This is a genomic window from Flavobacterium columnare (assembly GCF_014844295.1).
GTDB lineage: Bacteria > Bacteroidota > Bacteroidia > Flavobacteriales > Flavobacteriaceae > Flavobacterium > Flavobacterium columnare.
The window spans coordinates 1,266,715-1,324,385 of sequence record NZ_CP054494.1 but is presented as its reverse complement, the minus strand read 5'-3'; the positions used below and the strand labels follow the sequence as shown (position 1 = coordinate 1,324,385).

At 34.0% G+C, this 57,671-nt stretch carries 41 protein-coding genes (2 of these 41 only partly in view); 26 read left to right on the top strand and 15 right to left on the bottom strand.

What is annotated here, in order from left to right:
- Nucleotides 1–1,307, bottom strand: partial view of an APC family permease gene (locus HUE53_RS05815; RefSeq protein WP_014166142.1) — the 5' portion only. Its footprint begins 103 nt before the window's first position; 1,307 of the gene's 1,410 nt are visible here — the first part of the coding sequence; it begins with the start codon at nucleotides 1,305–1,307; the stop codon falls past the left edge of the window.
- A gap of 89 nt (nucleotides 1,308–1,396) precedes the next feature.
- Here HUE53_RS05815 and ruvB point away from each other — a divergent pair, with 89 nt between their 5' ends.
- The 9 genes from ruvB (at nucleotide 1,397) to HUE53_RS05770 (ending at nucleotide 17,289) form a co-directional block, all read left to right on the top strand.
- On the top strand, nucleotides 1,397–2,419 hold the full coding sequence (gene ruvB, locus HUE53_RS05810) for a Holliday junction branch migration DNA helicase RuvB (RefSeq protein WP_014166143.1): 1,023 nt from the start codon (nucleotides 1,397–1,399) through the stop codon (nucleotides 2,417–2,419).
- A gap of 24 nt (nucleotides 2,420–2,443) precedes the next feature.
- The gene (queG, locus tag HUE53_RS05805) at nucleotides 2,444–3,370 is read left to right on the top strand and encodes a tRNA epoxyqueuosine(34) reductase QueG (RefSeq protein ID WP_065212960.1); all 927 of its coding nucleotides are present in this window, start codon (nucleotides 2,444–2,446) and stop codon (nucleotides 3,368–3,370) included.
- Nucleotides 3,371–3,439: 69 nt separating this feature from the next.
- Nucleotides 3,440–5,728, top strand: coding sequence for an NADP-dependent malic enzyme (locus HUE53_RS05800; RefSeq protein ID WP_065212961.1), 2,289 nt, complete (start codon nucleotides 3,440–3,442; stop codon nucleotides 5,726–5,728).
- Nucleotides 5,729–5,810: 82 nt separating this feature from the next.
- Nucleotides 5,811–6,392 (top strand): Holliday junction branch migration protein RuvA, encoded by a 582-nt coding sequence (ruvA, locus tag HUE53_RS05795; protein WP_014166146.1) that lies wholly within the window; start codon nucleotides 5,811–5,813, stop codon nucleotides 6,390–6,392.
- 3 nt (nucleotides 6,393–6,395) lie between these two features.
- On the top strand, nucleotides 6,396–13,580 hold the full coding sequence (gene sov / locus HUE53_RS05790) for a T9SS outer membrane translocon Sov/SprA (protein ID WP_192188860.1): 7,185 nt from the start codon (nucleotides 6,396–6,398) through the stop codon (nucleotides 13,578–13,580).
- Nucleotides 13,581–13,647: 67 nt separating this feature from the next.
- Nucleotides 13,648–14,028: a glycine cleavage system protein GcvH gene (gene gcvH, locus HUE53_RS05785; protein ID WP_014166148.1), complete on the top strand. Its 381-nt coding sequence runs from the start codon at nucleotides 13,648–13,650 to the stop codon at nucleotides 14,026–14,028.
- The gene (locus tag HUE53_RS05780; RefSeq protein ID WP_014166149.1) at nucleotides 14,018–14,380 is read left to right on the top strand and encodes a VanZ family protein; all 363 of its coding nucleotides are present in this window, start codon (nucleotides 14,018–14,020) and stop codon (nucleotides 14,378–14,380) included. Before gcvH ends, HUE53_RS05780 begins: the two co-directional genes overlap by 11 nt.
- A 62-nt stretch (nucleotides 14,381–14,442) precedes the next feature.
- Nucleotides 14,443–15,186: a deoxyribose-phosphate aldolase gene (gene deoC, locus HUE53_RS05775; RefSeq protein ID WP_192188775.1), complete on the top strand. Its 744-nt coding sequence runs from the start codon at nucleotides 14,443–14,445 to the stop codon at nucleotides 15,184–15,186.
- Between the two features lie 12 nt (nucleotides 15,187–15,198).
- Complete coding sequence (locus HUE53_RS05770; protein WP_014166151.1) at nucleotides 15,199–17,289, top strand: hypothetical protein; 2,091 nt, start codon at nucleotides 15,199–15,201, stop codon at nucleotides 17,287–17,289.
- Between the two features lie 215 nt (nucleotides 17,290–17,504).
- Here the strand turns inward: HUE53_RS05770 and HUE53_RS05765 are convergent, their stop codons facing one another.
- Genes HUE53_RS05765 through HUE53_RS05755 form a run of 3 tightly spaced genes read right to left on the bottom strand, consistent with a single transcriptional unit; the run spans nucleotide 17,505 to nucleotide 32,184 of the window.
- Nucleotides 17,505–19,460, bottom strand: a complete 1,956-nt coding sequence (locus HUE53_RS05765) for an OmpA family protein (protein WP_014165035.1) — start codon at nucleotides 19,458–19,460, stop codon at nucleotides 17,505–17,507.
- Between the two features lie 10 nt (nucleotides 19,461–19,470).
- Nucleotides 19,471–20,385: a PorP/SprF family type IX secretion system membrane protein gene (locus tag HUE53_RS05760; RefSeq protein ID WP_065212963.1), complete on the bottom strand. Its 915-nt coding sequence runs from the start codon at nucleotides 20,383–20,385 to the stop codon at nucleotides 19,471–19,473.
- A 54-nt stretch (nucleotides 20,386–20,439) separates the two neighbouring features.
- A complete protein-coding gene (locus HUE53_RS05755; protein ID WP_192188774.1) occupies nucleotides 20,440–32,184 on the bottom strand; it encodes a T9SS type B sorting domain-containing protein in 11,745 nt (3,914 codons plus the stop codon).
- Nucleotides 32,185–32,425: 241 nt separating this feature from the next.
- Between HUE53_RS05755 and cyoE the strand changes: the two genes are divergently transcribed.
- From cyoE to HUE53_RS05715, 8 genes are all read left to right on the top strand, one after another.
- Nucleotides 32,426–33,331, top strand: a complete 906-nt coding sequence (cyoE, locus tag HUE53_RS05750) for a heme o synthase (protein WP_014165032.1) — start codon at nucleotides 32,426–32,428, stop codon at nucleotides 33,329–33,331.
- Complete coding sequence (locus tag HUE53_RS05745; protein ID WP_014165031.1) at nucleotides 33,331–33,909, top strand: cytochrome c oxidase subunit 3; 579 nt, start codon at nucleotides 33,331–33,333, stop codon at nucleotides 33,907–33,909. The genes cyoE and HUE53_RS05745 overlap by 1 nt, the downstream gene beginning before the upstream one ends.
- Before the next feature lie 43 nt (nucleotides 33,910–33,952).
- Nucleotides 33,953–34,930 (top strand): cytochrome c oxidase subunit 3, encoded by a 978-nt coding sequence (locus tag HUE53_RS05740; RefSeq protein WP_014165030.1) that lies wholly within the window; start codon nucleotides 33,953–33,955, stop codon nucleotides 34,928–34,930.
- Nucleotides 34,931–34,946: 16 nt separating this feature from the next.
- Complete coding sequence (locus tag HUE53_RS05735) at nucleotides 34,947–35,297, top strand: cytochrome C oxidase subunit IV family protein (protein WP_014165029.1); 351 nt, start codon at nucleotides 34,947–34,949, stop codon at nucleotides 35,295–35,297.
- Between the two features lie 76 nt (nucleotides 35,298–35,373).
- The gene (locus HUE53_RS05730) at nucleotides 35,374–36,051 is read left to right on the top strand and encodes a hypothetical protein (protein WP_014165028.1); all 678 of its coding nucleotides are present in this window, start codon (nucleotides 35,374–35,376) and stop codon (nucleotides 36,049–36,051) included.
- A 20-nt stretch (nucleotides 36,052–36,071) separates the two neighbouring features.
- Nucleotides 36,072–36,755, top strand: a complete 684-nt coding sequence (locus HUE53_RS05725) for an SCO family protein (protein WP_014165027.1) — start codon at nucleotides 36,072–36,074, stop codon at nucleotides 36,753–36,755.
- A 55-nt stretch (nucleotides 36,756–36,810) separates the two neighbouring features.
- Nucleotides 36,811–37,350, top strand: a complete 540-nt coding sequence (locus HUE53_RS05720; RefSeq protein WP_014165026.1) for a DUF420 domain-containing protein — start codon at nucleotides 36,811–36,813, stop codon at nucleotides 37,348–37,350.
- Between the two features lie 22 nt (nucleotides 37,351–37,372).
- Nucleotides 37,373–37,588: a hypothetical protein gene (locus tag HUE53_RS05715; RefSeq protein ID WP_162470278.1), complete on the top strand. Its 216-nt coding sequence runs from the start codon at nucleotides 37,373–37,375 to the stop codon at nucleotides 37,586–37,588.
- A 31-nt stretch (nucleotides 37,589–37,619) separates the two neighbouring features.
- On the opposite strand, the gene HUE53_RS05710 is transcribed toward HUE53_RS05715, so the two are convergent.
- On the bottom strand, nucleotides 37,620–39,017 hold the full coding sequence (locus HUE53_RS05710) for a DUF4403 family protein (RefSeq protein WP_014165024.1): 1,398 nt from the start codon (nucleotides 39,015–39,017) through the stop codon (nucleotides 37,620–37,622).
- 90 nt (nucleotides 39,018–39,107) lie between these two features.
- Between HUE53_RS05710 and HUE53_RS05705 the strand changes: the two genes are divergently transcribed.
- The 3 genes from HUE53_RS05705 (at nucleotide 39,108) to tsaB (ending at nucleotide 42,714) form a co-directional block, all read left to right on the top strand.
- On the top strand, nucleotides 39,108–40,553 hold the full coding sequence (locus HUE53_RS05705; RefSeq protein WP_077225663.1) for a TolC family protein: 1,446 nt from the start codon (nucleotides 39,108–39,110) through the stop codon (nucleotides 40,551–40,553).
- Nucleotides 40,554–40,621: 68 nt separating this feature from the next.
- Nucleotides 40,622–41,926 carry an efflux RND transporter periplasmic adaptor subunit gene (locus HUE53_RS05700; protein ID WP_041253190.1) on the top strand — a complete coding sequence of 435 codons (1,305 nt, stop codon included), beginning with the start codon at nucleotides 40,622–40,624 and terminating at the stop codon, nucleotides 41,924–41,926.
- A 125-nt stretch (nucleotides 41,927–42,051) separates the two neighbouring features.
- Nucleotides 42,052–42,714 carry a tRNA (adenosine(37)-N6)-threonylcarbamoyltransferase complex dimerization subunit type 1 TsaB gene (gene tsaB, locus HUE53_RS05695; RefSeq protein WP_014165021.1) on the top strand — a complete coding sequence of 221 codons (663 nt, stop codon included), beginning with the start codon at nucleotides 42,052–42,054 and terminating at the stop codon, nucleotides 42,712–42,714.
- Nucleotides 42,715–42,803: 89 nt separating this feature from the next.
- On the opposite strand, the gene HUE53_RS05690 is transcribed toward tsaB, so the two are convergent.
- A complete protein-coding gene (locus HUE53_RS05690) occupies nucleotides 42,804–43,556 on the bottom strand; it encodes a mechanosensitive ion channel family protein (RefSeq protein ID WP_014165020.1) in 753 nt (250 codons plus the stop codon).
- Nucleotides 43,557–43,987: 431 nt separating this feature from the next.
- Entirely contained in the window at nucleotides 43,988–44,881 is an 894-nt protein-coding gene (locus tag HUE53_RS05685; protein WP_014165019.1) for a NifU family protein, read from the bottom strand.
- 192 nt (nucleotides 44,882–45,073) lie between these two features.
- On the opposite strand from HUE53_RS05685, the gene HUE53_RS05680 reads away from it, so the two are divergent.
- Entirely contained in the window at nucleotides 45,074–46,060 is a 987-nt protein-coding gene (locus HUE53_RS05680; RefSeq protein WP_041253189.1) for a PorP/SprF family type IX secretion system membrane protein, read from the top strand.
- Between the two features lie 175 nt (nucleotides 46,061–46,235).
- Entirely contained in the window at nucleotides 46,236–46,748 is a 513-nt protein-coding gene (locus tag HUE53_RS05675) for a gamma carbonic anhydrase family protein (protein ID WP_065212968.1), read from the top strand.
- 2 nt (nucleotides 46,749–46,750) lie between these two features.
- On the opposite strand, the gene murI is transcribed toward HUE53_RS05675, so the two are convergent.
- From murI to HUE53_RS05635, 8 genes are all read right to left on the bottom strand, one after another.
- Nucleotides 46,751–47,530 (bottom strand): glutamate racemase, encoded by a 780-nt coding sequence (gene murI, locus HUE53_RS05670; RefSeq protein WP_014165016.1) that lies wholly within the window; start codon nucleotides 47,528–47,530, stop codon nucleotides 46,751–46,753.
- A 71-nt stretch (nucleotides 47,531–47,601) separates the two neighbouring features.
- The gene (locus HUE53_RS05665) at nucleotides 47,602–48,099 is read right to left on the bottom strand and encodes an OmpH family outer membrane protein (protein ID WP_014165015.1); all 498 of its coding nucleotides are present in this window, start codon (nucleotides 48,097–48,099) and stop codon (nucleotides 47,602–47,604) included.
- A gap of 27 nt (nucleotides 48,100–48,126) precedes the next feature.
- Nucleotides 48,127–49,152 carry an OmpH family outer membrane protein gene (locus HUE53_RS05660; protein ID WP_065212969.1) on the bottom strand — a complete coding sequence of 342 codons (1,026 nt, stop codon included), beginning with the start codon at nucleotides 49,150–49,152 and terminating at the stop codon, nucleotides 48,127–48,129.
- A 69-nt stretch (nucleotides 49,153–49,221) separates the two neighbouring features.
- A complete protein-coding gene (bamA, locus tag HUE53_RS05655; protein WP_014165013.1) occupies nucleotides 49,222–51,954 on the bottom strand; it encodes an outer membrane protein assembly factor BamA in 2,733 nt (910 codons plus the stop codon).
- On the bottom strand, nucleotides 51,887–52,627 hold the full coding sequence (locus tag HUE53_RS05650; protein WP_014165012.1) for an isoprenyl transferase: 741 nt from the start codon (nucleotides 52,625–52,627) through the stop codon (nucleotides 51,887–51,889). Before HUE53_RS05650 ends, bamA begins: the two co-directional genes overlap by 68 nt.
- Nucleotides 52,627–53,310: a type IX secretion system protein PorG gene (gene porG / locus HUE53_RS05645; RefSeq protein ID WP_014165011.1), complete on the bottom strand. Its 684-nt coding sequence runs from the start codon at nucleotides 53,308–53,310 to the stop codon at nucleotides 52,627–52,629. Before porG ends, HUE53_RS05650 begins: the two co-directional genes overlap by 1 nt.
- A 127-nt stretch (nucleotides 53,311–53,437) precedes the next feature.
- Nucleotides 53,438–54,322: an NAD kinase gene (locus tag HUE53_RS05640; protein WP_014165010.1), complete on the bottom strand. Its 885-nt coding sequence runs from the start codon at nucleotides 54,320–54,322 to the stop codon at nucleotides 53,438–53,440.
- 85 nt (nucleotides 54,323–54,407) lie between these two features.
- Nucleotides 54,408–55,067, bottom strand: coding sequence for a CBS domain-containing protein (locus HUE53_RS05635; protein ID WP_014165009.1), 660 nt, complete (start codon nucleotides 55,065–55,067; stop codon nucleotides 54,408–54,410).
- Nucleotides 55,068–55,189: 122 nt separating this feature from the next.
- Here HUE53_RS05635 and HUE53_RS05630 point away from each other — a divergent pair, with 122 nt between their 5' ends.
- The 4 genes from HUE53_RS05630 to tig form a co-directional block, all read left to right on the top strand.
- Complete coding sequence (locus HUE53_RS05630) at nucleotides 55,190–55,915, top strand: pyridoxine 5'-phosphate synthase (RefSeq protein ID WP_077225659.1); 726 nt, start codon at nucleotides 55,190–55,192, stop codon at nucleotides 55,913–55,915.
- A gap of 345 nt (nucleotides 55,916–56,260) precedes the next feature.
- Nucleotides 56,261–57,046 carry an alpha/beta fold hydrolase gene (locus HUE53_RS05625; protein WP_014165007.1) on the top strand — a complete coding sequence of 262 codons (786 nt, stop codon included), beginning with the start codon at nucleotides 56,261–56,263 and terminating at the stop codon, nucleotides 57,044–57,046.
- Nucleotides 57,047–57,081: 35 nt separating this feature from the next.
- Nucleotides 57,082–57,420 carry a phage holin family protein gene (locus tag HUE53_RS05620; protein ID WP_014165006.1) on the top strand — a complete coding sequence of 113 codons (339 nt, stop codon included), beginning with the start codon at nucleotides 57,082–57,084 and terminating at the stop codon, nucleotides 57,418–57,420.
- 95 nt (nucleotides 57,421–57,515) lie between these two features.
- A protein-coding gene (gene tig, locus HUE53_RS05615; protein WP_065212970.1) for a trigger factor crosses the window boundary here: on the top strand, nucleotides 57,516–57,671 show its 5' end (the start). 1,173 nt of this gene lie beyond the right edge of the window; the window shows 156 of its 1,329 coding nt (coding positions 1–156); its start codon is at nucleotides 57,516–57,518; the stop codon falls past the right edge of the window.

Below are 57,671 nucleotides of genomic sequence, written 5' to 3'. Positions count from 1 at the left end.
CAAATAGCCAAAGAAACAATAATATAAAGTGCAGGTAAAATAGGATAACCAAAAGCTTTATAAGGTCTTTTTAATTCAGGTTTTTTCTTTCTTAAGATGAAAATTCCTAGAATTGTTAAAACGTAAAAAATGATAACTATGATCATTACGAAATCTAATAAAGCACCGTATTTACCTGTTAAGCATAAGAGAGATGCCCAAATACACTGAATCCATAATCCCCAACCAGGAACAGCTGCGTTATTTAATTCAGCTGCTTTTTTAAAAAATAAACCATCTTTTGCCATGGTATAGTACACCCGTGATCCCGCCATGATTAGCCCGTTATTACAGCCAAAAGTAGAAATCATGATCATAATTGCAATAATAAAAGTTCCTGTTGTACCAAAAATATGCTCCGATGCAACCACAGCTACTCGGTCTGAAGGAGCAAAAGCAATGGCGTTTAATGGCATAACGGCTAAATACATCACATTAGCTAATATGTAAATTACACTTACAATTAAAGTTCCTAAGAAGAGGCTTAATCCCACATTTCGTTCAGGATTTTTTATTTCACCAGAAATAAAAGTTACACCATTCCAGGCATCACTTGAAAATAAAGAACCTACCATAGAAGCCGCAATAGCAGATAATAAAGTATACCCGCTCACAATTGTCCAAGTGTTAGTTTCTTTATTAAAGGATTGAGCTGTCCAAGTAGTATTCCAATTGGCATCCCAGATTTCACTTTTAGCGGCCAATATGAATCCAAATACGATGAGCCCAAACAACGATGCAATTTTTGTAATAGTAAATATTTTTTGAATTATTTTTCCATTTTTAACGCCTTTGCTATTAATATAAGTAAGGATAATAATGGTAATGATAGAAACAATTTGAGCAGTACTTAGTTTGAAACTAGGATGATCTATAATAAAATTATTTTCGCTAAAGGTAGGTATAAGATAAGCTGTAAATTTAGAAAAAGCAACACCTACAGCTGCTATAGTTCCTGTTTGTATAACCGAAAAAAAACTCCATCCATACAAAAAAGCAATTAATTTATTATAAGCTTCCTTTAAATAAACATATTGCCCTCCTGCTTGTGGGAACATAGCACTAAGTTCACCATAACTTACCGCAGCTGTCATAGTTATAAGAGCTGAAATAATCCAGATAGCTATTAACCATCCAGCACTGCCAATATTACGAGTAATATCGGCACTTACTATAAATATCCCCGAACCAATCATAGAACCTACCACTAATAGTGTTCCGTCCAGTAGTCCTAATTCTTTTTTAAATTGTTGTGTTTGTTTTTCCATAAGTTTTTGGTTTGATTTGCTAATATATGTTTTTTTATTTATTGAGAAGCTAGTGTATAATTCATGAAACAAACTTTTATCTTTGCAAGATGAATGAAAATTTGAATCCTAATAAAGAACGTTTTACATCGCAAGAGATAGATGTCGAACGTGCCTTGCGCCCGTTAAGTTTTGATGATTTTACGGGGCAGGATCAGGTGTTAGAAAATTTAAAGATATTTGTTAAAGCAGCAAATCTAAGAGGAGATGCGCTAGATCATACTCTTTTTCATGGGCCACCTGGTTTAGGAAAAACAACTTTGGCTAATATATTAGCAAGTGAACTAGGTGTTGGAATTAAGATTACGTCTGGACCTGTTTTAGATAAACCAGGCGATTTGGCAGGTTTGTTGACCAATTTAGAAGAACGTGATATCTTGTTTATTGATGAAATACATCGTCTAAGTCCTGTGGTAGAAGAATATTTGTATTCTGCTATGGAAGATTATAAAATAGATATTATGATTGAAAGTGGTCCTAATGCACGATCTGTACAAATAGGTTTAAATCCTTTTACTTTAGTGGGAGCTACCACTCGTTCTGGGCTACTAACGTCTCCTATGCGAGCTCGTTTTGGTATTCAATCAAGATTGCAATATTATAATAGAGAATTGTTAACTACTATAGTCCAACGTAGTGCTTCCATTCTGGGAACTCCTATTTCTATGGAAGCAGCTATTGAAGTAGCTGGACGTAGTAGAGGAACACCTCGTATTGCAAATGCTTTATTAAGAAGGGTTCGCGATTTTGCTCAAATTAAAGGAAATGGTACCATAGATATAGAAATAGCTAAATATGCTCTGCAAGCTTTAAATGTAGATGCACATGGGTTAGATGAAATGGATAATAAAATTTTAACCACTATTATTGATAAGTTTAAAGGAGGACCAGTAGGAATAAGCACACTAGCAACTGCTGTATCAGATAGTGGTGAAACAATAGAAGAAGTATACGAGCCTTTTCTAATTCAAGAAGGATTTATAGTTAGAACACCTAGAGGACGTGAAGTAACGGAAAAGGCTTACAAACATCTTGGTCGTACTCGTGCAGGATCTCACGGAGAGTTGTTTTAAAATAATTTCTTTAAAAATATTGATTTGATTACTAATAAAGAAAAATATACCCAATTAATAAAATCCGAGTCTTTACGACTCGGTTTTCTTTCTTGTGGTATTTCTAAAGCTGACTTTCTAGAAACAGAAGCACCTCGTTTAGAAAATTGGTTAAAAAAAGGAATGAATGGTCAAATGGGATATATGAACAATCATTTTGATAAACGATTAGATCCTAGATTATTAGTAGAAGGAGCAAAAAGTGTCATTTCTTTAATACTCAATTATTATCCATCTCAAACTCAAACTCAAGATTCATATAAAATCTCTAAGTATGCTTATGGTCAAGATTATCATTTTATAATAAAAGATAAATTAAAAGATTTACTTCACTTTATTCGAACAGAAATAGGAGAGGTAGATGGACGTGTCTTTGTAGATTCAGCTCCTGTTTTAGACAAAGCGTGGGCTGCTAAAAGTGGTTTGGGATGGATAGGAAAAAATAGTAACTTAATTACAAAACAAGTAGGTTCTTTTTATTTTATTGCCGAGATTATTCTAGATTTAGATTTAGAATACGATTTGCCTACAACAGATCATTGTGGGAAGTGTACAGCTTGTATAGATGCTTGTCCTACACAAGCTATAATACAACCTTATGTAGTAGATGGTAGCAAATGTATTTCCTATTTTACAATTGAATTAAAAGATCAAATACCACAAGAAATGAAAGGTAAATTTAACGATTGGATGTTTGGTTGTGATGTGTGCCAAGACGTGTGCCCGTGGAATCGTTTTGCAAAACCCAACATGATAGATTCTTTTAACCCTCATCCTGATCTAATAAAATTTACAAAAGAAGATTGGAAAGAAATTACAGAAGATGTGTTTAAAAAAATCTTTAAAAATTCAGCTGTTAAACGAACTAAATTAGAAGGTTTAAAAAGAAATATTCTATTTTTAGAGGATTAATTTCCTTAAAAAATTTCATTCTTTTGCTTCAACACTTATCTTTGCCAGTTCATTAAAAGACAAAAGAATATGTCAGACGATAAAAAAAGAAGAGAAGCTCTATTGTATCATGCAAAACCACAGCCTGGTAAAATTAAAGTTGTTCCTACTAAAAAATATGCTACCCAACGCGATTTGTCTTTAGCGTACTCCCCAGGTGTAGCGGAACCTTGTATTGAAATTTCTAAAGATATAGATAAAGTATATAAATATACAGCAAAAGGCAATCTAGTAGCCGTAATTTCCAATGGTACAGCTGTTTTAGGACTTGGCAATATAGGGCCAGAAGCATCCAAACCAGTTATGGAAGGAAAAGCCTTGTTGTTTAAAATATTTTCTGATATAGATGTTTTTGATATTGAAGTAGATGCTACTGATATTGATAAGTTTGTAGATACAGTAAAGGCCATAGCACCCACATTTGGAGGGATTAATTTAGAAGATATAAAAGCCCCTGAATCGTTTGAAATAGAAAGACGTTTAGTAGAGGAACTCAATATTCCAGTAATGCACGATGATCAACACGGAACCGCCATCATTTCATCAGCCGCCTTATTAAATGCTTTAGAATTAGCAGAAAAAGATATTGATAAAATTAAGGTAGTAGTGTCTGGAGCTGGCTCAGCAGCATTGGCTTGTGCTAATTTATATGTGGCATTAGGAGTAAAGATTGAAAATATCTTTATGTTTGATGTAAATGGTTTGTTAGTGTCAAGCAGAGAAGATATTTCTGATCTTCAAAGAAAATATGCTAAAGATATCCCTGCTCAAACATTAGGAGAAATTATTGTAGGTGCAGATATGTTTTTAGGACTGTCAGCGGGAAATGTGTTAAAACCCGAAATGTTATTAACCATGGCTGAAAATCCAATCGTTTTTGCAATGGCTAATCCAGTGCCTGAAATAGATTATAATCTAGCTATCAGTACACGTGAAGATATTATTATGGCAACAGGACGTTCGGATTATCCCAATCAGGTAAATAACGTTCTAGGATTCCCCTATATTTTCCGAGGAGCACTTGATGTTAGAGCAACCAAAATAAATGAAGCTATGAAAATGGCAGCCGTAAAAGCACTGGCATGTTTAGCTAAACAACCTGTTCCTGAACAAGTAAATATTGCTTATGGAGAAACGAAATTAGTATTTGGTCGTGACTATATTATTCCAAAACCATTTGATCCGCGATTAATAGCAGAAGTAGCTCCAGCTGTAGCAAAAGCAGCAATAGAAAGTGGAGTAGCTCAACAACCCATAACGGATTGGGAAAAATACCGTAATGAATTATTAGACAGATTAGGATCTGATAATAAAATGGTACGTATGTTGGCTAACCGTGCTAAAACAAACCCTAAAAAAGTAGTTTTTGCGGAGGCAGACCATCTAGATGTGTTAAAGGCCGCACAAATCGTATTTGAAGAAGGAATTGGTATGCCTATTTTGTTAGGAAACAAAGAAATTATCCTAGAATTAAAAGAAGAATTAGGTTTTGACGCGGAGGTTGAAATTATAGACCCAAAAACAAAAGAAGAAGAAGAACGAAAAAATAGATTTGCTCAAAAATATTGGGAAACCCGTCGTAGAAGAGGAATTACACTTTTGGATGCTCAAAAATGGATGCGTGAACGCAACTATTTCGCCGCTATGATGATTAACGAAGGAGAAGCAGACGCGTTGGTTACAGGCTACTCAAGAAGTTACCCTTCTGTCGTAAAACCCATAATGGAGCTAATAGGGAAAGGAGCAGGGGTAAGCAGAATTGCTACCACTAACTTAATGATGACCGCTAGAGGCCCTATGTTTTTAGCAGATACAGCAATTAATCCCAATCCAACCGCTGAGGACTTGGCCAAAATAGCACTCATGACAGCTCGAACAATCAAATTATTCGGAATGGAACCTGTAATGGCTATGGTGTCATTCTCTAATTTTGGGTCTTCAAAAGACGAAAGTGCCTCTAAAGTACGTGAAGCAGTAGCCTATTTACATACCCACCACCCTGATTTAATTGTAGATGGTGAGATTCAAACAGACTTTGCATTAAATCCTGAAATGTTAAAGAGCAAGTTCCCTTTTTCTAAATTAGCAGGACAAAAAGTAAATACCCTTGTGTTTCCTAATCTAGAATCAGCTAATATTACCTACAAGATGTTGAAAGAATTATACAAGGTGGATTCAATTGGACCTATCATGTTAGGCTTAGATAAACCAGTGCATATTTTTCAATTAGGAGCTAGTGTTGAAGAAATGGTAAATATGGCAACCATAGCTGTTATAGATGCTCAAGAAAAAGAAAAAAGGCATAGAACTCAAAAATAACCCTTTGGATTTCTTGATACACTTAAGGAGGAATACTTTCACTCAATAAAATTAGTATATTTGAAAGAATAATAAAAGGAGCATGATTGCACACATACAAGGAAAATTAGTTGAAAAAAACCCTACCGACGTTGTAATTGACTGCAACGGGGTAGGGTACTTAGTTCATATATCTTTACATACATTTGGTTTGTTACCATCGAACGATTTCGTTAAATTATATACCTATTTACAAGTAAAAGAAGATAGTCATTCTTTGTATGGATTTATGGAGAAATCTGAAAGGGAAATTTTTAAGTTACTCATTTCAGTGTCAGGTATTGGAGCTAATACAGCACGAACTATGCTTTCTTCATTAGAACCCAAACAAATTATTAATGCTTTGGCCTCTGAAAATGTAGCGACTATCCAATCTATAAAAGGAATAGGTATTAAAACCGCTCAAAGGGCAATAATCGAATTGAAAGATAAAGTGTTAAAAATCTATGAAATAGATGAAGTTTCATTGATTCCAAACAATACAAATAAAGATGAAGCGTTATCTGCTTTAGAAGTGCTTGGTTTTGTTAGAAAATCTGCTGAGAAAGTAGTTGAAAAAATTATTACAGCTACACCAGAAGCTACTGTGGAAAATATTATAAAACAAGCTTTAAAAAATTTATAAACATTGAAAAATAATTTTTCATTCCCATTCAATCTATTATTTAAAAACAGTTTTTATATACTGTTTTTCTTTGTTTTAAATACTGCCCATTCTCAGGAAGTAAAAGATACTTTAAAAGGATATCAAAAAGGAAAAATGGATTTGCCTGATCCCCAAAGTATTTTAGAAGCTTATACATACGATCCTGTAATGGATCAGTATATTTATACCAAATCTTTTGAAGGATTTACAATAGATTATCCAATTGTATTGACTCCTGATGAATATCAAAAATTAATAAAAAAAGAGGCTATACGTAAGTATTTTAAAGAAAAAGGAGATGCCGTAGCAGGACAAAAGAAAAATTCTGAAGAAAAGAAAAGAGATTTATTACCTCGATATTATATCCGTTCAGGACTTTTTGAGTCTATTTTTGGAAGTAATACAATAGATATAAAACCTACAGGAAGCGTGGAGATTGATTTAGGGATGCGTTATTCTAAACAAGATAATCCAGCCTTCTCTCCTCGAAATAGAAGTAATTTTAATTTTGATTTTGATCAGCGTATTAGCATGAGTTTGATGGGGCAAGTAGGAACACGTCTTCGAGTAAATGTTAATTATGATACAGAATCTACTTTTGCTTTTCAAAATTTAATAAAATTAGAATATACTCCTACAGAAGATGATATTCTTCAAAAAATAGAAGTAGGAAATGTTAGTATGCCTTTGAGCAATAGTTTGATTAGAGGTGCTCAAAGTTTATTTGGTTTTAAGACGGAATTAAAATTTGGAAGAACGACTTTTACAGGTGTGTTTTCTGAACAAAAATCACAAACGCGAACGGTAACGGCTCAAGGAGGAGGATTGATTCAAGATTTTGATATGTTTGCTTTAGACTATGATGCTGATCGCCACTTTTTTTTATCACAGTTTTTTAGAAATAATTACGACCGAGCATTGGAAACCTATCCTGTAATTAATTCAAGAACACAAATTACCCGTTTAGAGGTTTGGATTACTAATAGACAAAATAGAATTAATGCAGGAGTAGAAGGTAATAATTTGCGCAATATAGTTGCGCTATCGGATTTGGGCGAAGCTGGAAGTACCAAACTACTAGAAAATGAAATAGTAGGTTTAAATCCAATTCCAGCTAATTTTTTTAAAGTTTCAGCCGATACACCTGTAGATAATGCAAATAATGCCTTTAATCCTAAAAAAATAGGAGATGTAGGAAGTTTGTTGAATGAGGCTATACGAGATGTTTCAAACGTATCAACAGGTTTCAATGGACTAAATACCAGAGAAGGGGTTGATTATTCTAAATTAGAAAACGCACGTAAACTAAATCCTAATGAATATACATACCATCCACAACTCGGATATATCTCATTAAATCAGCGTTTGACAAATGATGAAGTATTAGCTGTTGCTTACCAGTATACAGAAGGAGATAAAGTGTATCAAGTTGGAGAGTTCGGGAATGATGGCGTTACTTCTTCTACAACAGATATAAATGATATACCTGTTACAAAAGCTCTGATTCTAAAATTATTAAAACCTAATTTAAATAATGTAGATAAACCTATTTGGAATTTAATGATGAAAAACATTTATCAAATTCCTGGAGCGTATCAATTAGAAAAAACAGACTTTAAATTCAATATATTATATACGGATCCTTCACCTATAAATTATATAACCTTAGAAGCTCCCCTACCTTTGAGAGGAGATATATCTAATGTGCCTTTACTTAAGGTGTTCGATCTAGATAAATTAGACTTTTATAATGACCCTAGTAGAGGTGATGGTTTTTTTGATTTTTTACCAGGTCTAACGATAGATACTCAAAATGCCCGTATTATATTTACTAAAGTAGAACCTTTCGGGAAATCTTTATTTGAAAAACTTACTTCTAATAATGGTACTGAAAAATATAATGATGAAAGTTCGTATAACTTAAATCAAAAAAAATACGTTTACACTAGCTTATATAGAAAGACTCAAGCAGCAGCTTTGCAAAATAGTGAAAAGAATAAATTTCAATTAAAAGGTAAATTTAAATCTACGGGAGGCGATGGTATTTCGTTAGGGGCTGTGAACGTACCAAGAGGATCTGTTGTAGTAACTGCAGGAGGAAGAGTTTTACAAGAAGGAGTAGATTATACCGTTAATTATCAAGCAGGACGCGTACAAATTTTAGATCCCTCGTTACAAGCATCAGGAACCCCTATTCAAGTTTCTGTTGAAAATAATTCTATGTTTGGTCAGCAAACTAGACGCTATATGGGATTTAATATCGAACATAAAATTTCTGATAAATTTCAAATTAACGGAACTTTAATAAATATGTCTGAACGTCCTTTTACACAAAAGACGAATTACGGACAAGAATCTGTAAATAATACAATGTTTGGTCTAAATGGTAACTTTTCAACAGAAGTGCCTTTTTTTACAAGATTAGTTAATAAATTGCCTAATATTGATACGGACGCACCTTCAAATCTTTCCTTTAGAGGGGAGTTTGCATACCTTATGCCAGGAACTTCTAAAATTGACCGATTAAATGGTGAGTCTACAGTATATATAGATGATTTTGAAGGATCGCAATCATCTATTGATATGCGTTCACCTCAGTCATGGAGTTTAGCCAGTGTTCCAGATGAATTTCAGGATAAATTAAGTTCTAGTAATTTGAGTTATGGTTTTAATAGAGCTAAATTATCTTGGTATACTATTGATCCTATATTCTATACAAGTCAAAGACCATCAGGAATTACCGATGACGATATATCTACCTATGATACCAGACGGGTTTATATAGATGAGTTGTATCCGCAAACCAGTATTGCTATAGGAGACTCAAGAGTAGTAAATACGCTAGATTTAACTTATTATCCTAAAGAAAGAGGACCTTATAACTTTAACCCAGCGGCATTAAATAACCAAATGCCAGATCCTACAAAATCTTTTGCAGGTATTATGCGCCCTATTACTACCACTAATTTTGAACAGGCTAATGTTGAGTATATTCAGTTCTGGTTATTAGATCCGTATTATAAAAACTTAAACGGAGTATCTACTGCTAATACTGGAAAAATTACAATTCATTTGGGAGAAGTGTCAGAAGATGTTCTAAAAGATGGTAAAAAAATGTATGAAAATGGATTGCCAGGATTAGGCTCTGATCAAAAAACATTACTTTCTCAGTGGGGTAAATCTCCTGCAAACCAGTCACTTATTTATACGTTTGATTCAAATAATAACAATAGATCTTTACAAGATGTTGGTCTTAATGGTTTAAGTGATGACGAAGAACGTATAAAATTTCCTGAATTTGCTAATCAAGATGACCCAGCAATGGATAATTATCAATATTATTTAAATACTTCAGGGAAAATTGTTGATAGATATAAAAAATATAATGGAACAGAAAAAAACTCTCCCGTAGATGTTACGGATAGTAATAGAGGTAATTCTACCATTCCAGATGTTGAAGATATCAATAGAGACAACACCATGAATACAGTCGAAGGATATTATAAATTTGAAATAGACATAAAACCAAATGTAAAAGCAGGTGATAAATACGTAGTAAGTGAACGTATAGATAATGACCGTGATCTAGGAGCAGGACAAAAGACTAGTGTACGTTGGATACAATACAAAATTCCAATATCAGAAGGAATACCAATGGGAGGTATTTCAGATACTCGTTCCATTCGTTTTATGCGTATGTTAGTCAACGGATTTAGCGATCAAATTACTTTGCGTTTTGGAGCCTTAGATCTTGTTAGAGGAGAATGGAGGCGCTATGGTGGGCAACTAACAAGTATTGTAGATCCAAATACTAATTTTGAAGTACAAAGTATCAACATAGAAGAAAATGGACAACGAAGCCCTATTCCTTATGTTTTGCCACCTAATGTAAAAAGAGAACAAATTAATAATAATAATACGGTCGTTAATCAAAATGAACAATCATTGCTTTTGCGTGTAGGTTCAGCAAACGATGAAACAAAAGGGTTAGCAGATGGTCAAGCAAAAGCAGTATTTAAAAATGTAAGTGTTGATATGCGTCAATACAATCGTTTGAAAATGTTTTTGCACTCTGAATCTTTACTTAAATCAGATGATTTGAAAGATAAAGAATTAAGTGCTTTTATACGTTTTGGAAATGACTTTACTAATAATTTTTATGAAATTGAAGTTCCATTAAAAGTAACTCCTTTTGGACAAGCAATAGCAGAAAATGTTTGGCCCGTTGAAAATGAAATTAACTTAGCACTTTCTGCATTAGGAAAATTAAAACTAGAAAGTTTTAAAGCAGATCCTCAGTTTATAGATGCTGACGACAAATCCTATGTCAGAGATGCTACAGTATATGATAATGGAGCAACTGCCGGTATGAAAATTAGAGTAAAAGGAAATCCAAACATTGGTTATGTACGTACCCTAATGGTAGGACTTAAAAATCCCAAAGGAGGAGAAACAACTTCAAAAGTCAGAGGAGAGGTTTGGTTTAATGAATTGCGTTTGGCTGAAATGAATGAATCGGGAGGTATGGCAGCAGTTGCAAGCTTAGATACGAATATGGCTGATTTTTTAACACTTTCTGCAACGGGACGTATGGGGACTATTGGTTTTGGTTCTATTGAACAAAAACCCAATGAAAGAAGTCGTGAAGATATGTGGCAGTATGACCTAGTAACAAATGTTAGTTTAGGAAAATTATTACCTAAAAAGTGGGGCGTTAATTTACCTTTTAATTACGCCATAGGAGAACAAACAATTACACCAGAATACGATCCTCTTTATCAAGATTTAAAATTAAAAGATGTATTAGCAGTCGCTCAAACTGAGGAAGAAAAAGACGCTATAAGAAAAAGATCTGAAAATTTTACCAAAAGAAGGAGTATCAATTTTATTGGAGTTAAAAAAGAACGATCACCAGAGCAAAAACCTCATGTTTATGATGTTGAAAACCTTACACTTTCTTATTCATACAATGAGATGAAACATCGTGATTTTGAAGTTCAAAATGTTTTAGATCAACAGGTGCGTACAACAGCTGATTATGCCTATGCGTTTAAAACGAAAACTATTGAACCTTTCAAACAAACTTCTTTCATGAAAAAAAGTGCCTATTGGAAACTGTTGAGTGATTTGAATTTTAATTTATTACCCTCTAATATTAATTTTAGTTCATCCATCCTTCGCCAATTCAATAGACAACAATTTCGTCAAGTAGATCAAAGTATAGTAGCAGGAGTTGAACCATTGTATCGTAGGAATTACCTATTTAACTATAATTATGGTTTTAATTTTAATTTTACACGTTCGTTTAAAGTGAACTATACGGCCACTACAGGTAATATTGTGAGGACTAATTTAATTAATCAAAATGACGATTCTCAAAAACCAGAATATACAGTTTGGGATGATTTTTGGAATGTAGGAGAACCCAATCAACACAATCAACAAATTACGGCCAACTATACCTTGCCTATAGAAAAAATACCCGTGCTCTCTTTTATAAAATCAGATTACACCTATACAGGAAATTATTCTTGGAACAGAGGTTCTGATGCTATGAGGAATTTTTATCCAGACAAATTGGCTAACCCTAATTTAGTTTATGATTTAGGAAATACGATACAAAATGCTAATACGCATAAATTGAATACTAGTTTTTCAATGACTAATTTTTATAAGTATATTGGATTAGTTAAGTTTTCAGAAAGAAGTAAAAAACCTGTTAAGCCTGTTACTCCCGTAACAGTTCCTAAGCCTGGAGAAAAAATTGTTGCAAAACCAAAAGAAAAAATAGTAAAACAAAATGTGTTTTTAGACGGTCTAATAGGTGTTGCTACTGCAATTAAAAATATACAGGTAAACTATTCAGAAACCAATGGTACTCTATTGCCTGGATATTTGCCATCTATAGGGTTTTTAGGTTCTTCAAGACCTTCATTAGGTTTTGTTTTTGGGATGCAAGATGAAGTTCGTTTTGAAGCGGCTAAAAATGGATGGTTGACAAACTATGATAAGTTTAATCAGAATTTTACCAAAGTAAATACCAAACAATTACAAGCTAATGCTAAATTAGAACCATTTACTGATTTAACTATAGATTTAGTAGCGGATCGTACGATATCTAATAATTATAGCGAACAATTTACAGTAACTGATGGGAACTATAATTCGTTATCTCCTTATCAAACTGGTAATTTTTCGATTAGTACACTAATGATTGGTACGGCTTTTGCAACCAGTGATGAAAATGGTTCTAGTGCTTTTGAAGCATTCAGAAAGGGGAGGAAAGAAATTGCTCAACGTTTAGCTCAAGAGCGTGCTTCTTATGATCCTTTATATGATCCAACCCAAGTGGATTCAGATGGCTTCCCTAAAGGATATAGCAAAAATAGTCAGCAAGTATTATTGCCTGCTTTCTTAGCAGCATATACCTCAGATTTTAGAAGTTCATCAAATGTTCCTTTAAGTTTTAATAGATTCTTCCCTTTACCTAATTGGAATATAAAATATACAGGATTAATACGGTATAAATTTTTTAAAGAACGTTTTAGAAGTTTTAGTATACAACATGCTTATAAATCAGCCTATACCTTAAATTCCTATCGTTCAAATTTTGAGTACGATAAAAATCCAAACGGAGTTGATGTATCAGGTAATTATTATAGCTCAACTCTTATTGGAAACGTAAATTTAACAGAGCAGTTTAGCCCTCTGTTACGATTAGATATTCAAATGAAAAATTCATTAAAATTTATAGGAGAGATAAAAAAAGATCGCACACTTTCTTTGAGCTTTGACAATAATTTGTTAACAGAACTCAAAGGACAAGAATATATATTTGGTATAGGATATCGTATTAAAGATGTAACTGTTCGTTCACGATTAGCAGATAACAATACAGGTGTTGTTAAGAGTGATATTAATCTGCGAGGAGATATTTCTTTTAGAAATAATAAAACGATAGTAAGAAATATAGATTATAATAACAATCAACTAGGAGGAGGACAGAATATTGTAACAGCAAAGTTTTCTGGAGATTATAAATTTTCATCTAACTTAACCACATTGTTCTATTTTGATTATAATTTTAATAGAGCAGTTATTTCTACTTCATTCCCTATTACAAACATTAGAGCAGGTTTTACTTTGCGTTATACACTAGGAAATTAATTTTTAGAAATATGATTTTGATATTATTTTAATAATTATACTTTTGTATCATAAATAATAAAAAACAATGAACATACCAACTAATTTAAAGTACACTAAAGATCACGAATGGGTGAGTGTTGATGGGGATATTGCCACAGTAGGAATCACAGATTTTGCTCAAAAAGAGCTTGGTGATATTGTATACGTAGAGGTTGACACTTTAGACCAAACACTTACTAAAGACGAAGTCTTTGGAACAGTAGAAGCAGTAAAAACAGTTTCAGATTTATTTTTGCCATTATCTGGTGAAATTGTTGAATTTAATGAGGAATTAGAATCTAATCCTGAATTAGTAAACTCGGATCCTTATGGAGCTGCTTGGATGATTAAAGTGAAAATTTCAGATGCTTCTGAAATAGAAGGATTGTTATCAAGTGAAGATTATAAAAATCTTATTGGAGCCTAAAAAAAAATCTATTTGGCTGGCTTTATGTTGGACTTTCTTAATTCTTTTTTTAAGTTTTAAGGTACCAACATTAAATCCTAAATATACTTTTCCAAATGAAGACAAAGTAGTGCATTTTGTATTCTACTTTGTCTTTGTTTTTTTATGGATTAGATATATAGTGGCAAGCCAAGGCTTGAATTTTAAAAAAGTAATTGTTTTAACAATTATTGCCATATTAATCAGTGTTTTAGTTGAAATAGGTCAAGCCTTTTTAACAATTAATCGTTCGGCTGAAATTCAAGATATCATTGCAAATAGTTTGGGAGCCATAAGCTCGGCTATTCTTTCCTATCGTTTTTTTAAGAAATAAAATGATTAAAAGCAGTTCGTGCTTAATTAAGATTTTTTATTTTTATCAAAAAATAAAAAAATATGGACGTTAGAGAATATTTAGATTCTACCTATTTAAAAAAGGCAGAACAAGCAGGACTTACAAATGAAGAAAATACAAAAAAAGTAATTGAAACTATTCAAGAAGCTATAAAAGAACGCTTCAAATTAGTAATGATTCGTCCTGAATATGTGAGTACAGCTCGAAAAATGATTGACGAACAAAATTCTGAACTTCTTGTTGGTACCGTTATTGATTTTCCTTTTGGAACCGATTCAGTAGACTCAAAAATTAAAGAAGCTACAAAAGCAATTCAAAACGGAGTGGATGAATTAGATTATGTAATAAACTATGAAGCCTTTAAAAAAGGAGAAATAGAATTAATAAAAGAAGAAACGATTCAGTGTACTCAATTAGGACTTTCAAATAATAAAGTTGTGAAATTTATTATTGAAGTAGCCGCTTTAACAGATGATCATATTATTCAAATTTCTAGTTTAATTCGTAATACTGTTGTTGCAAATTTTAGTGAATCAGAATGTTCTAAAGTTTTTGTAAAGTCCTCTACTGGCTTTTATCCAACAACTGATGGAAAACCAAATGGAGCAACAATTCACACCATAAAACTGATGTTAGAAAACTCTTCTCCACTTCCTGTAAAAGCAGCCGGAGGAGTTCGTAATATAAAAGAAGCAAATGACATGATTGAATTAGGGGTTAAAAGGATAGGTACTTCTGCGGCTAAGACAATAGTTGAAGGTTTGTCTGCTACAGGTGTTTATTAATCAGGTTTACAAATGAGATTTTTATTTGCTCTTTTGTTAGTAATGACTTCTAGTGTAGCTCAAGACACTAAACATGAAAAGGTTCCCGTTTTTCCTCAATGTACTCAGAGCTCTGAATCAGAATTAGAAAAATGTTTTCATTTTCAACTAGAAGATTTCATATACAATAACTTTAAAATGCCTTTACAATTGGCATCTAATAATTCTTCGGGAAAAGTAATTACACTCTTTGAAGTAGATGCAGAAGGACACTTTAAGATAATTTATGTTGATGCTTTATATCCCGAATTAATTGCAGAAACCAAAAGAGTTTTTAATTCTTTGCCTATTATAACTCCTGCTACCTATAATGGAATGCCTACTTATTCTAGGTTCACGTTTACAATGGTTTACCCTTTTTTAAAAGGTAAACCATTTGAAAAAACAGAAGAAAAAAAGATTATTTCTGGTATAAACAAAGAAAATTCAACAGAACTTGACAGCGTAGAAAAAGAATATCAAAAGTTTAATAATCCACAGTTTAAAAGTAATTTAAACATCCCATTTTCGCATAGTTACTATGCTAATTTTGATAGCTATATGAATCAAGTGGGAACGAATAGTCATACCGCATCCAAGCCGCTAAGTTATAAAGAGGTTGCTCGTTATTATGATTTTGAAAAAAATAATCAAAGTATCTTAATCAATAAAAAGAACTGGTGGGGACGTAAAATTTTTAATGAAAATTTAGTAGCTATTCAAGGAAAAGACTATTGGTTTACCTTAAATCCTATATGGGATTTACGTATAGGCAAAACATCACCAGAGAAAGCAGGTTACACTTATAACAACACAAGAGCAATACAAATACAAGGAGCTTTGGGTGAAAATTTAACTTTTACTTCTTCTATTTTTGAAAGCCAGGGCTTTTTTGCAGACTATTATAATCGTTTGGCTATTTCTCAAAAACCATCAGGTGGTAATCCAGCCATAATTCCAGGTATAGGAATTGCTAAAGATTTTAAAGGAAATCAGTTTGACTTTCCATCAGCAGATGCTATTATATCTTATACGTCTTCTGATCATCTGAATATTCAATTAGGGTACAGTCGTAACTTTATTGGAGAGGGGTATCGCTCCTTGTTAGAAGGCGATGCCGCTAGTCCGTATCCATTTGTTAAAATAAATACTAGTTTTTGGAAAATTAAGTATACCAATACTTATATGTGGTTAAAAGATGTGCGCCCAGAAGTAACAGCAGAAAAAACCTATGCTACTAAATACATGGCTAATCATTATTTAAGTTGGAATGCTTCTAAACGGTTGAATATTGGATTTTTTGAATCAGTTGTCTGGTCTAATACAAATAATAGAGGTTTTGATTTAAATTTTGTCAATCCAATTATTTTTTATCGTTCGGTAGAATTTACTTCCTCCTCTAAAAGCGGTAATGCAGCAATAGGTTTAACAGCCAAATATAAATGGACCAATCGTTTTAATACTTATGGACAATTATTCATTGATGAATTTGCTGTGAGCGATATTTTTGGAGGAAAAAACAGTTGGCGCAATAAAATAGCCTACCAACTGGGAGGGAAATATTATGATGCCTTTGGTGTAAAAAAATTATACTTACAAGCAGAACTAAATATTGTACGTCCTTATGTGTATTCTCATAGTGAAGTAATTACTAATTATGGACATAATAATCAAAGTATGGGACATAATTGGGGATCAAATCTAAACGAAATAGTAACCATTGCTCGTTATACAAAAGGGCGATTATTTGCCGAAGCTAAGTTTAATTTTGGTTTACGAGGTTTTGATCCTGATTTAGTAACAGATAAAAAAAATTATGGTTCTAATATATATAAGGATTACGATTTAGATCGCTCGGCAGATAATGGAGTGGTTGTAGGACAAGGTAATAAAACTAAAATAATAATTGCGGATCTAAATGCTGGGTATTTATTAAATCCAAATACCAATTTAAAGTTCTTTGCTAATTTTGTGTACCGATCGTTTAAACCAACACTAAATACGGTTCAAGTTTTTAATGAAAACACAACTTGGTTTTCTTTAGGTTTGCGTTCCGATATATTTAATTGGTATTTTGATTATTAATCAGAACTTATCCATATAATATATAAACTTTTTAAAAGAACAGATGGATCAAACAAGAAGAAGGGGTGCCCTAAAAATAAAAGTGTAACGGTCTAATTTGTCACTTAGACGAGAGGAGAAATCGCATTAGTCTGTGTGGTTTGCTCTTCTCTTCGTTCTAGCCTCCTTTTGATTGAAATGACAAGATTTCGATTTTTTAGGGCACTCTTTTTTTATTACATTTTTACAATGATAAATTCACTTCTTCTGTTTGCTTGATGTTGTTCTTCTGTGCAAGAAGATTGATTGGTTGGTTCGCAACCACAATCATTTACTAATTGTGATTCGCCATAACCACGTCCTGTTAAACGATCTTTAGCAATACCGTTTTTAACTAACCAAGCTACTGTTTCTTTTGCTCTACGATCTGAAAGTTTAGCATTATAGGCTACTGTTTGACGACAGTCGGTATGTGATCGAACATCTACCTTCATGGTTGGATATTGCTTCATTACTTCTAAAATCTTGGCTAATTCTACAGCTGCATCAGCACGGATAAACGATTTATCTAAATCGAAATAAATGATTTTAATTTCAAATATTTTAGCTAAATCGGATCCTTCTTGTATTACACGTACTTTTTTAGCGGTGTCAATAGGTAGATTTGTTTTTCCTGTTTTATTTGGAATGTCTACTGGTTTTTCTTTGGTTTCATAATCTTCTTTTTCTGCTCTTACGTAATATTTTTTACCCGCAGGAACTTTTTTGAAATCATAAAAACCTTTTTCATCAGCAAGAACTTTTCCTATTTCATTAAACGTCTCATCATATAATGTTACTGTGGCTCCAGGAATTACTTCTCTAGTTTCAGAATTTGTAACAACACCTGCTAGTTCGTGTTGAATTTCTAGATTGAGTGGTGATTTTTCTATAAAGCTATAGATGTCATCTAATCCTTTGCCTCCTGAACGGTTTGATGAAAAGAAGCCTTTTCCTTTTTCGTCTATGATAAAGGCGAAGTCATCCATCGGACCATTTACTGGAGATCCTACATTTACTAAATTGGATACCATGCCTTTCTCATCTAATTGTGCGGCATAGATGTCTAATCCTCCTAGTCCTTGTTGACCATCGGTTGCATAATATAGTACACCTTTGTCAGTTATGAAAGGAAAGGTTTCTCTGGCTTCTGTATTGATTGTATTTCCTAGGTTAATAGGTGTTCCGTAGCTATTTTCTCCTAAAATAGCTACCTTGAACAAATCCGATTCTCCGTATGTTCCTGGCATATTAGAAGCAAAATATAAAGTCTTTTCATCAGGGGATAAAGCCGGATGGGCTACACTGTATTGATCGCTATTAAATGGTAGTTCTACTATATTAATCCATTCTCCTTTTGCATTTAAATTAGCACGATAGATTTTCAGATTGATGATTTTTTTATCATCTCTTCCTACTTTTCCTTCATTGAAATTATTACGGGTAAAGTATACCGTTTTTAAATCTTTGGTAAAAACGGGAGAATCTTCGTGATATTTAGAATTGATTTCTTTAGCAAAACGAGTTGTATTAAGAAGATCGTCTCCTGTTTCATTTTTATCAGCAGCATACAGGTTGGTAAATGATTTCCCTGTCCATTTAGCTTTTGCTTTGAAAACGCCGATGGTATCTCTAGTAGATGCAAAAAGTACTTTGTCTCCATAAAATGCGGTACCATAATCGGAAGAACTGCCGTTAATGCTTACTGGTTTTATTTCAAAACGCCCAGAATTTTTTGCGATAATATTTTTATAATCTTTTTGATTATTATAAATATTGGCTCTTGTATCCTTTGATGTTAATTCATAAAACTTACTCATATATTCATCGGCTTTTTTGTAATCTTCTACCGATTTGAGGGTTTGTGCATAACGATAATAGTATTCGGGTTCTACTGTTTCGCCTAAAGCAAATAATTCAGCATACCATTTATGAGCATCTACTAATTTAGCATTGTAATAATACGAATCTCCTAGGCGTTGGAATAACTCTTTGGATTTATATCCTTTTTGAGCTACTTTTAAGTAGGTGTCAATTGCATCGACGTATGCTAAACCATTATAGTGATTACCTGCTTTTATGATTTTTTTCTCTTGTGCATATCCTCCGTGCAAAGACAATCCTAATACGGTAAATAAAATTATTTTTTTCATAATAATAGTTTTAGAAGAAACGTGGGGCTACCACTTTTTCTACACGTTTAAACAATTCATAACGTAAAAATACTTCATGTGAGCCAGAGTTAAAATTTCCTAATCTGGTAACATCTCGATCATAGGCATATCCTATCAACCATGAGTCATTAATCTGAAATCCTGCCATGGCACTCCACGCAGCGCTCCAACGATAGGCGGCTCCCAATGAAAATTTTTCATTAAACCAAAAATTCCCTGATAAATCAACTTGTAATGGGGCTCCATTAACATATTTAATCATCGTTGTGGGTTTAAACTGTACTTCGCTACTTAAACGAAATACGTGTCCCGCTATTAAATGGGGGTGCATACGTTCACTGGCTACGTATTGCACGTCATTATCATAATATTTTTGTTCTAATATAAAAGGGATGGATAGTCCTACATAGGTCTTATCTGAATACCAAAATGCTCCAGCTCCTATATTAGGAAAAAAACGATTGTCTACATTTTGTCTTATCAAACCGTCGGATACATTATGAATCTTAGTCTTATTAAAATCAACACTAAAAAAATTGGCTGTTCCTTTTATACCAAACGACAATTTAGAATTCTCGGAAGTATTAATATTATAACTAAGGTCTACTGATATAGCATTTTCATCTGATGGACCTATTTTATCGTTTATAACACTTACTCCTAATCCCATCCTATTGTTAAGACCTAAAGGGGTACTCATTGCGACTGTATTTGTCTTTGGGGCTCCTTCTAATCCTACCCATTGGGAGCGGTGCATTACTAAAGCACTAAAACAACCGCGGGTACCTGTGTAACCAGGATTTACATTAGCAGTGTTATACATATATTGAGTATACTGTGCTTCTTGTTGAGCAAAACCAACTCCACTCATTAAAAGTAGTAAATATATAATTTTGTTTTTCATATCATATTATTTTTTAAATATCCTCCGCCCTAAAGGCGGAGGTATATTAATTCTCTATCTATTGATATATAAATAACCTGCTTTCTCTTTGGTTACACCACTCGTGTTCTCATACTTAAACATATAATAATATGTCCCTTCTGGCAATTCTTCTAATTGTTTGATCGTAACTCGTCCTGATGATATCCCTCGGAATGCTCGATCATTATTATTATATCCTTTTGCCTCATATACTAATACTCCCCATCGGTTGTAAACTTCTACTGAGTTATTAGGAAATTTATCTACACCATCTATAAAAAAGACATCGTTATCTCCATCTCCATTAGGGGTCATGTGATTATACACTACAACTTCCTCATTGTTTGATGGATGAACCGTTACTGTTACAGTGGCGGTATCGCAAATAGTGTTAAATGGTGTTAGCAAACAAATTTTGTAAGGGATAGTATAAGTTCCAGAAGGTGTTCCAGAAGGTACTATTACGTTACCATTTAAATCAATGTATGGATTTTTTTGACCTGTCCAAGCAGTTGTTGTTAATGTTATGTTATTTAAATTTGCTTGATTTCCGTCAGCTAAATCGGATCCATTTCCATTATCTGTAAATATATTTCCTAATGTCTCTCCTTGACTGCCTTTTTGAGAAGAAAAGGTGTCGTTTTGAGCGTTAACTGTAGGTTCACTTACTACTACAATTGAATTAACATTGCTGCAGTTTTTAGGGTTGTTCACTTCACAAATGGTGTAGTTAACGGTGTATGTTCCGGCAGGGGTGTTAGCTGGTACGGATACTGTTCCGTTTGGATTTACGATTAGTCCAGAACCTACAGGAACTGTACTTGCTGTAATTTGAACATTACCAGGGGCTGTTCCTACTGTTACCAATGCTCCATTAAGTGTATCATTGGCAGTTAGTGGCGCTGTTGTTCCTCCCGATAGACCGTTTATAGGCGCTGTTGTTTCTGTTACGGCTATAATTTGAGGAGTATCTACTACTACAATTGAATTAACATTGCTGCAGTTTTTAGGGTTGTTCACTTCACAAATGGTGTAGTTAACGGTGTATGTTCCGGCAGGGGTGTTAGCTGGTACGGATACTGTTCCGTTTGGATTTACGATTAGTCCAGAACCTACAGGAACTGTACTTGCTGTAATTTGAACATTACCAGGGGCTGTTCCTACTGTTACCAATGCTCCATTAAGTGTATCATTGGCAGTTAGTGGCGCTGTTGTTCCTCCCGATAGACCGTTTATAGGCGCTGTTGTTTCTGTTACGGCTATAATTTGAGGAGTATCTACTACTACAATTGAATTAACATTGCTGCAGTTTTTAGGGTTGTTCACTTCACAAATGGTGTAGTTAACGGTGTATGTTCCAGCAGGGGTATTAGCTGGTACGGATACTGTTCCGTTTGGATTTACGATTAGCCCAGAACCTACAGGAACTGTACTTGCTGTAATTTGAACATTACCAGGGGCTGTTCCTACTGTTACCAATGCTCCATTAAGTGTATCATTGGCCGTTAGTGGCGCTGTTGTTCCTCCCGATAGACCGTTTATAGGCGCTGTTGTTTCTGTTACGGTTATAATTTGAGGAGTATCTACTACTACAATTGAATTAACATTGCTGCAGTTTTTAGGGTTGTTCACTTCACAAATGGTGTAGTTAACGGTGTATGTTCCGGCAGGGGTATTAGCTGGTACGGATACTGTTCCGTTTGGATTTACGATTAGCCCAGAACCTACAGGAACTGTACTTGCTGTAATTTGAACATTACCAGGGGCTGTTCCTACTGTTACCAATGCTCCATTAAGTGTATCATTGGCAGTTAGTGGCGCTGTTGTTCCTCCCGATAGACCGTTTATAGGCGCTGTTGTTTCTGTTACGGCTATAATTTGAGGAGTATCTACTACTACAATTGAATTAACATTGCTGCAGTTTTTAGGGTTGTTCACTTCACAAATGGTGTAGTTAACGGTGTATGTTCCGGCAGGGGTATTAGCTGGTACGGATACTGTTCCGTTTGGATTTACGATTAGCCCAGAACCTACAGGAACTGTACTTGCTGTAATTTGAACATTACCAGGGGCTGTTCCTACTGTTACCAATGCTCCATTAAGTGTATCATTGGCAGTTAGTGGCGCTGTTGTTCCTCCCGATAGACCGTTTATAGGCGCTGTTGTTTCTGTTACGGCTATAATTTGAGGAGTATCTACTACTACAATTGAATTAACATTGCTGCAGTTTTTAGGGTTGTTCACTTCACAAATGGTGTAGTTAACGGTGTATGTTCCAGCAGGGGTATTAGCTGGTACGGATACTGTTCCGTTTGGATTTACGATTAGTCCAGAACCTACAGGAACTGTACTTGCTGTAATTTGAACATTACCAGGGGCTGTTCCTACTGTTACCAATGCTCCATTAAGTGTATCATTGGCAGTTAGTGGCGCTGTTGTTCCTCCCGATAGACCGTTTATAGGCGCTGTTGTTTCTGTTACGGCTATAATTTGAGGAGTATCTACTACTACAATTGAATTAACATTGCTGCAGTTTTTAGGGTTGTTCACTTCACAAATGGTGTAGTTAACGGTGTATGTTCCGGCAGGGGTGTTAGCTGGTACGGATACTGTTCCGTTTGGATTTACGATTAGTCCAGAACCTACAGGAACTGTACTTGCTGTAATTTGAACATTACCAGGGGCTGTTCCTACTGTTACCAATGCTCCATTAAGTGTATCATTGGCAGTTAGTGGCGCTGTTGTTCCTCCCGATAGACCGTTTATAGGCGCTGTTGTTTCTGTTACGGCTATAATTTGAGGAGTATCTACTACTACAATTGAATTAACATTGCTGCAGTTTTTAGGGTTGTTCACTTCACAAATGGTGTAGTTAACGGTGTATGTTCCAGCAGGGGTATTAGCTGGTACGGATACTGTTCCGTTTGGATTTACGATTAGCCCAGAACCTACAGGAACTGTACTTGCTGTAATTTGAACATTACCAGGGGCTGTTCCTACTGTTACCAATGCTCCATTAAGTGTATCATTGGCCGTTAGTGGCGCTGTTGTTCCTCCCGATAGACCGTTTATAGGCGCTGTTGTTTCTGTTACGGTTATAATTTGAGGAGTATCTACTACTACAATTGAATTAACATTGCTGCAGTTTTTAGGGTTGTTCACTTCACAAATGGTGTAGTTAACGGTGTATGTTCCGGCAGGGGTATTAGCTGGTACGGATACTGTTCCGTTTGGATTTACGATTAGCCCAGAACCTACAGGAACTGTACTTGCTGTAATTTGAACATTACCAGGGGCTGTTCCTACTGTTACCAATGCTCCATTAAGTGTATCATTGGCAGTTAGTGGCGCTGTTGTTCCTCCCGATAGACCGTTTATAGGCGCTGTTGTTTCTGTTACGGCTATAATTTGAGGAGTATCTACTACTACAATTGAATTAACATTGCTGCAGTTTTTAGGGTTGTTCACTTCACAAATGGTGTAGTTAACGGTGTATGTTCCGGCAGGGGTATTAGCTGGTACGGATACTGTTCCGTTTGGATTTACGATTAGCCCAGAACCTACAGGAACTGTACTTGCTGTAATTTGAACATTACCAGGGGCTGTTCCTACTGTTACCAATGCTCCATTAAGTGTATCATTGGCAGTTAGTGGCGCTGTTGTTCCTCCCGATAGACCGTTTATAGGCGCTGTTGTTTCTGTTACGGCTATAATTTGAGGAGTATCTACTACTACAATTGAATTAACATTGCTGCAGTTTTTAGGGTTGTTCACTTCACAAATGGTGTAGTTAACGGTGTATGTTCCGGCAGGGGTATTAGCTGGTACGGATACTGTTCCGTTTGGATTTACGATTAGCCCAGAACCTACAGGAACTGTACTTGCTGTAATTTGAACATTACCAGGGGCTGTTCCTACTGTTACCAATGCTCCATTAAGTGTATCATTGGCCGTTAGTGGCGCTGTTGTTCCTCCCGATAGACCGTTTATAGGCGCTGTTGTTTCTGTTACGGCTATAATTTGAGGAGTATCTACTACTACAATTGAATTAACATTGCTGCAGTTTTTAGGGTTGTTCACTTCACAAATGGTGTAGTTAACGGTGTATGTTCCGGCAGGGGTATTAGCTGGTACGGATACTGTTCCGTTTGGATTTACGATTAGCCCAGAACCTACAGGAACTGTACTTGCTGTAATTTGAACATTACCAGGGGCTGTTCCTACTGTTACCAATGCTCCATTAAGTGTATCATTGGCCGTTAGTGGCGCTGTTGTTCCTCCCGATAGACCGTTTATAGGCGTTGTTGTTTCTGTTACGGCTATAATTTGAGGAGTATCTACTACTACAATTGAATTAACATTGCTGCAGTTTTTAGGGTTGTTCACTTCACAAATGGTGTAGTTAACGGTGTATGTTCCGGCAGGGGTATTAGCTGGTACGGATACTGTTCCGTTTGGATTTACGATTAGCCCAGAACCTACAGGAACTGTACTTGCTGTAATTTGAACATTACCAGGGGCTGTTCCTACTGTTACCAATGCTCCATTAAGTGTATCATTGGCAGTTAGTGGCGCTGTTGTTCCTCCCGATAGACCGTTTATAGGCGCTGTTGTTTCTGTTACGGCTATAATTTGAGGAGTATCTACTACTACAATTGAATTAACATTGCTGCAGTTTTTAGGGTTGTTCACTTCACAAATGGTGTAGTTAACGGTGTATGTTCCGGCAGGGGTATTAGCTGGTACGGATACTGTTCCGTTTGGATTTACGATTAGCCCAGAACCTACAGGAACTGTACTTGCTGTAATTTGAACATTACCAGGGGCTGTTCCTACTGTTACCAATGCTCCATTAAGTGTATCATTGGCCGTTAGTGGCGCTGTTGTTCCTCCCGATAGACCGTTTATAGGCGCTGTTGTTTCTGTTACGGCTATAATTTGAGGAGTATCTACTACTACAATTGAATTAACATTGCTGCAGTTTTTAGGGTTGTTCACTTCACAAATGGTGTAGTTAACGGTGTATGTTCCGGCAGGGGTATTAGCTGGTACGGATACTGTTCCGTTTGGATTTACGATTAGCCCAGAACCTACAGGAACTGTACTTGCTGTAATTTGAACATTACCAGGGGCTGTTCCTACTGTTACCAATGCTCCATTAAGTGTATCATTGGCAGTTAGTGGCGCTGTTGTTCCTCCCGATAGACCGTTTATAGGCGCTGTTGTTTCTGTTACGGTTATAATTTGAGGAGTATCTACTACTACAATTGAATTAACATTGCTGCAGTTTTTAGGGTTGTTCACTTCACAAATGGTGTAGTTAACGGTGTATGTTCCGGCAGGGGTATTAGCTGGTACGGATACTGTTCCGTTTGGATTTACGATTAGCCCAGAACCTACAGGAACTGTACTTGCTGTAATTTGAACATTACCAGGGGCTGTTCCTACTGTTACCAATGCTCCATTAAGTGTATCATTGGCCGTTAGTGGCGCTGTTGTTCCTCCCGATAGACCGTTTATAGGCGTTGTTGTTTCTGTTACGGCTATAATTTGAGGAGTATCTACTACTACAATTGAATTAACATTGCTGCAGTTTTTAGGGTTGTTCACTTCACAAATGGTGTAGTTAACGGTGTATGTTCCGGCAGGGGTATTAGCTGGTACGGATACTGTTCCGTTTGGATTTACGATTAGCCCAGAACCTACAGGAACTGTACTTGCTGTAATTTGAACATTACCAGGGGCTGTTCCTACTGTTACCAATGCTCCATTAAGTGTATCATTGGCCGTTAGTGGCGCTGTTGTTCCTCCCGATAGACCGTTTATAGGCGCTGTTGTTTCTGTTACGGCTATAATTTGAGGAGTATCTACTACTACAATTGAATTAACATTGCTGCAGTTTTTAGGGTTGTTCACTTCACAAATGGTGTAGTTAACGGTGTATGTTCCGGCAGGGGTATTAGCTGGTACGGATACTGTTCCGTTTGGATTTACGATTAGCCCAGAACCTACAGGAACTGTACTTGCTGTAATTTGAACATTACCAGGGGCTGTTCCTACTGTTACCAATGCTCCATTAAGTGTATCATTGGCAGTTAGTGGCGCTGTTGTTCCTCCCGATAGACCGTTTATAGGCGCTGTTGTTTCTGTTACGGTTATAATTTGAGGAGTATCTACTACTACAATTGAATTAACATTGCTGCAGTTTTTAGGGTTGTTCACTTCACAAATGGTGTAGTTAACGGTGTATGTTCCGGCAGGGGTATTAGCTGGTACGGATACTGTTCCGTTTGGATTTACGATTAGCCCAGAACCTACAGGAACTGTACTTGCTGTAATTTGAACATTACCAGGGGCTGTTCCTACTGTTACCAATGCTCCATTAAGTGTATCATTGGCCGTTAGTGGCGCTGTTGTTCCTCCCGATAGACCGTTTATAGGCGTTGTTGTTTCTGTTACGGCTATAATTTGAGGAGTATCTACTACTACAATTGAATTAACATTGCTGCAGTTTTTAGGGTTGTTCACTTCACAAATGGTGTAGTTAACGGTGTATGTTCCGGCAGGGGTATTAGCTGGTACGGATACTGTTCCGTTTGGATTTACGATTAGCCCAGAACCTACAGGAACTGTACTTGCTGTAATTTGAACATTACCAGGGGCTGTTCCTACTGTTACCAATGCTCCATTAAGTGTATCATTGGCCGTTAGTGGCGCTGTTGTTCCTCCCGATAGACCGTTTATAGGCGCTGTTGTTTCTGTTACGGTTATAATTTGAGGAGTATCTACTACTACAATTGAATTAACATTGCTGCAGTTTTTAGGGTTGTTCACTTCACAAATGGTGTAGTTAACGGTGTATGTTCCGGCAGGGGTATTAGCTGGTACGGATACTGTTCCGTTTGGATTTACGATTAGCCCAGAACCTACAGGAACTGTACTTGCTGTAATTTGAACATTACCAGGGGCTGTTCCTACTGTTACCAATGCTCCATTAAGTGTATCATTGGCCGTTAGTGGCGCTGTTGTTCCTCCCGATAGACCGTTTATAGGCGCTGTTGTTTCATTTACTGCACATATTTGATTATATACTGTTATAGCAGATGATGGAGGTGAAGTACAACCATTAGAATTAGTAACTGTGAAGGTATAAGTATTACCTGGATTTAGTCCTGTAAAATTTACACTAGTTCCAAAGCCATTTAAAGTGAGACCACTTGGCGATGTTATAATAGTCCATGGATCTGATGTTGGTAAACCATTTAAAATAACACTTCCTGTTGAAGTGATACAGTTTGGTTGTGTAATAGCTCCTGTTATAGGGGCTGATGGTGTTACTGGTTGTGTATTAATAGTAATAGTTGTAGCAGCTTGTGCAGTACAGGTGTTATCAGTAGTACTTCGTACTCGTAAGGTATAGGTAGCAGGATTTAATCCGCTAAATACGTTGCTGGCTTGATAACTTGTTCCGTTATTAATACTGTATTCTACATCCGTTTGTGTAGTAAAGGTAATGGTACCTGTTGATAGTGTACAAGTAGGTTGTAATGTTGTAGCTGTAGGGGGTGTAGGCGTTGCAGGTTGCGCATTGATAAGAACCTGTGCACTTACAGCAGAAGTACATCCCGCCGCATTGGTTTCCGTAAAAGTATAAGTACCCGCATTAGCAGTAACTACTCCCGTTGCTGAGATATTTAAAACCGCAGGATTGAAATTATAAACACTATTGGAATTATACCCTATAATTTGAAAACTACCCGTAGCAGTAGCACAAGTAGGATGGGTAACAGCCCCCGCTAATGGCGCATTAGGCGTTGCAGGTTGCGCATTGATAAGAACCTGTGCACTTACAGCAGAAGTACATCCCGCCGCATTGGTTTCCGTAAAAGTATAAGTACCCGCATTAGCAGTAACTACTCCCGTTGCCGAGATATTTAAAACCGCAGGATTGAAATTATAAACACTATTGGAATTATACCCTATAATTTGAAAACTACCCGTAGCAGTAGCACAAGTAGGATGGGTAACAGCCCCCGCTAATGGCGCATTAGGCGTTGCAGGTTGCGCATTGATAAGAACCTGTGCACTTACAGCAGAAGTACATCCCGCCGCATTGGTTTCTGTAAAAGTATAAGTACCCGCATTAGCAGTAACTACTCCCGTTGCCGAGATATTTAAAACCGCAGGATTGAAATTATAAACACTATTGGAATTATACCCCATAATTTGAAAACTACCCGTAGCAGTAGCACAAGTAGGATGGGTAACAGCCCCCGCTAATGGCGCATTAGGCGTTGCAGGTTGCGCATTGATAAGAACCTGTGCACTTACAGCAGAAGTACATCCCGCCGCATTGGTTTCCGTAAAAGTATAAGTACCCGCATTAGCAGTAACTACTCCCGTTGCTGAGATATTTAAAACCGCAGGATTGAAATTATAAACACTATTGGAATTATACCCTATAATTTGAAAACTACCCGTAGCAGTAGCACAAGTAGGATGGGTAACAGCCCCCGCTAATGGCGCATTAGGCGTTGCAGGTTGCGCATTGATAAGAACCTGTGCACTTACAGCAGAAGTACATCCCGCCGCATTGGTTTCCGTAAAAGTATAAGTACCCGCATTAGCAGTAACTACTCCCGTTGCCGAGATATTTAAAATCGCAGGATTGAAATTATAAACACTATTGGAATTATACCCCATAATTTGAAAACTACCCGTAGCAGTAGCACAAGTAGGATGGGTAACAGCCCCCGCTAATGGCGCATTAGGCGTTGCAGGTTGCGCATTGATAAGAACCTGTGCACTTACAGCAGAAGTACATCCCGCCGCATTGGTTTCCGTAAAAGTATAAGTACCCGCATTAGCAGTAACTACTCCCGTTGCCGAGATATTTAAAATCGCAGGATTGAAATTATAAACACTATTGGAATTATACCCCATAATTTGAAAACTACCCGTAGCAGTAGCACAAGTAGGATGGGTAACAGCCCCCGCTAATGGCGCATTAGGCGTTGCAGGTTGCGCATTGATAAGAACCTGTGCACTTACAGCAGAAGTACATCCCGCCGCATTGGTTTCCGTAAAAGTATAAGTACCCGCATTAGCAGTAACTACTCCCGTTGCCGAGATATTTAAAACCGCAGGATTGAAATTATAAACACTATTGGAATTATACCCCATAATTTGAAAACTACCCGTAGCAGTAGCACAAGTAGGTTGGGTAACAGCCCCCGCTAATGGCGCATTAGGCGTTGCAGGTTGCGCATTGATAAGAACCTGTGCACTTACAGCAGAAGTACATCCCGCCGCATTGGTTTCCGTAAAAGTATAAGTACCCGCATTAGCAGTAACTACTCCCGTTGCTGAGATATTTAAAACCGCAGGATTGAAATTATAAACACTATTGGAATTATACCCCATAATTTGAAAACTACCCGTAGCAGTAGCACAAGTAGGATGGGTAACAGCCCCCGCTAATGGCGCATTAGGCGTTGCAGGTTGCGCATTGATAAGAACCTGTGCACTTACAGCAGAAGTACATCCCGCCGCATTGGTTTCCGTAAAAGTATAAGTACCCGCATTAGCAGTAACTACTCCCGTTGCCGAGATATTTAAAACCGCAGGATTGAAATTATAAACACTATTGGAATTATACCCCATAATTTGAAAACTACCCGTAGCAGTAGCACAAGTAGGATGGGTAACAGCCCCCGCTAATGGCGCATTAGGCGTTGCAGGTTGCGCATTGATAAGAACCTGTGCACTTACAGCAGAAGTACATCCCGCCGCATTGGTTTCCGTAAAAGTATAAGTACCCGCATTAGCAGTAACTACTCCCGTTGCCGAGATATTTAAAACCGCAGGATTGAAATTATAAACACTATTGGAATTATACCCCATAATTTGAAAACTACCCGTAGCAGTAGCACAAGTAGGATGGGTAACAGCCCCCGCTAATGGCGCATTAGGCGTTGCAGGTTGCGCATTGATAAGAACCTGTGCACTTACAGCAGAAGTACATCCATTAGAATTAGTGACAGTAAAAGTATAGGTGTTATTTCCTGTTAGTCCATTAAAAATTGCATTAGTTCCAGAACCTGTTATGCTAGTGCCACTAGGTGAAGCTGTAACAGTCCATGTGCCCGATGAAGGTAAATTATTAAAACTAACACTTCCTGTAGAAACATTGCAGCTAGGTTGTGTTATACTTGATATAATAGGAGCTGTTGGTAATGGGTTGACTATTACATTTGTTGAATCTGATATAGTACAGCCTCCAGGTGTTGTAACAACCAGTGTGTAGACACCATTATGGCTAGTATTACTATTTGCTATTATTGGGTTTTGTTGATTCGATGTAAAACCATTTGGTCCCGTCCAGTTATAATTAAGCATCCCTGAAATAGAAGTGAAGATTATAGGAGAACCAACGCAGGAAGTAAGAGGATTAGTAGTTAATGTTGTTTTTGTAATATTTACCCAGTGATCTTCAGCTTCTCCATCAGCAGCAAAACCAGAAGGAGGAAGATTTTGAGTAGTGGATAATCTTAATCTAGCATAATAACTGTTGCCAGAAGTGAGGCCACTAATTGGATTTAAAGGGACATTTATGTTTCCATTTGTGCCCGAAGGAATTGTAACATTCGTGTTTTCATTGTTGTCAAAAATACCATTTGAATTAGCATCTATCCATAAATTTAAATAAGCTAAACTGGCAGTGGTGTTTTTTACAAATACGGTTCCTGTACACGTAGACCAGTTAATATCTTGTATGCCATCTTCATCATCAATTCCAGTAATGTCATCTGTATTAGGTGTCGTGCCATTAGTTACGGGATTATAGTTGCTTTCAACATCTATATTAGTACCAAGAATCAAGTTTGGGCTTACAAAAGAACCTTTTTGTGTGTCTGATACGTTGGTTGTTGTGCTTAAGGTATTTAGACTAGGTGAGGTAAAAGTTCCTCCTTGGATAGAATTGTTTACTATATGAGTAGCTTTTCCGTATGAGTTAGGAGCATCAGAGTAATCTAGATCCTCTATAAAACCAATACCAAAATGTTGTCCGCCACCTCCTTTTACTTGAGCGTCTATATAGGGAACATCTTCAGCAATTAATAAGGCATCACCTCTACTATCTCCAGTTCCAGGATTGGTAACTTTAATGGTTCGTCCTGCATTTGATACGTCTAGTCGGATGGATGAGTTAGTCCAATTATCATTTTTTATATACTTATCTAAGTATCTTACGGTTCCTGATGGGACTGTAATTTGATAGAATTCGCTAGTACTAGCTAGTGTTTCTGTTCCTCCTATGACAAAGGCGGCCACATTACCCGATATGCCATTTGGATAATTGGCTGTTATGGTAATTCTGAAAGTAGAAGTACAAGCATTGCACCCGTTGTTTATACCCACAATGTTACCAGCTCCAGTATTTCCTCCAATATTTCCATAACCACTAGGAAAGTTGTTTCCAGAATAATCATAAGAATTACTGGATTTGGGAGTGCCTGTAACGTTTGATATTGTGGCTTGATAAAGGACACCCGCGGGAGAAGTGAAAGTTCTTGAGGATCCGTTAGTAATTAAATCACCTCCAGCGCCGTCTTTATTAAGATCCCAATTTAACCAAAAGATACGATCTTTATAAAGTCCACTACCTGTTGTAGCTTTACCTGCATCTGCAACTTGTGCAGATGCTACATCCGCGAAGAGATAGCTTAAAAATAGGTATAAAAAAATTATTTGTATTCGAAGATTGGGGGCTTTCATTTTTTTTAATATTTTATAGCGTAAAGTTAATAGTTTTTTTTAGCTTATTTTGTAGAAATAATTCTAGTTTATAACATTTTTCATAAAGATGAAATCCTATTTTTTTGATTTTAATAGAATTAGAGTTAATTGTATCTTTTCTCATTAATGAGAAAAGACTTTCTATATAATTAAAGTTAATTTAGATTTTTATACTTTTAAACTAAAATGTATCTTTGTCGCAATTTTTAAAATTTTTATTTTGAGTGCTACTCATAAAATATCTTTATCGTTAAAAACTTTTTTGTTTGATTTCAAAGAAATAACAAAAGCAGGTTTAGCTGTTAGTGTTGTTTTTTCTTCTCTGGCTGGTTTTATGTTAGGAGTTGATGAAATTAATCAGAATACAGTAATTACCCTTATTATGTTAACCATTGGTGGGTATTGTATGGTGGGTGCTTCAAATGCGTATAATCAGATTATTGAGAAAGATTTGGATGCTTTGATGGATCGTACTAAAAATAGACCTATTCCGTCGGGAAGAATGACAGTAAATAGAGCTTTTTTTATAGCAACTGTTTTAGCTGTTTTAGGGGTTGTTGTATTGTATAATATCAATGAGAAATCGGCCATGTTCGGGGCTATTTCTATTTTTTTGTATACGAGTGTATATACACCTATGAAGACTAAAACGCCTTTATCTGTTTTTGTAGGTGCTTTTCCTGGAGCAATTCCTTTTATGTTAGGGTGGGTTGCTGCTACTAATGAGTTTGGAATTGAGGCGGGTACATTGTTTTTGATTCAGTTTTTTTGGCAGTTCCCTCATTTTTGGTCTATAGGCTGGTTTTTGTTTGATGATTATAAAAAGGGAGGTTTTTTTATGTTACCAACGGGTAATCGAGATAAATCAACGGCTATGCAAACTATTTTGTATACAATTTGGTTGGTGGTGGCTTCTGTTTTGCCAAGTTTTGGTTATACAGGACAGTTGTATTTATCTAGTTTGTCAGCCGTATTGGTTTTAGGTATGGGGATTTGGATGTTATTGTATGCGGTTAAGTTGTATCAACAACAAACACCAAAAGCAGCCAAGAGTTTAATGTTAGTGAGTGTAACTTACATATCGCTATTACAAATAGTGTATGTTTTAGATAAATTTTTAAGATAATGGAAATTACTATACAAGAAGAAAGGCAAAAACAAGTTCGTTCATACAAGTTAATCTTGTTATTCGGGATGTTAAGTATGTTTATGATGTTTGCGGGGCTTACTAGTGCTTATTTAGTTAGTGCTTCTCGTAAAGACTGGGTGCATGATATGGTTTTGCCTCCTGCGTTTGTAATTAGCACAATTGTAATTGTTTTGAGTAGTATAACAATTCATTTGGCTAAGTTGGCGATACGTAAAGATAATCGTTCTAAGACTTCACTGTACTTAGGGTTAACTTTTGTTTTGGGTTTGATCTTTGTTTTTTTGCAATTTACAGGATTTAGTCAAATTATTGCAATGGGTTATTACTTTACAGGAAGCGAAAGTACAGTGACAACTTCATTCTTATATATGTTGACTTTGTTGCATTTAGTTCACCTTTTTGCAGGGATGATTTCTTTGTTAATTATAATTTATAATCATTATAAACAAAAGTATAATTCTACTCAAACCTCTGGAATAGAGCTAGGTGCGATGTTTTGGCACTTTTTAGATTTTCTTTGGGTATATTTGTTTCTATTTTTGTATTTCGTATAAAAAATAAAAAATGTAAATTTGACAACTTTTTAAAATGAATTCTATGGCAACGACAGTTACTACAAGTACTGAAGGTAAAGTTTGGGGCGGCGGAAACGAGCCTATGAAAGCAAGCTATGGTAAAATGATGATGTGGTTCTTCATCGTTTCGGATGCTTTAACTTTCTCTGGATTCCTTGCTTCTTACGGTTTTTCAAGATTTAAATTTATTGAAACTTGGCCTTTGGCCGATGAAGTGTTTACTCACTTCCCATTCATGCATGGAGTACCTGCTCCCATGTATTATGTAGCATTGATGACTTTTATCTTAATTTTTTCATCTGTAACTATGGTGTTAGCTGTTGATGCAGGGCACCAAATGAAAAAAGATAAAGTAGCAATCTATATGTTCCTTACTATTATCGGAGGTTTAATCTTCGTTGGTTCTCAAGCTTGGGAATGGAAGAATTTTATCAAAGGCGAGTATGGTGCTGTAGAAACCAAAGGAGGGTCAATTTTACAATTTGTTGATAAGAATGGTAAACGTGTAGCTTTGCATGAGTTTGCGTTACAGTTGCCAGAAGAAAGAACACAACATACAAGTAATCAAGGGTTGTGGTTTGTCGATGAGTCAGCATTGCCTTCTGTATCAGTTGCAGAAGTGGTAGAGGGGTTTAAGGCAAATCCTGATTTATTAATCCGTTCTGAAAAGGTTAATCCAGAAACAAAACAAAAAATCGTTTTAACTCGTGAGGAATCTTTAAAAAGATTGGAAGGAGCTAAATCAGTAGTTGAAGGAGCTAATTTAAAGCAAAATGAGTATGGAAATAAACTATTTGCTGATTTCTTTTTCTTCATTACAGGATTTCACGGTTTTCACGTACTTTCAGGTGTTGTTATTAATATTATCATCTTCTTTAATGTTCTTTTAGGTACTTATGAAAGAAGAGGGACTTATGAAATGGTTGAAAAAGTAGGTTTATACTGGCACTTTGTAGATTTAGTTTGGGTGTTTGTATTTACATTCTTCTACTTAGTATAATAAAAAAAGTAAGATTATGGGACACGCACACGAATCGAACGCGGGAAAAATTTGGAAAGTTTTTGGAATACTTTCTGTTATAACAATCATAGAAGTTGTTTTGGGTATTTATAAGCCTGATTCACTTTATTTTACAAATGTTTTAGGTACGAATTTACTTAATTGGATCTTCATTATCTTAACTGTAGCTAAAGCATACGGGATTATGTGGTCGTTTATGCACCTTGAAGGAGAAGTTTCTTCTTTACGATGGTCTATAGTAGCGCCATTAGTATTCTTAATAATATATTTAGTTTTTATCTTATTAGTTGAGGCTGATTATGTATTTGAGGTGTTCAAAAATTCAACTATAAAGTGGAATTTTTAACAACATATTAATTCATAAAGAATCCCGATTTAGATCGGGATTTTTTTATTTTTGTATCCTCACAAAATTCTTTATTATGAAGAAAAAAATAATACTTATAATCTTGTTGGTTTTGCCAATTGTTATTTATTTGATTTTTGCCTCGGCTACTCATAACCAACTGTTTTTACCTACTATCTCAAAGCGTAATCTTGATTTGCCTAAACAATGGAAATCTTTAGATAAAGAACCTGTAACATTAAGAGATAAAATAACAGTTATGGGATTTTTAGGAAGCGATATTAAGAGCATTCAAGGCAATGTATTTAATTTTAACCAAAAAATTTATGATAAATACGTTGGATTTAAAGACTTTCAAGTTGTTTTTTTGGTGGTTGATGGGAACCAAAATCAAATAAAAGAATTGCTTGAAAAATTAAAAGGATTTACCGAAAATATGTCCGGTTATCATATCGTTTTTGCTTCTAAGCCTGAAATTCAAACTTATTATGATTCTTTCAAACTAAAAGGAAAACTTTCAGATGATTGTGCTACTTCCGAAGTGTTTATTTTAGATAAAGATATTAATCATAGAGGACGTATAGGTAAGAATAAAGAAGGGGTAGAAGAATATAAAGAAAGTTATAACACTACTTCAGCTGCTGATTTGCATAACGAAATGACAGATGATATAAAAATACTTTTGAGAGAATATCGTTTGGCTTTAAAACGAAATAAGAATAAAGAAAATTTTCGTTTACATGATAAAAAATAATATTATAACATCAGTTAACTATGAAAAACAAATCATACATAGGAGTTAGTTTTGTTGTTTTAGTTTTTGGGATTATTTTTATTCCAAAAATTATTAAGCGAATTAAAGAAGGAGAAATTGTAAAAAGTGATCGCTTGAGTACGATAGTTGATCAAGGAGTTGGTAAAAGTGATTTGTTTACCGTAGGTTCTGCACCTAAGTTTTCTTTGGTTAATCAAGAAGGAAAAACAATTTCAAACGAAACCTATAAAAAGAAAGTTTTTGTTGTAGAATTTTTCTTTACTACTTGTCCTACTATTTGTCCTATTATGAATCGTAATATGAAATTGATACAGGATAGTTTTGCTTCCAATGCTAATTTTGGCATTGCATCTATTACCATTAATCCTGATACAGATACCCAAAAAGTTTTGAAAGATCATGCGGAAAGTATGAACTTAAAAGGAATGAATTGGCATTTTTTAACAGGGAATCAAGAAAAGATATACAATTTAGCTCAAAAAGGATTTAATTTATATGTAGGGCAAAATAAGAAAGTAAGTGGAGGTTTTGAACATTCAGGTATGTTTGCTTTAATAGATAAGGAAGGAAATATACGCTGTCGTAAAGATAACTATGGCAATCCGATAGTATACTATGATGGATTAAAACCCGAAGGAATCAAACAAATCAAGCAAGATATATCAAAATTATTAGCAGAATAAATATTGAATAGTTTTTAATAGCAGTAATAGTTTTTAATTTCAATAGAAAAATAGTATGGGAAATAATCTAGAAAAAAAGTATAGTGTAGGGATTGCCATTTTGTCGGTTGCTATTCCTCTAGTAGTCGCCTTGTTGTTTAAAGTTAAATTGAAAGATTTTGGGTTTCATGTAGAACCTTTAACCTTTTTGCCTCCTATTTATGCAACAATAAACGGTTTAACAGCTATTCTTTTGGTTTGGGCTGTAGTATCTATTAAAAAAGGGAATATAAGTTTACATGAGCGATTAATAAAATTAGCAATAGCTTGTTCTGTAGCTTTTTTAGGAATGTATGTAGCCTATCACATGACTGCGGAGTCAACACCCTATGGAGGAGTTGGAATCATGAGATCAATCTACTTTTTTATTTTAATTACGCATATTGCGCTTTCAATAGCGATTATTCCAATTGTTTTGATAACATACGTAAGGGCATTAACTGGAAGTTTTGATCGTCATAAACTAATTGCTAAGTGGGCATTTCCTTTATGGCTTTATGTCGCAGTAACAGGTGTTATCGTATATTTAATGATTTCTCCATATTATGTTAGTTAGAACAAAAAGTAGAAATATAAGAATGAAAAATATTTTATTCTTTATAGCTCATGTTTTATTTCCTATAACCTTTAAAGCACAATGCGCAATGTGTCGTGCATCCTTAGAAAGTACAGGAGATGTGGCACAAGGAGAAGCAATAAATGACGGTATTGTTTACCTAATGGCAATTCCTTATATTTTGGTTGGTTTGGCAGGTTATTATGTTTATAAAATGTATAAAAAAAAGGAGAGTTAGTTGAAAACTAACTCTCCTTTTAAAAAACTATTTACTGTAAACCATTTACTTCCACCTTCAAATTACCTGTAATGGTTAAAAATCCTAAAATAGATTCGTTAGTAAGTTGTACTTTGTCAAAATCAATGTGTGTTAGTTTTCCGTTGATGTAGACACCTTGTATAGGAGAATAGTTATTCATATATTGAATGATATTTTTTTTGCCTTCTTCTAAATTGGTAGCAATAGAATATCTACAATTGGTTTTTAGTTTCTGAAGAATAGCACTTTGAAAGAGCCAATTAGCTGTTTTTATCAATTTATTTTTAGTTTCTAAAGCGTAATCTAAATCGTCAAAATAAAATTCTTTTTTTTCCGTGTCATATTTAGGAAAGCCAGATAAATAGATACGACCATTTAGACTGCCTAAAAGATCAAGAGCAATAATCATTTTCCCTTGTTTATGCCAAATGGCAACATTTTGAATGCTAATTTTTCGATTTCCAGAACTAAATTCTTTTCCTCTAAAATTAGTGTTTATTAATCTAGAAGCATCATGATAGGTAGATTGCACAACCAGAGATGCTGTTATTTTATTAGGTAATTCTTGTGTGGTTTTAAATACGAGTTTGTTTTTTTCAAATGTATTTTGAGGTTTTTGTCCAACCAAAGATTCTATTTGACATTTTAGCCCCACATTCAGGTTGATTTTGTTTTCTTTTAGTAGAGCTTGAGTGGAGTGAATTTCTTGTGGATTGATACGCAACCATGTTTCATAGTTTTTGTTCATTTCTAGAGGTTCACTTGCTTTTTGCATTAGTTCTGTAATTTGTTTTTTAAAATTTAATGATTTGCTAATAGCATCATCTAAACTTTTTTCTATTTTGTTCTTAAAATACTTTAATGTAGGATTAATTAAGTAGGTTATTTTTACATCTTTGCCTGCTATACTTACTGTTGGGCTTTCATTCCACTCAATATTTTGTAGTTGTGTTTCGGTAATTACTTGCCAATTTTCTAGATTAACGTTGCTGAGTAAACGTACCGTTGCATTTAGATTAAATTCGCGCGTATCATAAAGATCAATTCCTAATAAAGAAGTTCCGTATTTTACTTTTGCCCAAATTTTTAGAGGAACAATAGTTTGTAATTTTTGATCCTTTTCATTCATGGTAAGTGGTGTATTCTTCCAGATTTTAACCATGATTTTATCATCTTCTAAATTATTATCTTCATAAATTAAACCAGTTAAGGCTTTGTTGGTTTGATTTTCTATATCTTTTACTGTTAGTTGTATGGGAAAATTTATGTAGGATAAATGAGTAGGATAACTTACAGGTAAAGCTTTGTCTGGTTCGGGTTGCATCAATTCTATTTTTTGGGTTGAGGAACAGCTATTTAATACGATACTGGTAGTTATAATAAAAAAGGAATAGTATAGTTTTTTCATGTGATAATGATTTTGTCACAAAAGTAAAATTATTTTTAAACTGATTGTAACAAAGACCTTGTTTGATAGTCTAATCTTTTATACTAAAAAATGGAAGAAACTAAAACAATGAAAAAGACATCCCACATACTTATCTTTTTAATATTCATAGGGTTTGGAACTAAGGGACAAGAGAAGAAGTGGACTTTAAAGGAATGTGTTAACCACGCATTGGTAAACAATATAGTTATACAACAATCTTCTCTAGATGCAGAGATAGCAGTAGTAAATAAAAAAATGGCATTTGCTAGGTTTTTACCTTCTATTAGTGGAACTGTATCCCATTCTTGGAATATTGGCTTGAATCAGAATATAACTACAGGTTTGTTAGAAAATCAAACCACACAATTTACCTCCGCGGGGATAACATTTGGTATAGATATTTACAAAGGATTACAAAATCAAAATCAATTAAGAAAGGCAAATCTCTCAAAAATAGCATCAGAATATCAGTTGACTAAGATAAAAGAAGATATTTCGCTAAATGTTATAAATGCCTATTTGCAAGTTTTATTTAATAAAGAAAGTTTAAAAGTACAACAAGAACAGTTGATATTTAGCACAGAACAAAAAAAGAAAACAACGGAGTTAGTAAACGCTGGTGTAGTTCCTAAAGGCGATCTATTAGATATAAATGCTACAATTGCAACAAATACTCAAAGGGTCGTTAGTGCAGAAAATGCGGTATTAATTTCAAAATTAAGTTTGGCTCAGTTACTACAATTGAAAGAATACGATACTTTTGATATTGCCGATACTGAAGTTGAAGCCAAATTAAGTGCAGTCTTGGCAGAAACGCCCAATGTTATTGTTAATAAAGCAAAACAGACTCGTGTAGAACTAAAATTGGCACAAACAAATTTAGAAATTGCTCAAAAAGATATTGATATAGCAAAAGGAGCCTATCAACCCAACCTACAAGGGTATTATAATTTAAATACGCGGGTTTCTTATGCAAAAATGATTAAAGGATTTGAAATAGATTCACAAAATCCAATTAAAAAAATAGGTTTTGTACAATCAACAGGTGATTTAGTTTCCTCTGTTAATACAGTTCCTGTATTGGGAGAAGCTAGCCCCTTTTTTCAACAAATAAATGACAACAAAGGACACAGTTTTGGATTGCAATTAAGTATTCCAATTTTTAACGGTTTTGCTGTAAAAAATAATGTAAATCGCTCTAAAATTATTTTTCAAAAATCTAAATTAGCCCTAGAACAACAAATGTTGGATCTTGAGCGTACAGTTTATACCGCTTATACAGATACGAGAGGAGCCCAAAAAGCGTATGAAGCAGCGTTGGTTGTTTTACAAGCAAGGCAAAAAGCAGTTGATTATGCAAAAGAACGATATGAGGTAGGATTGATGAACGTTTTTGATTACAACCAATCGCAAACCCAATTAAGCAATGCAGAATCCGAGGTATTGCGTACAAAATATGATTATATTTTTAGAACCAAGATTTTAGAATTTTATTTTGGAATCCCAATTTTTTAAATTCTATAAATTAAGAATTAAATATACTTATATAAAGATTTTTTTCTTTGATGTTAAATACTAAACCAATGAAAACAAAAACTAAATACATACTCATTACTTGCGTTATATTTCTAATAATAGGATTAATAGGCTTGAAAAAAAAAGGAATATTAGGGAATACTACCTCTGTTGTTGAAGTAGACTGGCAAGAAGTTAGGCAACGAACTATTATAGAAACCGTTTCAGCTACAGGTAAAATTCAGCCCGAAACGGAAGTGAAAATTTCATCTGAAATTTCAGGCGAAATTATAGAACTACCTGTTCAAGAAGGACAAATGGTTCGAAAAGGTGATTTGTTGGCTAAGGTTAATCCGCAATTGTATTTACAAGGAGTAAATCGTACACAAGCAGGACTTTCTAATACCAAAGCTAATTTATCACAGGTAGAGGCACAATACAAAGAAGCTAAAGCAAGTTATGAACGGAATAAAAAATTATATGATAAAGGAATTATCTCAGGTGCTGAGTGGGATAAATCTTTGGCCGTTTTTGAAAGTGCAAAAGCAGCAAGACAAGCTGCTTATTTTAATGTAGAAAGTGCTACAGCCACTGTTAATGAATCGCGTGAAAGTTTACGAAAATCAACCATTTATGCCCCTATGTCTGGTACTGTATCTAAACTAGCTGTTGAGCTAGGTGAACGCGTATTAGGAACACAACAAATGACAGGGACAGAATTAATGCGTGTGGCTAATCTCGATAATATGGAGGTAGAAGTAGATGTTAATGAAAACGATATAGTAAAAATTGAAATAGGAGATCAGGCGAATGTTCAAGTGGATGCCTACCTTAAAAAAATGTTTAAAGGAATTGTAACAAGTATTTCTAACTCCGCTAACTTAACCACTTCAGCAGATCAAGTAACTAATTTTAAGGTGAAAGTTAGAATACTAAAAGAATCGTATGCAGAATTAACAAAAGGGAAACCTACAAATTATGCTCCTTTTCGACCAGGTATGACAGCTACAGTGGATATTATTACGACTCAAAAAGAAAAAGTCGTGGCAGTTCCCATCAGTGCTGTAGTTATGCGTACAGATACAACATCTTCAAGAAAAGTATATTTAGAAAATGATGAAGGAGAGTTTGATTCAAAAGAAAATGAACCAATTAAAGAAGGAAAACGATATGAGTGTGTGTTTGTTAAAAAAGAGGATAAAGTGCGTTTGAAAGTAATAACTACAGGAGTTCAAGATGATAACTATATAGAAGTCCTTTCTGGATTAAAAAAAGGAGAAACAATCATTACAGGGCCTTATACGACAGTGACAAAAGAATTAAATCCAGGGGATAAAGTAAAAAAACGTTCTAAAGATAAAGAACCTAAATAAATTGGATAAAGAAGAATAAAAAAATCATAAAAAAGTTTGTTGTTTGACAGGGTTGAGTCATTTTTTTAAATGAATCAATCCTGTTTTTTATGATTATTGTACTTTTGTGGTATATATAATTATCTATGACTTATATTTTACATTTAGAAACGGCTACTCGTAATTGTTCCGTAGCCTTAGCTAAAGAGGGAGGCCTGGTTGCAGTTCGTGAAATAGCAGAATTGGGATATACCCACGCGGAAAAATTGCATATCTTTATAAAAGAGGTTTTAAATGAAGCTCAGATAGAACCCAAGGATTTGGGGGCAATAGCCGTTAGCCAAGGACCTGGTTCGTATACAGGTTTAAGAATTGGAGTGTCTGCTGCTAAAGGCTTGTGCTATGCTTTAAGTATTCCGCTAATTGCGGTGGATACTTTAGAGGTTTTAGCTAGACAAATAAAAGTATCCGAAGGATTTATTATTCCTATGATAGATGCTAGGCGTATGGAATGTTATACAGCTATTTTTTCTGTAGATTATACACTACAACGAAAAGTTGAATCTCAAATTATTGAGGCGAATACATTTTTTGAGTTTCAGGAAAAGATACATTTGTTAGGAGACGGTGCTTCTAAGTGTAAAGAGGTACTCAATACAACCCAATTTGTTTACCATGATCAGGCCATTTTCCCCTCTTCTAAAGAGATGATAGAAATTGCTCATCAAAAGTTCTTAAAAAAGGATTTTGTAGATGTAGCCTATTTTGAACCTTTTTATCTAAAAGAATTTATGTTAAATACAAAATAATAAGAATCCATAAAGTTTAGACCTTTGTGTGTTTATTTTAGAAAGTCTAAACTTGTATGAATTTTACGGTTGCTATAAGTTATTCAAAATTATTGATTATAAAGTGAATTTAGTAAATCTGATTTTACAGCTACAGCATCGCTATTTTGTGTCCAAACACGAATTAAAAGACTAAATGTTTCGGGTTCTATCGTAGCAATGAAAATCTCTGGTTTTGGATCTTTTAAAATTAAGGGATGATTTTGAACCAATGTGTCTAATTTAGATTTTGTATTTTTAATGTTTTTATCTATTGAAAAGTTAAAAGTAAAATCATTTCTTAATGTGTTTTTTTGCGAATGATTTTTTATTTTACCATTCGAAAGCATACCATTTGGGATATAAACTACTTGATTATTTCCCGTTGTTAATTTAGTAGAAAAAATATGAATATCTTCTACTTTGCCAATTTCTCCTTGAACTTCTATTTTGTCTCCAACTTTAAAAGGTTTGAACAAGATAATTAAAATACCACCGGAAAAATTAGCAAGAGATCCTTGCAGTGATAAGCCTATAGCTAATCCGGCAGCTCCTAAAATAGCAACAAAAGAAGAAGTTTCTACACCTAGTTTTGAGATAACAGCTATAAAAACGAGACCTCTTATAGTCCAATAAATTAAATCTTCTAAGAATTCAACTAATGTGATTTCTATATTACGGTTAATCAGTATTTTTTTTGTCGTTTTTGTAATAAACTTAGAAAGCCATATCCCAACAATAAAAATTAAGGCAGCCGTTAATATGTTAATTGCGTAGGTAATAGCGTGTTCTTTTACAGTTTCTAAAGTGTTTATATTAATCATTGTAAGCGTATTTGATAACAAATTTATTTTTTTACATAAAAGATAAGAAAGAAAAACTAAAAAATATTTGCGAAAATACTAAAAATCATTAGCATCTATTTGGGTTAAAAATAAAACAAAACACCTCGAAAGAAGTGTTTTGTTTTAAAGATGTTTTGTTCTAAAGTAGAATGAGTAGAAGTGGTCTAAAAAAAGTTAATTCAATATTTGCTTTGTTGCTTCAATGATAAAAGTAGGTAATGTGATTTTTATACTTAATAAAAATGCGCCATTGCAATCTTTTTCGACACACTCATTCATGTTTTGTTTTGAGTATAAGCAAGATGATTTTTGTATTGTTCCTTTAAAATACTTGTTGCAAATTAGAAACGGATAATGAAAAATCTAATTAACGTAGTTTTTATAGGCAATCTCATAGAACTAAAAAAGAGTTATCCGTTAAGAGCTTCAACGGTTATTTCTTGATCATGAAGCATTTCTTTTAGCATATTTTCAATACCGTTTTTTAGAGTAAAAGTAGAAGAAGGACAACCACTACAAGCTCCCTGAAGAACTACTTTTACTTTTTTATCTTCTTCGGTATAGGAGTCAAATAGTATATTTCCTCCATCAGAAGCTACAGCGGGTTTTATATATTCTTCAATAATGTTAATGATTTTTTGAGAAGTACTATCTAAGTTGTCAAAATTTGAGATTTGTTGTTTTTCTTGTTGTTGTAAAACAGTAATCTTCGTCTCGTCTACGGCTATATTTCCTTTTTCTATAAATTCTTTAATGAAAGTTCGTAATTCATTGGTTACTTCTTGCCATTCACTTACCGTATATTTGGTAATAGAAACATAGTTTTCATCAATAAATACTTCCTTTACATAAGGGAAACTAAATAAAGCCTTTGCCAGTGGTGAAGCAGTTGTTTCGTCTATGTTTTTGCACTCCACGATTTGTTTTGTAAGCATTCTACTTGCTACAAATTTCATTACGGAAGGATTAGGTGTGCTTTCAGCGTAAACAGTTACTGCAATTTTTTTAATTTCTTTTTCTATGATAACAGAACCACCCGCATTAACATAATTTTCAAGTTGTTCTGCTACATCATGTTTTACATCATTCCATTCGACTATACTGAATTTTTCTATGGCAATAAAGTTTCCTGAGATATAAACAGTTTTTACAAAAGGTAAATAAAATAATTGTTTGGCTAAGGGGGAATCAGCGCATTCGTCTACATTTTTAAATTCAAAACTTTGATTGGGACAGATAAAATAAGAGAATTCAAATTTTAAGATAGAAGGGTTTGAAGTTTCTTTTATGGTAATTAGTTTCATGTGTATAAAGTGTGATTTGTTTTCCAATAAAGGAAGATTTTTTTATACGCAAATTTACTAAAGAAGTTTAGGATAATAGAAGGGATTGTTGAAACTTATAAGAATTTTAACGAAAATGTATCGAATTGTAGTGCGGGATTATTTTCAGTAGGTTAAAATAGTTTAACTTTGGAGATTCATATTGAAAATAAGATGAAGTACCTATTACTTGTATTGGCATTCATGAGCCTGTCTTTGTATGGTCAGGTAGAGATCCCTGTGTATTCCGATTATTTAACGGATAATTATTATTTATTACACCCTTCAATGGCTGGAGCTGCCAATTGTGCGAAAATTAGAGTTACTGGGAGACAGCAATGGTTTGGTAATGATAAAGCACCTGCTTTGCAGACTTTGAGTGTTAATGGAAGTGTGGACCAAGAGGGTAAATCAGGTGTAGGTGTTATTTTTTTTAATGATCGTAATGGGAATCATTCTAATAGGGGATTTAAGGCTACTTATGCGCATCATATTTTATTTTCTAGAAATGATATAGATTTAAATCGTTTGTCTTTTGGGGTAAATGTAGGGGTAAATCAGTTACAATTAGACGAAACAAAATTTGGAACTACCTTCGATCCTATTATTGGAGGAGGAGTACAAAGTGCAAGTTATTATAATATTGATTTTGGTGCCTCTTATAATTTTCTTGATTTCTATGTCCATGCTACCGTAAAAAATACAGTTTTTAAAAGTAGAAATATCTATACTGATGTCGAATCAAGTAATTTAAGAAAATATATCGTTAATTCAGGTTATATTTTTGGTAATCGTGATAGAATATTATACGAACCTTCTATCATGTTTTTATTTGCTGAATTAACAAAAGAAAAAAGTTTAGACGTAAATATAAAAGCTTACAAAAATATGGACTTTGGAAAGCTTTGGGCAGGTTTGTCTTATAGAAATAGTTTTGATGGTGCACAATATATAAAAAATGAAGTCATAGAAAAACAACGGTTACAATATATTACACCTATTGTAGGAGTTAATTATAAGAAATTTATATTAGCTTATACGTATAGCTATATTATAGGCAATATAAAGTTTGATGCAGGTGGTTTTCATCAGTTAACGTTAGGTTATAATTTTGGTTGTAAGCGTGAAAAATACGATTGTAATTGTCCTTCAGTAAATTAATATGTGGGGTCTAAAAAAGTAGTAGCTTAACGTTTAGTTTGTCACTTCGGCAACAGGAGGAGTCACATCATTAGTACGATGTAATTTGTTCGTCCGTTCACTTCGTTCGAGTCTCCCTTGGGTCGAAAGGATAAGGTTGCGACCTCTAAGGACACCCTCTTTTATCTTTATAAATATGTTAGTAAAATCAGTTAATGGTAAAAGTCCTTTGATTCCTGAAGATTGTTATGTTGCAGAAAATGCTACTATTGTAGGTGATGTAACTTTTGGAACGGAATGTAGTGTATGGTTTAATGCGGTAATTAGAGGAGATGTACATTCAATTCGAATAGGGAATAAGGTAAATATTCAGGATGGTGCAGTAATACACTGTACTTATTTAAAACATTCCACAGAAATCGGAAACAATGTTTCAATAGGGCATAAAGCCATTGTACATGGCTGTACTGTAAAAGATAATGTGTTAATCGGTATGGGTGCTATTGTAATGGATGGTTGTGTTATAGAAAGTAATTCAATTGTAGCAGCAGGGTCTGTAGTAACACAAAATACAGTTGTAGAATCAGGAACCATTTATGCTGGAATTCCAGCTAAAAAAGTAAAAGATATTAATCAGAGTGATTTTGCTGGTGAGATTGAACGTATTTCTAATAATTATGTAATGTATTCGAGTTGGTTTAAGGAATAATATCAAAAGTCTAATTCTAAAACATTTTTATTAAACCCTAGAATTGACTTTAGAACGGCAGCATCACTGTTTGAGTAAAAGACAGTGGTGCCTTTTGTGTTTTGAGTATTAACTATCTGATGTTGTTCTAAGATAGATTTGGTTTGTTTAGCAACAGCCAATCCCGAATCAATAATTTTTATTGAATCTGGAATTATTTTTTTTATTTCAGGAATTAAATAGGGGTAGTGACTACATCCTAATACCAAGTAGTCTATTCCTGCTTCAATCATTGGGTTTAAATAAGAAATTAGTAATTTTCTCATTTCTCCAGATTGGATTTTGCCATCCTCTATGAGTTCAACTAAACCATGTCCGATTTGTTCCATGATCCTTACATTTCTATAGTTTTCCAACTGACGATTAAAAAGCTCACTAGTTAAGGTGCCTTTTGTTGCTAGAATACCAATAGTTTTTGTTTCACTAAGAGTAGCAGCAGGTTTTATGGCCGGTTCAATGCCTATAAAAGGGATATGGTATTTAGCTCTCATTTCTTTTATAGCATTAGTGGTGGCTGTATTGCAAGCGACAACAATCAGTTTGCAGTTTTTTTGCAGTAAAAAATCAACATTTTTAAAACATAGATCAATGATTTCTTCTTTTGTTTTTTTACCATAGGGGGCATTCTTGCTATCCGCTAGATAAATTGTATTCTCGTTAGGTAATAAAGAATGTACTTCTTTCCATATTGAAGTGCCACCGATTCCAGAATCAAAAAGGCCTATAGGTTTTGTATTACTCATAAAACAAAAATAAAAAAAAACTGCCTTGAGGAAAATAACAAGACAGTTTTTAAGGATTTATTTTGATAAAATTAGAATTTTAATTCTTTTTTTACATCTTCAAATAAGTTTGGTCCATCGGCTAAAATTAAAGCAGAAGAATCCATTACGTATTGAAAACCTTTAGCGCGAGCTACTTTAATTACAGCAGTTTTAGCTTTTTCCATAATAGGTTTTACAACTTCAGTTTCTTTGTCAGAAATTTGTTTTTGTGCATTATCACGATATTGTTGGATTCTTTGTCCCATATCTTGCATTTCTTTAGCTCTTTTTTCATTTTCAGCATCACCAGCCGTTTGAGCTTCACTTTCGTATTTTTTCATTTTAGTTTGGTATTCAGTTACCATTTTTGAATACTCGGCATCTAAAGTTTTGCTTAACGTTTCTAGCTGCGCTTTAGCAGTAGTCATTTCCGGCATTTTTGAAAGTAATTGCTGAACATCAATATGAGCTGTTTTTGATTGCGCATTCATTCCGCTGATTCCTAAAAACATTACAGTCGCAATTAATAAAGATTTCAATTGTTTCATCATCTAAGTGTTTAGTATAGTTAAAAATTAATTAGTACTCTTTTTGTCTTCTTGAGCTTTGCGTTGAGCTTCTTTTTCTTCAAGGATTTTTTTCTTTTTTTCTTCTAAAGCTTTTTTTCTTTCTTCAAGGTTTTTTTTGTTTTTTTCTATTAATTCTTGTCTTGCTGCTTCACGTACAATCCGTATGGAATCTTGATTTATTTTTTTGTCTTCTCTTTTGTTAAAGTTAACTGATTGAGGGTTTGTTGTACTTTTTTGGGAAAGACTATTACTTGGGCTAGAATCAATAGTTGTGCCATTTTTTTTAGCTTCTTGTTCTTCTAATTGTTTTTTTCTTTTTTCTTCGTAATCTTTTCGTTTTTTTTCTGTTTCCAGACGTTTCGTTTCTAATATTTGTTCACGACGTGATTTTTTTTCATCAAGTATTTTTTTACGTTCCGCTAAATTTACGTTTTCAGCAACTTCATCTTCTTTTGCTTCTTTTGCTTCTAAAGCTTTTTGTTGTTTTTTACTTAGTTCTTCTCTTTTTTCGGCTCTAGTAATGACTCTAACTATTAGATCACTAATGTCAAATCTTTTGGCAGAAAACAGCATTGTCATTTGTGCTGAAGACTTGTCAAAAATATAGTCGTATTGTTTTTTTTCTGCTAGATCTTGAACAGCATTGAAAACTTGGTCTTGTACAGGTTTTAAGATGGCTTCTTTTTGTAATGCTAAGTCACCTCTTGATCCAAATCGTTTTTGTTGATAGTCTAATAATTGGTTTTCTTGGAACTTTATTTCTTCTTCTCGTTCTTTAATTAACTCTCTTGTTAATAAAGCACTTTCGCTTTTTAATGTTTCTTTAAGTTTGTTAATCGTGTTTTTTTTAGTCTCAATATCTTGTTTCCATTTCTGTGCTTTTTCTTCTAATTGGGAAGAAGCTTCTTTATAATCAGGAGTGTTTTCTAGGATGTATTCCATATCTATATAACCAATTTTAAGACCCGTTTTGGACTGTCCTATTGTATTGGTTATGGTAAATAGACTTAAGATTAATAAGAATCTTTTCATATTTTTTAAATTTTGACAAGCTGTGAGCTTATATATTTGACGTTATATCAAATATAACGTCAAATATAATTAAAATTGTTGTCCTATGATAAAATGTGTTTGCCAACCTGATTTTGGACCACCTGGATTAATAGAGTCAAATCCATGAGCAAAATCAATTCCTAAAAGACCAAAAGCAGGCATGAAAACTCGTAGACCAACACCCGCAGAACGTTTTATGGCAAATGGGTTGTATGATTTGAAACCTTCAAAAGCAGCTCCTCCTTCTACAAAAGCCATCATGTATATAGATGCTGTTTGTTTTAAAGTTATAGGGTAACGTAATTCTAGTGAAAATTTATTAAAAGCAGTACCTCCTATTTGTTGACCTGCTCTTTCTCCTTGTGTGATAGTAGGCGTCAAGGAATTATTAGGATAGCCTCTTAATTGAATGGTTTCTCTACCATCCATAGCAAAATTAGCCAAACCATCTCCACCTAGATAAAAACGTTCAAAAGGAACTAAACCGCGCTTGTTGTCATAGGCTCCCATGAAGCCAAATTCGCCTAATGTGCGTAATGTTAGCTTTTCGTATATTTTAGAAAACCATTCTGCCTTAACTTTTATTTTATAGTATTCAAGCCAGTTGAACTTCTTTTGATCTATTTTAGCAGGGTCAGGCGATGCCTCTTCTATAGAGTTAGCTTTAGATAATACACCGTTATTGTTTATGAGTGGATCGCCTACATTGTACGTTTCAGTTGAGTTTGTTGCATACAATTTATTTTCTGCTAAATTTCCAAGATTTTGATAATCTACCCCGTTAAAATAGGAATAAGGAGGTGTCAGTTTAGCAATGATGCTAAATTCAGAACCATAAGTAGGAAATATAGGGTTAACACCTTTGTTATTACGTGTTAGTCCGATAGTGTACGAAAGGTTTCTGGATGTACCATTACCAAATGTAAATAATCCAATATTGTAATTGTTTAGGTCGTAATGTTGGTAACTAACAGATTGAGAAAGTACAAAATAATCATCAGGGAACTGTAATCTTTTGGCTATTCCTAAAGATACTGTGAAGATGTTAAAGTTTTTTGATCTGTCTACACTATTGTTTGTAAAATTGTTTGAAAACTGTTTGCTGTACGATAATGAACCAGAAAATTGAATAGGTTTTTTACCACCAAACCAAGGTTCTGCAAATGAAAAACTATAAGTTTGAAAATAAGAACTAGCCTGTAAACGTAAAGATAACTTTTGTCCATCTCCCATAGGAAGTGGTTTGTAGGCATTTTTCTTAAAAATGTTACTTAAAGCAAAATTGTTAAACGATAGGCCCAGTGTACCAATAAAGCCACCTCCACCATAACCTCCTTGTAGTTCAATCTGGCTGGCTCCTTTTTCAGCAACGTGATACTTAATGTCTACAGTACCACCCGCTGGATCTACATTTTCAAAATCAGGTTTTATAGCTTCTGCGTCAAAAAATCCTAATTGTCCAATTTCACGAATGGTTCGTACTAAATTTTCTTTGCTATAAACTTCTCCTGGTTTTGTTCGTAACTCACGATAAATTACTTTATCGTTGGTTTTGTCATTGCCTACGACTGATATTTTATTAAAATGAGCCAAAGGACCTTCAACAATTCTAATGTCAAGATCAATTTGATTATTATCTGTTCTAACTTCTACAGGATTGATATTAGAGAACAGATAGCCATTGTTTTGATATAAATTGGTTATATCCTCTCCATCAGGTTGTGTTTTGTCCGCAATTCTTTTGTCTAGTAAAATGCTATTGTATACATCGCCTTTTTTAATTCCTAGGTATTTAGATAGGAGTTGGTCATTATAGATAGTATTCCCAGTAAAGTTGATATCGCCAAAATAATATTTTTTACCTTCTTCTAGGTTAATTTTAATTTTAACTTTATTTGTTTTTGAATCATAGACAACAGTATCCGATTTTATTCTTGCATCACGATAACCGTTTTCTTTGTATTTATCTATTAATAAACTTAAATCATCTTTGTATTTGTCTTTTTTGAATTTCATTGATTTGAATTTTAAGAAATTCATTAAGCTTAAATGACGAGTGTCTTTCATTGAACGAAGTAGAACGCCTTTTTTAAGTTCATTGTTGCCAATTAGTTCAATGTCCTTTATTCGTACTTTTTTTCCCCTATCTATATTTATTACCATATTTACATGGTTTACGGTAGCAGTATCTTCAATAGTGGTTATATTTACTTTTGTGTTGAAATACCCTTCTTTTTTGTATTTGTTTTCAATGTAATATTTGGTTGTTGTTAAAAGGTTTTCATTTACAATTTTTTCAGCAGTAAGCTCATTGTCTTTGATTAAAGACTCGCGTGCACTTTTTTTAACACCAACGACTTTAATTTCATTGAGTTTAGGCAATTCATTTAGATTTAATTCTAAAGATATGCTATCGCCTTCTATTTTATCTACATAGAAGTTGACATTGTTATACAGTCCTAGCTTCCATAGTTTTTTTATGGAATTACTAATTTCTTCTCCTGGAACTGTTATGGTTTGTCCTTTTGATAGACCTGCAAACGTAACAATTGTTTGTTCGTTGTAGGTAACTTTACCAGTTACATTTACTTTTTTAAGTACATAGGATTTGCCATTTTCGATGGTTAATCTTTCTTGTGCTTGTGCGTTTATTGCAATACTTGTAAATGCAATTAGCAGCATGAATTTTATGCTGCTTTTAACTTGTGTAAAATTATTTAACTTGCTCACTTGTTTTTCCAAATCTACGTTCTCTTTTTTGATAGCTAATGAGGGCTTCATATAAATCTTTTTCACTAAAATCAGGCCATAAAACATCAGTAAAGTAAAATTCAGCATAGGCTATTTGCCAAAGTAAAAAATTACTGATTCTATGTTCGCCACTTGTTCGTATGACTAAATCTACTTCTGGTAAATCATGTGTGTAAAGATGATTATTAAAAATTGATTCGTCAATACTCTCAATTGAAATTATATTATTTTTAACTTTATCGGATATTTTTTTAACAGCATTTAAGATTTCCTCACGTGAACCATAGCTTAATGCTAAAGTTAGTGTCATCTGATCGTTGTTTTTAGTCTTTTCTATTACCTCTAATAATTCTTTTTGTACGTTATTAGGGAGCAAATCTAAATTGCCTATACTGTTTAGTTTAATCTTGTGTTTAATAAAAGTATCTAATTCTTTTTTTAAGGAAGAAATGAGTATTTTCATTAAGGTTTCTACTTCTATTTTTGGTCGATTCCAATTTTCAGTAGAAAAAGTATATAGAGTTAGGTTTTTAATACCTAATTTAACACAAGTTTCTACTGTAACACGTACAGACTTTGTGCCGTTTTCGTGACCAAAAACGCGAAGCATTCCTTTTTGTTTTGCCCAACGGCCATTTCCGTCCATGATAATGGCAAGGTGTTGGGGTAAATTGTCTTTGTTTATTTTGTCTATTAAATTCATTAATTTTTACAATAACAAGGATTTTGTCCGAAAGTATAGGTTAACGTTATGCCAGTAAAAGTATACCAATCATTACTGTTTGTATTTCCAAAAGAAAGATTTTTCAGAGCACTGTCTTTTGGTGAACTACCGTCTAAATCATCAATGAAAGTATAGTGAAAACTGGTTTCTAAACCTAAGATTACCTTGTCGGTTAACTTCATTTTTATACCTGCTGTCATAGGGATTGCAAATGCCCAAGAACTTTGTTTTGAGGTACTATTGCTATTTTTGAAATATAGATTTCTATAATTGAAATAAGTTAAGCCAGAATGAATATAAGGGGTGATAATAAAGTTGTTCTCATGTAGGTTAAAATCAAAAAAATTAAATTCTAAGCCAGCAGATAATTCTGAAAGTTTGTTTTGAAAAGAATAGCCGCGCTCATTTCTTGCTATATTGTTTGAATGAGTGTCATTGCCACTAATTGTACTGGTCATGGCAGAAAAACGCCAAGCATGTCTTTTGCTTTTATTCCATCTGTAGATAAAACCAAAAGCCGCTTCTTTAGGTGATACAAATTGAGTGCTTCCAATATCACCCATATAGTTACTACCCCCTCCAAAAACACCGATTTCGTGTAATTGAGCGTAGTTTTGGCTGATCGCCAAAATAAACAGGAGAATGTGTGCTAACTTTTTCATTTTTATAATAGGTTGCAAATATAGTAATTATGAACACTCTACAAAGTGAATTGTTGATTTGTTGGTTTTTAATTTGTAAACTTATTTATTCCTAAACGAAAAAGTTTGCTGGCTAGTATTTTATCTGTTAATTTCTTCTGTCTTCACCAAAAAGTAATTTGTTTCGTAAGGTTTTTAAAAAGGTTTCCTCTGTTATTTCCACCATTTTAATTTTAAAGGGTGTTTTTTTAATAGTTAAAATGCTTTCATTTTTAACAGAGTTAATTCTTGAATCTAAGGAAACTAGATAGTTCTCTTCTCGTCCTGTTACTTTTAATTTTAAAATTGTACAGTCAGGAATGACCATAGGACGGGCATTTAAATTATGTGGGGCAATAGGAGTGATTACAAAACTTTCTGTTTCTGGAGTTAAAATAGGGCCTCCACAACTTAATGAGTAACCAGTAGAGCCTGTGGGAGTAGATATGATTAATCCATCAGCCCAGTAAGAGGTTAAATATTCATCGTTCAAATACGTTTCTATGGTTATCATAGAAGTAGTATCTTTACGGCTTACAGTAATCTCGTTCATGGCAAAATGTATGTCGTCTAGCGAACTCAATTTGGGAGAACAAGTTACACTAAGAAGTGTGCGTTCTGAAATGGTGTATTTTTTTTCCAGTACAAGGGTTAAGAATTTTTCAATGTTTTCTTGTTGTACATTGGCTAAAAAGCCTAGTCTACCTGCATTTATTCCTAATATAGGGATTCCAGAGTCTCTAACAAATGTAGCCGCTCTGAGAAAAGTTCCGTCTCCCCCCACACTCAATACCATCTGGTAAGTACTGTCTAAATCATTATGAGTGCTAAAAGTTTCTACTGTATTGGCAATGACTTGATTATCCTGAAGGATTTTTAAGAAGTTAGCCTCAATGGTAAATGCTATAGCATTTGTTTTTAGAAAACGGATTAACCGCTCTATAATAGGAGCAGTTGTGTTTTGGTAATATTGACCGTAGATGGCTACTTTCATGGTTGTTCTATTTCGATGAAGAAGTAAGGAGTGTTAGTATATCATTAACTTTAAAAAGGTTCTTTGTGTATATTATATATTAGGTTTAAATATTTAAATATTTATCTAAATAATCAGAACGTTCCTTAAGTGTTCTTAAATGTTCATCTTCTTGATGTTCGGATATGATTTCGTAATCATAGCGTCGGAATGTTTGAATGATCTCATTCAGACTCCCTTCTCCTAATTTTAATGTAATTTGAATTTTTTCTGTACTAGAATTGGAAATAAAAGCACCAAGTAATTTGGCATTATTGCCTTCTACTATTTGTGCTATTTGACTAAAAGAATAATCATTTATTCCTTTTTCAATAATTATAATACCTCCTAATTCACGTAGAAAAGGCGTTTCGTTAAAAACACGTATTACATCTTCTAATTCGTAATACCCGATATATTGATTGTTTAGGTCTAATACAGGTATGATATTGGTTTCGTTTTTGGCAAAATCATCTAATACATCTAGTAAAACAGAGTTGCTTCTAGTGAAAAAGGGATCAAAGGTATATCGGTATTCGGCTAGATTTTTGCTAAAATCAAACCCGTCTACATCTTCTGCGGCTACATTGCCAACAAAAACACCGTTTTCAGTTACTGGAAAATGCGAAAATGGATAATCGGTAAAAAAGTCTTGTGCAGTTGCTACCTCCTCATTAATGTCTAATGGTGTAAAGTCTTGATTGATATAGTCAATAAGTGTATTCATGGGTTAAGAATATCGTTTGAAAACGTTTTGAGTTGTTATTTAATTGCAAAATAATTAAAAAAATAGATAAGAGCATGAGTAAGTTTGTATTTTTGTTCCGTTTTATTAAAATATCGTTTTAAATGATTCAAAATAATTGTAAACTTAGTGTAAACATAAATAAAATTGCCACGTTGCGTAACTCTCGTGGAGCAAATACACCTAATGTAGTAGAAGCGGCTAAGCGCATTCAGGAATTTGGTGCACAAGGGATCACAATACATCCTCGTCCAGACGAGCGTCATATCCGTTATCAAGATGCGCGTGATTTGAAAGAGATAGTCTACACGGAATATAATATTGAAGGAAATCCACAACATAACTTTATTGATTTAGTGTTAGAATGTAAGCCTACTCAAGTTACTCTAGTTCCTGATGCTATAGGGGCTTTGACATCCAATGCAGGATGGGATACTATTTTGCATCAAAGATATTTAAAAGAAGTTATTGAGGAGTTTAAACGCAATGGTATTAGAACTTCTATTTTTGTAGATCCAATATTAAAAATGATAGAAGGAGCCAAAGAAACAGGGGCTGATAGAATTGAGTTGTATACTGAAACATTTGCGCATCAATACAATCTGGGAAATAAAGAGGGTATTGCGCCTTATGCAGCATCAGCTAAATTGGCCAATGAATTAGATTTGGGTATTAATGCAGGTCATGATTTAAGTTTGGAGAATATTCAGTTTTTTAATCAAAACATCCCAGGTTTATTAGAAGTATCTATTGGTCATGCGTTGATCTCCGAATCACTGTATTTAGGATTGGAAAATGTAGTAAATATGTATTTGAGAAAGTTGAAATAATTAATGATTGAATAGTAATAGTTTTTTGATTCAAGAGGCTTGGGAAAATATAGCGTACAATCTTATTAATTTATTTTGTGAGTAAGTGTGGATTGTTGGAACGTTACAGAGTAAATGTTAAAAAGAGACTAAAATTCTAAATTCAATCTTAAATAAAAATAGCTTCAATACAAAAGGTAAAAGAAATTTCTAGTGTAAAACTAGTAATAGTGGTGAATTGATTTCTAACTGGTTGTTTCCTAATTATTAATTGAGGCGTTGAATTCGGAATGTTAAAAAAATAAAAATATTAGATTTGTTTTTAGTCGCTTTTGAAGTGAGCCTGTAAAAACAAAGAAATTAAATATGAAATTACATAGTAATATACATGGAGAAGGAAAGAGTTTAGTTATTATTCATGGCTTTTTAGGAATGTCAGATAACTGGAAAACCTTAGCCTCTCAATATGCAGAACAAGGTTTTGAAGTGCATACTCTAGATATGCGTAATCATGGAAAAAGTTTTCATACGTCTGATTGGGGATATAATTTTATGGTTCATGATGTTGTGAATTATTGCAAACAAAATAATTTATTTGATATATCTGTAATTGGGCATTCAATGGGAGGGAAGGTAGCTATGCTCTTGGCTACAACTTATCCCGATTTAGTAGATAAACTAATTGTAGCAGATATAGGACCTAAATATTATGCGCCACATCATCAAACTATTTTACAAGCGTTAAATGCTGTTGATTTTTCGGTCAAACCCTCACGTTCGGATGTAGAAGATGTAATTTCAAAATATATAACGGATTTGGGAACCAGACAATTTTTATTAAAGAATTTGTATTGGGTTGAGCCAGGACAATTGGGTTTTCGATTTAATCTAAAAGTATTTACAGAAAAAACTTCTGTAATTGGCGAAGCTTTGCCATTTGAAAACCACTTTGATAAAAAAACTTTATTTTTGCGAGGCGATAAATCAGACTATATATCAGATAGTGATTTTGAAACGATTTACCATCATTTTCCAAAAGCAGAAATACTCAGCGTAGCTAATGCAGGGCATTGGTTGCATGCGGAAAACCCAAAAGATTTTTTAGAAAAAACGTTGTGTTTTTTGGAACGTTTTTCTTCAAATACGTTTTAGGAATAAAAAAATAATATTTTAAACCATATATAAAAATGAAATTATTGCAAAAATTCTTAATATCAACGCTAATTGTAATAGTGCTTTCTTATTTTATGAAAGAAGTACATTTTAAAGATATTACAACAGCTTTTGTTGTAGCCTTTGTTTTAGGGGTTTTAAATACCTTTTTAAAGCCAATATTAGTTTTCTTTACTTTGCCTATTACGTTTTTTACATTGGGTATTTTTTTGCTAGTTATTAATGCAGGAATGGTTCTTTTGTGTGCTAAATTGGTAGATGGATTTGTTGTAGAATCGTTTGTTACAGCCCTTATTTTTAGTGTCTTGATGTCTGTTTCACAATGGGTATTGTATAAGTTTATAAAAGACTAAAAATTAGTAAGTTGATTTTGATAAAATAAAATTTGTTGGGTGGTATAAATTATGTAATTTTGCGACCCAAATTTAGTACGTAAAAAACATATATAATGAATATTACAAAAACCAATATTGATGCGTTAAACGCAGTGGTAACTGTAGAAGTTGCAAAGAATGATTATGCTGAAAAGGTAGAGAAAGTTTTGCAAAACTACCGTAAAAACGCGAATATACCAGGTTTCCGTAAAGGTCAAGTACCAATGTCT

Bases quoted from the DNA above. Each gene is read 5' to 3' on its own strand.
- ruvB (WP_014166143.1), top strand. From the start codon at position 1,397: ATGAATGAAAATTTGAATCCTAATAAAGAACGTTTTACATCGCAAGAG.
- HUE53_RS05800 (WP_065212961.1), top strand. From the start codon at position 3,440: ATGTCAGACGATAAAAAAAGAAGAGAAGCTCTATTGTATCATGCAAAA.
- ruvA (WP_014166146.1), top strand. From the start codon at position 5,811: ATGATTGCACACATACAAGGAAAATTAGTTGAAAAAAACCCTACCGAC.
- gcvH (WP_014166148.1), top strand. From the start codon at position 13,648: ATGAACATACCAACTAATTTAAAGTACACTAAAGATCACGAATGGGTG.
- deoC (WP_192188775.1), top strand. From the start codon at position 14,443: ATGGACGTTAGAGAATATTTAGATTCTACCTATTTAAAAAAGGCAGAA.
- HUE53_RS05770 (WP_014166151.1), top strand. From the start codon at position 15,199: ATGAGATTTTTATTTGCTCTTTTGTTAGTAATGACTTCTAGTGTAGCT.
- HUE53_RS05765 (WP_014165035.1), bottom strand. From the start codon at position 19,460: ATGAAAAAAATAATTTTATTTACCGTATTAGGATTGTCTTTGCACGGA.
- HUE53_RS05760 (WP_065212963.1), bottom strand. From the start codon at position 20,385: ATGAAAAACAAAATTATATATTTACTACTTTTAATGAGTGGAGTTGGT.
- HUE53_RS05755 (WP_192188774.1), bottom strand. From the start codon at position 32,184: ATGAAAGCCCCCAATCTTCGAATACAAATAATTTTTTTATACCTATTT.
- HUE53_RS05745 (WP_014165031.1), top strand. From the start codon at position 33,331: ATGGAAATTACTATACAAGAAGAAAGGCAAAAACAAGTTCGTTCATAC.
- HUE53_RS05740 (WP_014165030.1), top strand. From the start codon at position 33,953: ATGGCAACGACAGTTACTACAAGTACTGAAGGTAAAGTTTGGGGCGGC.
- HUE53_RS05735 (WP_014165029.1), top strand. From the start codon at position 34,947: ATGGGACACGCACACGAATCGAACGCGGGAAAAATTTGGAAAGTTTTT.
- HUE53_RS05730 (WP_014165028.1), top strand. From the start codon at position 35,374: ATGAAGAAAAAAATAATACTTATAATCTTGTTGGTTTTGCCAATTGTT.
- HUE53_RS05725 (WP_014165027.1), top strand. From the start codon at position 36,072: ATGAAAAACAAATCATACATAGGAGTTAGTTTTGTTGTTTTAGTTTTT.
- HUE53_RS05720 (WP_014165026.1), top strand. From the start codon at position 36,811: ATGGGAAATAATCTAGAAAAAAAGTATAGTGTAGGGATTGCCATTTTG.
- HUE53_RS05715 (WP_162470278.1), top strand. From the start codon at position 37,373: ATGAAAAATATTTTATTCTTTATAGCTCATGTTTTATTTCCTATAACC.
- HUE53_RS05710 (WP_014165024.1), bottom strand. From the start codon at position 39,017: ATGAAAAAACTATACTATTCCTTTTTTATTATAACTACCAGTATCGTA.
- HUE53_RS05705 (WP_077225663.1), top strand. From the start codon at position 39,108: ATGGAAGAAACTAAAACAATGAAAAAGACATCCCACATACTTATCTTT.
- HUE53_RS05700 (WP_041253190.1), top strand. From the start codon at position 40,622: ATGAAAACAAAAACTAAATACATACTCATTACTTGCGTTATATTTCTA.
- tsaB (WP_014165021.1), top strand. From the start codon at position 42,052: ATGACTTATATTTTACATTTAGAAACGGCTACTCGTAATTGTTCCGTA.
- HUE53_RS05690 (WP_014165020.1), bottom strand. From the start codon at position 43,556: ATGATTAATATAAACACTTTAGAAACTGTAAAAGAACACGCTATTACC.
- HUE53_RS05685 (WP_014165019.1), bottom strand. From the start codon at position 44,881: ATGAAACTAATTACCATAAAAGAAACTTCAAACCCTTCTATCTTAAAA.
- HUE53_RS05680 (WP_041253189.1), top strand. From the start codon at position 45,074: ATGAAGTACCTATTACTTGTATTGGCATTCATGAGCCTGTCTTTGTAT.
- HUE53_RS05675 (WP_065212968.1), top strand. From the start codon at position 46,236: ATGTTAGTAAAATCAGTTAATGGTAAAAGTCCTTTGATTCCTGAAGAT.
- murI (WP_014165016.1), bottom strand. From the start codon at position 47,530: ATGAGTAATACAAAACCTATAGGCCTTTTTGATTCTGGAATCGGTGGC.
- HUE53_RS05665 (WP_014165015.1), bottom strand. From the start codon at position 48,099: ATGAAACAATTGAAATCTTTATTAATTGCGACTGTAATGTTTTTAGGA.
- HUE53_RS05660 (WP_065212969.1), bottom strand. From the start codon at position 49,152: ATGAAAAGATTCTTATTAATCTTAAGTCTATTTACCATAACCAATACA.
- bamA (WP_014165013.1), bottom strand. From the start codon at position 51,954: ATGAAGCCCTCATTAGCTATCAAAAAAGAGAACGTAGATTTGGAAAAA.
- HUE53_RS05650 (WP_014165012.1), bottom strand. From the start codon at position 52,627: ATGAATTTAATAGACAAAATAAACAAAGACAATTTACCCCAACACCTT.
- porG (WP_014165011.1), bottom strand. From the start codon at position 53,310: ATGAAAAAGTTAGCACACATTCTCCTGTTTATTTTGGCGATCAGCCAA.
- HUE53_RS05640 (WP_014165010.1), bottom strand. From the start codon at position 54,322: ATGAAAGTAGCCATCTACGGTCAATATTACCAAAACACAACTGCTCCT.
- HUE53_RS05635 (WP_014165009.1), bottom strand. From the start codon at position 55,067: ATGAATACACTTATTGACTATATCAATCAAGACTTTACACCATTAGAC.
- HUE53_RS05630 (WP_077225659.1), top strand. From the start codon at position 55,190: ATGATTCAAAATAATTGTAAACTTAGTGTAAACATAAATAAAATTGCC.
- HUE53_RS05625 (WP_014165007.1), top strand. From the start codon at position 56,261: ATGAAATTACATAGTAATATACATGGAGAAGGAAAGAGTTTAGTTATT.
- HUE53_RS05620 (WP_014165006.1), top strand. From the start codon at position 57,082: ATGAAATTATTGCAAAAATTCTTAATATCAACGCTAATTGTAATAGTG.